Here is a 56,765-nt window from a genome sequence, read left to right as displayed (position 1 = left end):
TCGTCACCGCGGCCGTCGACGTGCTGGACGCGGAAGGCCTCGACGCCCTGACCATGCGCCGTGTGGGCGCCCAGCTCGGCGTCGCCGCGATGTCGCTGTACCGGCACGTCCCGAACCGCGACGCCCTCCTGGCGGCGGTCGTCGACCACCTGTTCGCCGAGGCCGTCGCCGAACCCCTACGGGAGGACGGCTGGGCCGACGCGCTGATCCGCTTCGCCGCCGCCTACCGCGGCACGCTGCTCGCCCACCCGCACGCCGTGCCGCTGCTCGCCACCCACCCCGTGGACGTCGAGACCGGCACCGCCCTGCTGGCCGGCCTACTCGAACGGTTCGCCGCCTCCGGCATCGAGCCGCAGGACGCGCTGCTGGCCGTCCAGTCGGTCGGCGTCTACGTCCTCGGCCACGCGCTCGCCCAGGTCGGCACGCCACCCGGCACGGACGAGCCGCCCCCGCCCGCCGACACCGACACCGACACCGACACCGGCGACGCTGCCGCCGCCTTCTACGACCACTGGTTCGACACGGGCCTGCGCGCCATGGTCACCGGCTTCGAGCATCGACTCACCGGCATCTCCCAGGGCGCTTCCCGGCCGACGCCGACAACCCGCACCGCCCGCGACGCTTCCTGATCGACGCCGACAACCCGCACCAGCAGCGACACCCCCGACCGGCCCCTACAACCTGAGCCCCCGGCGGCGCCTCCCGATCAACGCTTGCGGCCTGGGCCGGCAGGGCTTCACCAGGGCGACGACCCGCACCGTCGGCCGCGCTTCCGGTCGAGACCGGCGGCGACAGCCACTGGACGCGGCGGCGACCGCTGTTCCGTCGAGGCCGACCACGGGTCGATGAAGCAGGTCGCGGCACCGCGCGGGGCTGCTGTGCCCGTCATCGGTTCGGTGTTGCCGCCGGCGGACGCGGCCAGGCCGCAGGAGTGCGGGCGGGTCACCGGCGAGATCGTACTGACGGTGCCGACCCAGGCCACAATTCCCAGAATGTTACCCTAAGTGATACATTGGCGACGATGCGCTACAGGGGGTGGCGATGAAGATCTCCTGCGTCGGCGGCGGGCCCGCCGGCCTCTACTTCTCGATCCTCATGAAACGGATGGACCCATCCCACGAGGTCACCGTGTACGAGCGGCGCCCCGCGGGCTCCACGTACGGCTGGGGCGTGACCTACTCGAACGTCCTGCTCGGGAACCTCCACAGCGCCGACCCCGAGTCGGCGCTCGCCATCCAGGGCAGTTCGGTCCGGTGGCGGCGCTGGGTACACGTACGCGACCACGACGCCATGACCGCCGAGTACGGCGACGAGGGGTTCGGGATCGAACGGCGCGCGCTCCTCCGCATCCTGGCCGACCAGGCGGTGGAGCTCGGCGTGCGTGTCCGGTACGAGCAGGAGATCGACGACGAGGGCCGGCTGGCGGGCGCCGACCTCGTCGTCGCGGGCGACGGCGTCAACAGCACCCTGCGCAGCCGCCACCCCGACCACTTCGGCACCGAGATCACGACCGGCCGGAACCTCTACCTGTGGCTCGGCACCACCAAGGTGCTCGACGCCTTCACGTTCGTCTTCAAGGAGACCCCGCACGGCTGGATCTGGTGCTACGGCTACCCGTACAGCACCGAGCGCAGCACCTGCGTGGTCGAATGCGCGCCGGACACCTGGAGGGGCCTCGGGCTCGACCGCGCGAGCGAGTCCGGCAGCCTGGCGGCCCTGGAGAGGATCTTCGCCGAGCTGCTGGACGGCCACCCGCTGATCGGGCGGGAGCGGTCAGGGAGCACCGCGCACTGGCTGAACTTCCGCACGGTGGCGAACCGCAGGTGGTGCCGCGGCAACCTCGTCCTGGTGGGGGACGCCGCGCACACGACGCACTACTCGGTCGGCTCCGGCACCAGCCTCGCCCTGGAGGACGCCGCCATCCTCGCCCACGCGCTGCGCGTGAGCCCGCGGATCGAGACGGCCCTCGCCCGCTACGAGCGGCGGGCCAGGGGGAGGATGCGGGCCGCGCAGCGCGCCGCCCGCCGCAGCGCCCAGTGGTACGAGGACTTCCCGCGCTACGCGGGTCTGCCCATGCCGCACCTGGTCAGGCTGCTCAGCATGCGGCACTCGCGGCTGCTCCCGCACGTACCGCCTGAGCTTTACTACCGCTTGGACGAGGCGGCGGACCGGACGGTGGGCCGGATCGTCCGGTCGGTGAGCAGGGCGGTGTCCAGGAACGCGCCCGCCGGCCACCAGGAGCGGACGCCCGCCCGCTGATCCACCCCGCCGCGCGGCCGACGACGCAGGCCCGCGGATACCCTAGGGGTATGTTCTACAAGAAGTCGGTCGAGGAGCGCATCGCCGACCGCGTGGCCAAGCGCAAGCCGCTCGAGGAGGGCAAGACCTTCGAGCACGGTCCGGCCAAGTTCGTGTTCGTCTCCCTGCTCGTCGCAGTAGTGATCATGCATGTCGTGGGCGTGGCGATCGTCATGGCCTACACCTGACGGCGGCGGGTCGGCGTGGGGTCGAGGAAGACCTGGACGACTCCGGGGAAGCGTTCGCGCAGCCGCCGGTCGACCTCGTCGCAGGCGAGTTCCACGCCCGCGGCGGTGGCCTCGTCCCTGAAATCGATCTTGGCGGCGACGAGGATGTCTCCCGGGCCGATCATCATGGTGAGCAGCTCGACCACGTCCTCCACCTCGGGCTGGGCCAGGAGCACCGCCCTGATGCCGGTCTCCACCTGCCGCGGGGCGGCCTGGCCGATGAGCAGCGACAGGTTCGACTGGATGAGTGTCAGGGCGACCACCAGCAGGAGCAGCCCGATGCCGACGGACGCGGCGCCGTCCCAGACGGGCGATCCGGTCACCTGCCAGCCGAGCAGTCCGGCCGCGGCGATGATCAGCCCCGCGAGCGCCGCCGCGTCCTCGAACAGCACCGCCTTCAGCGCCGTGTCGGACGTGACCCGCAGCAGCCGCACCGGCGACACGTCGTACGCCCCCGCCTCCTTCCGCAGCTGCGTCAGCGCCCGCGTCAGCGAGACGGCCTCCAGCGCGAACGACACGGCCAGCACGATGTACGAGGGCGTGAGGTTCCCGAGTCTCTCGCCCGCGCTGATCTCGTGCACGCCGTGCGTGATGGAGAACCCGGCCCCGCCGACCAGGGTGGCGATCGCGGCCATCATGGCCCAGAAGAAGCCCGCCTTGCCGTACCCGAAGGGGTGGCGTTCGTCCGGTGGTTTGCCCGCGCGGCGTACCGACACGAGGAGCAGCAGCTCGGTGACGGTGTCGGCGGCCGAGTGGGCCGCCTCCGACAGCATCGCCGCCGAGCCGCCGATCAGGCCGGCCACGAGCTTGGCCAGCGCGATGGCGAGGTTCGCGGCGCCGGCCACGAGGACCGTGGCCAGGCTCTCCCCCGACTTGTCCGCCATACCGATCACTGTACGTGCGCTAGATTGGAGATCATGAGCGCGCCTCGCTGGCTCTCGCCCGCCGAACAGCGGGCCTGGCGTACCCACCTCGCGGTGCACAAGCTGCTCATGCACCGCCTCGACCGCGAGTTGCAGGAGCACGCGCTCTCGCTCAACGACTACGAGATCCTCGTCAACCTGTCCGAGAGCCCCGGCCGCAGGATGCGCATGAGCGACCTGGCCGACGCCACCATCCAGTCGCGCAGCCGGCTGTCGCACCAGATCTCCCGCATGGAGGCCAAGGGCCTCGTCACCAGGGAGGACTGCCGCGACGACCGGCGCGGGACGTTCGCGGTGCTCACCGACGAGGGCTGGGACACGATCCAGCGGGTGGCGCCGTTCCACGTGGCGGGCGTGCGGGAGCACTTCGTCGACCGCCTGACCGACGACCAGCTCGACGCGCTCACGGCGGCGTACGAGCCGATCGTCGAGCAGCTGAAGAAGCTGCGCTGAGCTCCAGCCACCGGAGATCCGGCCGATAGACATCCAACCGATACCGGTGGTCGCGCGCGGTCGTCGCGGCCGCTCGCTACGATCCGCTCATGCTCCGAAAGCTGCTCGTCGTCGCCCTGCTCGCGCTGGCGCCGGTCCTGTCGGCCTGCTCGTCGGGCGGCGCCGACGCCCTGCCCGCGGGGCCCGACCTCATGAAGAAGGCCGCGGAGGCCATGAAGGCGGTCAAGTCGGCCGCCTTCTCCATCTCCACCGAGGGCAAGCCCAACGTGCCGCTCAAGAAGGCCGACGGCAGGCTCACGGCGGCGGGCGACGCCGACGGCACCCTCACGCTCGACGTGCTGGGCACCCTCCAGGAGGTCAGCTTCGCCCTGGTGGGCGACACGGTGCACTTCAAGGGCCCGACGGGCGGCTACCAGAAGATGACCCGGCAGCAGCTCGCGCAGTTCTACGACCCGTCCGTGATCCTGGAGCCGACGAAGGGCGTCGCGGGGCTGCTCACCGCGGCCGCCGACCCCAGGGTCGAGGGCGAGGAGGGCGGCGCGTACAAGGTGGCCACGAGCTTCCCCGGGCAGGTGGTCGGGCAGATCGTCCCGGGCGTCACGCAGGGGGTGAACGGCACCGTCTGGATCGACAGGTCCACCTCCCGCCTCACCAAGGCCAGCCTGCCGCTGCAGGGGGGCACGGTGACGGTGGAGTTCAGCGACTACGACGCCGCCGTCACGATCACGCCGCCCGCCGGATGAGCACCGCACCCCGCGATCAGCTCGCCGGGCGCGCGAGCGACCCGCGTCAGGGGCGGGCCCGCCGGGTGATCCTCGGCGCGGGCGGCGCGGTGGTGCTGCTCGCCGCGCTCGACGCGTACGTCGTGGTGACGGTCCTGATCGACATCGCCGCCGACGTGGGCATCCCGCTCAACCATCTCGAACGCGCCACCCCCGTCGTCACCGGCTTCCTGCTGGGGTACGTCGCGGCGATGCCGCTGCTCGGGCAGCTCTCCGACCGTTACGGCAGGCGTCCGCTCATCCACCTGTGCCTGGCGGCGTTCGCGGCCGGCTCGGTGCTGACGGCGCTCGCCGCCGGGGAGGCCGCCGTGGTGGCGGGGCGTACGGTGCAGGGGGTGGCGGGCGGCGCGCTGCTGCCCATCACGATGGCGCTGATCGGCGACCTGTGGGACGAGCGTGAGCGGCCGGTGGCGCTGGGCGCGGTGGGCGCGGCGCAGGAGCTCGGCAGCGCGCTCGGCCCGCTCTACGGGGGGCTGCTGGCGCTGGCCCCCGGGTTCGGCGTGCTGGGGGTGGAGCTGGGCGGCTGGCACGCGATCTTCTGGGTCAACGTGCCGCTGGCGGCCCTGGCCGCCTTCGCCGTCCACCGCGCCGTCCCGGCGGGCCCGCCCGGCACCGACGCCCGCTCCCCCGCCCTGTCGCGAACGGACATGGTGGAGGAGGCGCCCGGCCGCGGGCAGGCTGAGTCGCGGGTGGACGCGGCGGGAGAGGCGCCCGGCCGCGGGCAGGGGCGGTCGCGGGTGGACGTGGTGGGTGGGGCGTTGCTGGCGCTGGCGCTCGGGGCGCTGGTCGCCGGGCTTTACAACCCCGATCCCGCCCGGGCCGTGCTGCCGCCCTGGGGGCTGCCGCTGCTCGCGGCGGGGCTGGTGGCCGGAGCCGTCTTCGTGTGGTGGGAGATCCGTTCGCCGGTGCGCCTGCTCGACCTGTCGGGCACCCGCAAGGGGCCGCTGCTCGCCACCCTGGCGGTGAGCTTCCTGACCGGTGCGGCGCTGCTGGTGACCATGGTGTTCGTGCAGTTCACGGCGCAGACGCTGCTCGGCGCCGACGCACTGGGGGCGTCCCTGATGCTGGCCAGGTTCCTGCTCGCGCTGCCGGTGGGGGCGCTGGCGGGCGGCCTGCTGGCCCGCCGGTCCGGGCGCGGGGCCGGTGAGCGGGCGGTGGTCGTCTGCGGGATGCTGGTGGCGGCGGCCGGGTACGTGCTGATGAGCCGGTGGCCGCGCGACCTGGCCGGCGCGGGCCTGGCCGTCGACGCCGCCCTGGTGATCGCCGGGCTGGGACTCGGCCTGGTCATCGCGCCGGTCTCGGCGGCGGCGCTGAGGGTGACCCCGTCCGCGCAGCACGGCGTGGCGGCGGCCGCGGTGGTCGTGGCCAGGATGATGGGCATGCTGATCGGGCTCGCCGCCGTGTCGGCCTGGGGTTTCCACCGCTTCCAGTCGCTCACGGCGCACCTGGACACGCCGCTGCCGTTCGGCGTCGACCCCGGCGTCTACCAGCGCAGGCTGGCCGACTACACCGAGGCCGTGCAGTCGGCCCTCCATGTGGAGTACACCGAGATGTTCCTCGTGACGGCCGTCATCTGCCTGCTCGGGGCGGCCGTCGCGACGTTCACGCCGCGGACGTACGCGCCGGTCCGGACCCCCGGTGGCTCCGACGACCGCTCCTCCGGCCTCCACGCCTGAGCTGTTCTCCGGCTACGGGCCTGGCCCGGCGACAGGGGGCCAGGCGAGGCGGCCCCCACCGGTGGCCGGGCGCCCCGCGCCCCGCTCATGCCGCTCGCCTTCAGGCAGGCCGCACCGGTCAGGCGTCGAAGCGGCGGCGGGAGTCCTCGATGTCTCCGAGGTAGCGGTGGGTCCAGTCGCACATGGCGTCAACCGTCGCCCGCAGGCCCCGGCCCGGCTCGGTGAGGGTGTACTCGACCCGCGGCGGCACGGTGGGGTGCACGGTCCGCTCGACCAGGCCGTTGCGTTCCAGCATGCGCAGGTTCTGGGTGAGCATCTTGTGGCTGATGCCCTCGATCTCGCCCCGCAGCTCGCTGAAGCGCAGGGTGCCGTCCCCCAGGGCCTCGATGATCAGGAGGGCCCACTTGTTGGCGACGTCCGAGAAGATCTCGCGGGCGAGCGAGTCGGCGCGGGTCAGGTCGGCGTCCTGGGGCGAGCCCGTGAACTGTTTGGTCACCATGAGGTTCCTCGGTCACTGAAAAGTGCGTTCTTCCATGTCATCGCACACTCTCCTACAGTTTCCAAGTAACCACAAGAGAGCAAACAGCCCTCATGGACAAGGAGATATGCGCATGGCCATCACGCTGGTGAACCCCCCTGGATTGCCGCAGATCGACGCCTACCGGCAGGTGTCGATCGCGACCGGGTCGAAGCTCGTCTTCATCGCGGGGCAGGTCGCCTGGGACGCCGACGGGGTCACGGTCGGCGTCGGCGACCTCGCGGCCCAGGTCGAGCAGTGCTACCTCAACGTCGGCACCGCCCTGGCCGGGGTCGGGGCGTCCTTCGACGACGTGGCGAAACTGACCATCCACGTCGTCGGCTGGACTCCCGACAAGATGCCCCAGCTCATGGAGGGCATCTCGCGGGCGGCCGCGAAGCTGGGCGTCACGCCGGTGCCGCCGGGCACGCTGCTGGGCGTCGCGGCGCTGGACGTTCCCGAGCACCTGGTCGAGGTCGAGGCCACGGCGATCATCGACTGAACGCGCGCGCTCCGCGTTGGCCGGCGCATCGCTGCCCGACCCTGGCGCGGCCGGGGTCAGGCGCCGGCCCCCGGGGGCAGAGCTGTTCGAGCCGGCGCCGGAGTACCCGAAGAAGGATTCGCCGAGATCCGGCAGCGCGGCGCCGGGGCCGAGGCGCGCCGAGAGGGCGGCCGGGAGGTTCGATCGGGCGATACAGGCGGGTCCAGGTGGCGCACCCTCCATCTCCCGCGGCTTGTTGGGCCGGCACCGGCGGGGCGGCGAGGTGCGCGGCCTGCCTCGGCGGCGCCTTCCGGGGGTTCGCCGATGCCGTCGAGCGCGAGCTGGAGGTGGCGCCGCCGGTCCGCGGCGCCGACGGCTTGAAGGACATGGTGGAGATGATGCCGCCGGCCACCGTGGTGAACTCGGCGACGGTGAGGCCGGCGCGCACCCGGCCGGCCTCGACGGCGGGGGTGGATGATCCCCCTGAAGGGCGCGACAGCACGGCCCACGATCCGCATGACCGCCGCGACAGCACGGTCCATGATGCGCCCGAAGGCCGGGACGGCGCCGTCCATGATGCGCCTGAAGGCCGGGACGGCGCGGTCCATGATGCGAGACGCCCGCGACGGCGCCGTCCGCGATGCCCATGGGGGTCGCCACGGCGTGGTCGATGATGCCGGTGCGGGCCTCGGCGAACTGGGCGTTCTGCTGCTGGATGTGCTCCCGTTCCAGGTCGTCCGGTCTCGGTCGTCGCTCCCAGGCCTTCAGCGCCGCTTGACAACCGGAATCTTAGTTCCGTAACGTGCGCGAGGCCAACAGGAATTGGAGTTCCGGTTCCGGAAATGAGGTCTTGTGATCGTCATCACCACTCCCACCGGCCAGATCGGCAGCCAGGTCCTCGCGAACGTCCTCACCTCAGGGGAACCGATCCGGGTGATAGCGCGGGAGCCGTCGCGCCTTCCCCCTCAGGTACGCGAGCGCGTCGAGATCGTACGGGGATCGACCGACGACGTCGGCGTCGTCAACGACGCCCTGACCGGCGCTGACACCGTGTTCTGGCTCGTGCCTCCGAACCCGCGCGCCCGCAGCATCCCGGGCCACACCCTGGACTTCGTCCGCCCGCTGTGCGAGGCGATCACCAGCCAGGGCGTCAAGCGCGTGATCGGTGTCTCCAGCCTGGGGCGCGGGACGGCCAGGAACGCCGGGCAGATCTCCGCGATCTTCGCCATGGACGATCTGGTCGAGAGCACCGGTGTGAGCTACCGCTCGCTGTGCCCGCCGGGGTTCATGGAGAACCTGCTCCAGCAGGTCGAGCCGATCAGGAGCCAGGGCGTCTTCTTCTCGCCGGTGTCCGGGGATCACAAGGTCCCCGTCTGCTCCACGCGTGACATCGCCGCGATCGCGGCCGAGCTGCTGCTCGACGACTCCTGGAGCGGACAGGACAGCGTGCCGATCCACGGCCCCGAGGACCTGTCCCACCACGACATGGCCGAGATCATGTCGCAGGTGCTGGGGCGACCCGTCCGCTTCCAGCAGGTTCCCGGCGATGCCTACGTGGCCACCCTGACGCGGCACGGCATGACCGAGGCCTGGGCGCGGGGAATCGTGGACATGGCGGCCGCGGTCGAACGGGGCGCCTACGACGCCGAGCCGCGCAGCCCGCGGTCCACCACGCCCACCGGCTTCCGGCAGTGGTGCGAGGAGGTGCTCAAACCCGCTGTCCTCGCCTGAGCGCCACCGCGTCGTCCCAGGCGGACCCGCGAAGGACCCGCGGAGAACCCGCGAAGGACCCGCGAAGGACCCGCGAAGGACCCGCGAAGGACCCGCGGGGGACGCACGCGCGAGGGACGCCGCCCCCGCGCGTGCGCCCGGAGGTCAGGGTGAGAGGCGGTGCAGGTCCCTCGGGAACGCCGTCGTCTGGCGGATGTTGGCGGCCCCGGTGAGGCGGGCCGTCCAGCGTTCCAGGCCGAGCGCGAACCCGCCGTGCGGCGGCATCCCGTAGCGGAACGCCTGCAGGTAGCCCTCGTACGGCTCCAGCGACTCCCCGCGCTCGGCGAGGGCCCGCACGTAGTCGTCGTACCGGTGGAGCCGCTGCCCGCCCGTCACCAGTTCGAGGCCGCGGAACAGCAGGTCGAAACCGTTGGTGTAGCCGGGCCTGTCGGGGTCGGGGTGGGTGTAGAAGGGCCGTTTGGCCATCGGGTAGCCGGTGACGAACAGGAACTCGGAGCCGTGTTCGCGCAGCGCCCACTCCGACAGCCACCGTTCCTGGGCGGGCGAGAGGTCGGGCTCCGACTCACCGGTCAGCCGCTGCGCCTCGCTGAAGTGCACGGCCGGGATCTCGGCGGGCACCTCGGGCAGGGCTGCGCCGAGCAGTTCCACGGCGTGGGAGGCGCGGGCGCGTACCGACTCCAGCATGCCGGCGACGGCCTCGCGCAGCACCGCCATGACGTCGCGGTGGTCGCGGACGAAGCCGAGTTCGGCGTCGAGGCTGGTGTACTGGGCGAGGTGGCGGACGGTGTCGTGGGGTTCGGCCCGGAAGACCGGCCCCACCTCGTACACCCGCTCGAACACGCCGACCATCGCCTGCTTGTAGAACTGGGGCGACTGGGCGAGGTAGGCGGGCCGGCCGAAGTAGTCGATGCCGAACACGTTCGCGCCGGACTCGGTGGCCGAGGCGACGATCTTCGGCGTGTGGATCTCGGTGAAGCCGAGCCGGTCGAGCGCCTGGCGGAACCCGGCGACGCTCGCCGCGGAGATCTCCAGCGGCGCCCGCAGGCGCGGATGGCGCAGTGTCACCGGCGCGTGGTCGAGCACGGTCGGGAGCGACGCGGTGACCACGGGACGGTACAGGTCGAACGGGGGCGCCTCGGCGGGCGCGGACACGACCTCGATCTCGGGCCGGACCAGCTCGACGCCGCCGGGGGCGCGCGAGTTGACCTCGACGGTGCCGGTGACCTCGACGACGCTCTCCTCGGTGGGCAGGTCGGGCAGGTCGGTGACGGCCTGGGCCAGCCCGGAGCGGTCGCGGACGACGAGGAAGGAGACGGACTTCAGGTGTCGCCGGCGGTGCACCCAGCCGGCGATCGTCACTCGTTGGCCGGCGTGCTGCGCGAGCTCCGCCGACAGGACACGAGAGATCATTACAGCTCCTCAAGGAAGTGCATGACCCCTTGGGAGTGCGGGGGAGAAGGGAGCTCCCGGTGCCACCGCACTTTCACCGCCCGCGAGGGGCGGCCTCGATGACCCGATGACGGGGGTCGGACCGGCGGGGCATTTCCTCCCCGCACTCGGGAGTGTCTTCACCAGCGGGACACGGGGCCGCCTTCGCAGCTTCCGGCGGCTCTCTGGGCCCGTGCGGCCCGCTGGCTACTCGTCTCCGTCAACGTTTGCGTCAGATCCTAACTCCTGACGCGGGTCACTTGTCCTTCTTGGGGCGCTTCTCGCGGATCTTCATGGTGACCTCGATCGGGGACCCGGCGAAGCCGAACTCCTCGCGGATGCGCCGTTCGATGAAGCGCCGGTACGTCTCCTCCAGCCACCCGGACGTGAACAGCACGAACTTGGGCGGCTCGACGGACGCCTGCGTGGCGAACAGGATCTTCGGCTGCTTGCCGCCGCGGACGGGAGGCGGCGTCTGCTGGACGAGCTCGGTCAGGAACGCGTTGAGCCTGGCCGTGGGCACCCGCGTGGACCACGAGTCGAGCGCCTTCTCCAGCGCCGGGACGAGCCGGTCGACGTGCCGCCCGGTCATGGCGGAGATGTTGACCCGCAGCGCCCACGGGGTGCGGACGAGCTGCCGGTCGATCTCCTTCTCCAGGTAGTAGCGGCGGTCCTCGTCGACGAGGTCCCACTTGTTGAAGGCCACCACCATCGCCCGCCCGGACTCGATGACCAGGCCGATGATGCGGAGGTCCTGCTCGGTGAGCGGCTCGCTGGCGTCGATGAGGACGATCGCCACCTCGCACCGTTCGAGCGCGGCCCTGGTGCGCATGGCGGCGTAGAAGTCGGCGCCCTGCAGCTCGCGGTCGCGCCGCCGGATGCCGGCGGTGTCGACGAAGCGCCAGGTGCGCCCGCCCAGCTCGATCAGCTCGTCGACGGGGTCGCGGGTGGTGCCGGCCATGGGGTCGACGAGCACCCGCTCCTCCCCCGCGAGCTTGTTGAGCAGGGAGGACTTGCCGACGTTCGGCTTGCCGAGCAGCGCGACCCTGGCGGGCCCGCGCACGGTGCCGAACGTCTGGGCGGGCGTCTCGGGCAGCGCGTCGAGGACGACGTCGAGCAGGTCGCCGCTGGCGCGGCCGTGCAGGGCGGAGACGGGGTACGGCTCGCCGAGGCCGAGCGACCACAGCGCCGCGGCCTCCAGTTCGAGCTGCTGGTTGTCGACCTTGTTGGCGGCCAGGATGACGGGCTTGCCGGACTGGCGCAGCACGGAGCCGACGATCTCGTCGGCGTCGGTGGCGCCCACGGTGGCGTCGACGACGAACACGATGACGTCGGCCAGCTCGACGGCGACCTGCGCCTGCTCGGCGATGCGCAGGCCCATGCCGGTGGCGTCGGGGTCCCAGCCGCCGGTGTCGACGACGGTGAAGCGCCGCCCGCGCCAGTTGCCGTCGTACGTCACGCGGTCGCGGGTGACGCCGGGCACGTCTTCGACGACCGCCTCGCGGCGGCCGATGATGCGGTTGACCAGGGTGGACTTGCCGACGTTCGGGCGGCCCACGATGGCCACGACGGGCAGCGGGGTGCTGTCGTCGTGTTCGGTGATCTCAAGGTCGTCGAGCTCGGCCTCGACCCAATCCCCCGTTGACACGATATTTCGTCCTTAATGAGTACCGCACCGGTCAGGTGCGCTCCTTGACCAGTCTCAGCACCTCGGCGATGACCTCGTCGAGGGTCAGCTCCGTGGTGTCGAGCTCGACGGCGCCAGCCGCCATCGAGAGTGGATCGGTCGTGCGTGTTGAGTCCAGGGTGTCACGCCTGGCCATGTCGGCCTGCTGCGCCTCCACCGTGGAGCCCGTGACCTCGGCGCTGCGCCGCCTGGCGCGCGCCTCGGCGCTCGCCGTCAGGTAGACCTTGACGCCGGCGTCGGGGCAGACGACCGTGCCGATGTCACGGCCCTCGACCACGATGTCGCCGTCGCCGACGATCTCCCGCTGGAGCGCGACGAGCCGCCGCCGCACCTCGGGCACGGCGGCGACCGCGGAGACGGCGCCGGTGACGTCGGCCTGCCTGATGGGCCCCGCGACGTCGACGCCGTCGACGTGGATGGCGGGGGCATCGGGGTCGGTGCCGGACACGAGGGCCGGCTCGCCGCAGCGGGCCGCGACGGCGGCGGCGTCGGCGACGTCGACCCCCTGCCGCAGCATCCACCAGGTCATCGCGCGGTACATGGCCCCGGTGTCGAGGTAACGCAGGCCCAGCGCGCGGGCGACCCCGCGCGAGACGCTCGACTTGCCCGACCCCGAAGGGCCGTCCATGGCGACGACCAGACCGGCCACGGCCTCTCCCTCTTCACGTTGACGTCCAACCTGAAGAGGCTACCGCGTCGGGAGCATTCGTTCAGTCGGCGATCCAGCTCCCGTGGAAGCCGAGCGGCACCCTGGCCGGCAGGTGCACGACGGCCACGGGGTCGCCGGTGAAGTCCTGCGCCGACAGGATCACCAGGTCGGCCGCGCCCCTGTCGGGGTTGTTGACGAAGGACATCACGTACCCGTCGTCCTCGGCCTCGCCCGCGTCCACGAACACCGGCTCACCGACGTACGCGCCCCGGCCGAACACCCGCGCCTCGCCCGTGCCGCGCTCCAGGTCGTGCTTGATGAGCGTGTTGTCGAAGGCGTCGTCCGGCAGCGCCTCCATCTCCTGCTCCTCGGGGAAGACGTCCTTGAGGTCGGTCGTGGTGACGGTGTAGCCGTAGCGGTACGGGCGGCCGGTGAGCCGCTCGTCCATGCGCGGGAACTCCTGCGGCCGGTCGTCCAGCCGCGTCTCGGTGACGGTGCCGGCGCGCGGGTCGATCCGCCAGCGGTCGAGCGTGGGCGAGCCGCCCAGGTCGAGCCGGGCGTCCACGAACCGCCTCGGGTAGCGGACCACGTCCACCACCACCTGGTCGCCGTCGTCGTAGGCGTTGAGGGTGTGGAAGACCCAGCACTGCGGGACCTCCACCCACCGCACGTCGCCCGTCTCGCGCGAGAGCAGCCCGACGCGCGCGCCGTGGTCCTCGTTCCACGCGTACGGCAGCTTCACGCCCCGCTCGGCGTGGGCCATGCTGAACGTCACCGGCAGGTCGTAGATCACGACGTACCGTTCGGTGAGCGCGAAGTCGTGCAGCATGGGCGCGTCGGCGACGGGGATGTTCCTGACCTGCGTCACCGTGCCCTTCCGGTCGAGCACGAGGTGCTGGTGGTGGTCCCAGCCGAAGAAGTAGGCCAGGGCGTGCAGTTCGCCGGTGCCCGGGTCGAGGTGGGTGTGCGCGGCGAACCCGCCCGGCAGGCCGCCGCCGAAGTCGCTGGGGCCGATCGTGTCGAGCTCGTAGCTCAGCTCGTACGGCAGCGCCCCCGCCTCCACGCAGGCGAACGTGCGGCCGGCCAGGCCGATGACGTGGGTGTTGGCGGCGAAGTCCATGCCGGCGTGCACGGGCCCCGGCCTCGGCTCCTCCCCGAGCCGCCGCGCGACCTCGGCGCTGCGCACCCACCGGTTGCGGTACCACTCGGCGCGGCCGTCGCGCAGGCGCACGCCGTGCACCATGCCCTCGCCGATGAACAGGTGGGAGGCGCTGGGGTCGTCGAGGCTGAGCGGGTTGGGGCCGTTGCGCAGGTAGCGGCCGTTCAGCTCGGCGGGGATGCGGCCGGTCACCTCCAGGTCGAAGGCGGTCACCTCCTCGGTCACCGGGGCGAACCCGCCCTTGAAGGGCGTGCGGGCGGAGGGCTGGGTGGTCATGGCGTGATCCTCTCGTCGGAGGCCAGGAAGGGGGTGAGCACCGAGGTGTGCAGCAGGCGGAACCTCCGTGCCGCCCCGGCGTCGTCGAAGAAGCCCGAGAGCTCCAGGCTGACCGCGCCGTGCATGGCCATCCACAGCACGTCGGCGATCTCGGCGGCGGTGCCGCCCCGCAGCACGCCCGCCTCCAGGCAGGCCTCCACGCCGCGGACCAGCATCTCGAAGGTCCTCTTGGCCGTGGTCGCGGCGGCGGCGCTTGGGCGGTACCCGGGGATGGCGCGCTGGAACATGAGCCGGTAGTAGTCGGGCTCGGCCAGCGCGTACGCGCGGTAGGCCTCGGCTCCGGCCTGGAGCCGGGCGAGCGGGTCGTCGGAGCCGCCGTCGCCGGCGTCGCCCAGCCAGCGCTCGAACCTGGCGAACCCCTCGGTCCACAGCGCGTCGAGGAGGCCGTCCTTGCCGCCGAAGAGGGTGTAGATGACCTTCGTCGAGCAGCCGACCTCGGCGGCGATGCGCCGCACCGTCAGCGCCACCGGGCCTTCCGAGACGAGCAGCCGCTTGGCGGCGTCGAGCACGGCCGTCCTGACAGCGTCCTGCCCCTCCCGCTGGGCCTGGAGGTACGCGGAGAGTTCCATCGTTCGGGTAACACCGTTTCTTGGCGGTAACACTGTTACCGCCTTTGTACGCCTCGCCGTACATCGCGTCAAGCCTGCACATACGGGTAGAGGGCGGACGTGGTGGAACGCGTGACGGTGGTCGTGGCCACCAGGAACCGGCTGCGGGCGCTGGCGAGGTCGCTGCCCCTGCACCCGCGCCCGGTGATCCTCGTGGACAACGGCTCCACCGACGGCACCCCGGGCTTCGTCCGTCGCCACTTCCCCGACGTGCACCTCGTCGAGGCGGGCGCCAACCTCGGCGCACCCGCCCGCAACCTCGGCGCGCGCCTGGCCAGGACGCCGTACGTCGCCTTCGCCGACGACGACTCCTGGTGGGCGCCCGGCGCGCTCGACCTGGCCGCCGACGTGTTCGACGCCCACCCGCGGCTGGCCCTGCTGGGCGCCCGCGTCCTCGTCGGCCCCGAGGAACGGCTCGACCCGGTCTCGCAGGAGATGGCCCGCTCGCCGCTCGGCGTCGAGGACGACCTGCCCGGCCCCGGCGTCCTCGGCTTCCTCGCCTGCGGCGCGGTCGTGCGCAGGGACGCCTTCCTGCGGGCGGGCGGCTTCGACGACGTGCTGTTCTTCTTCGGCGAGGAGGAACGCCTCGCCCTCGACCTGGCCGCGGCCGGCTGGGGGCTGTCCTACGTGGACGGCGTCGTGGCGCACCACCACCCGTCGCCGTCGTCACGCGACCCGGAGGCCAGACGGGCGCTGGCCGTCCGCAACGCGCTGCTGACGGCCGTGCTGCGGCGTCCGTGGAGCGTGGTGGCCAGGCGGGCGGTGGCGGCCCTCGGCGGCGGGCGGGCGGGCCTGCGCGGGCTGCGCGACGCCGCGCCCAGGCTGCGTCCGGCGCTGGCCGCGCGCCGCCCGCTGCCGCCCGCCGTGGAGCGGGCCAGGGACCTGCTGGACCGGCCCGCCCGTTACCCCGCCGGCCCCCGGGTACCAGGCGTCCTATGAGCAACGCACCGAACCCGATCCAGCTGCAGAAACACCTGTCCGGCGTCGACTACCCGGCCGGCAAGGACGACCTCGTCAGAGCCGCCCGCGAGCACGGCGCGGGCGACGACATCGTCAAGGCCCTGGAAGCCATGCCCGACCGCCAGTACGACGGCCCGAACGCCGTCAGCGAGGCGGTCACCGAACGCTGAACACCGACGCGCGGCGCGCCGACGCCCAGGACGGCCGCGCCGCGCCCCCACCGCCCGCGCACCGCCGCCAGCGCTTCCATAAGTAGATGATCGATATATATTGATCACATGAGACAGATGCAGGAGCCGACCTTCCTGATCCTGACCGCGCTGGCTGCCGGTCCACAGCACGGATACGGCGTCATCACCGACGTCGAGCGCATCTCGGACGGACAGGTCCGCCTGCGCGCCGGCACCTTGTACGCCGCTTTCGACCGGCTCCAGGGAGAGGGCCTGATCGCCGAGGACCGGGAGGAGATCGTCGACGGCCGGGTGCGCCGCTACTACCGGCTGACCGGCGACGGCGCTGCGAGACTGGCGGCGGAGGCCGAGCGGATGCGCAGGCACGCCAAGGCGGCCACCGCACGCCTGCGCGTGATCGGCTCCGGAGGAACGGCGTGAGCCCGCTCGAAGACCGCTACCGGCGGCTCCTGGCCTGCTATCCCCGCGACCACCGGGCGCGGCACGAGGCGGAGATGATGGGAGTGCTGCAGGCGGGAGCACGGCCAGGACAGACCCGCCCGGACCTGGCCGACGTGGCCGACCTGCTGTGGGGTGCGGCGCGGGTGCACGCCCGGCGGGCCTTCGGCGCGGTCTCCGCGGGCGCCTGGCGCGACGGGCTGGCCGTCGCCGTGGCGCTGTGGCCGTTCCTGATGCTGGTCTCCGAGGTGGCGACCGTGCCGCTGCGGGTCGCCGAATCCCTGCGCTGGGGCACGGCCTTCCTGGAGCGACCGCACTCGATCCGCCTTCTGACCGAGCCGGCCCTTGTCGCGGCCCTGCCCGCACTGGCCGTGCTGTTCGGCCGCCGGTGGATCGCCGTGCTCGCCGTGGTCGCGTTCGCGTTGCACAAGATCGAGCGCCCGGGCCCTGTACTGGATCTGGACAGCCTGTTCTCTCCGAACTACGGAGCCCTCCTGCTGGCCGAGGTGATGGCGCTGGTCATCGCCTTCATGCCGGTGGCCTGCCGCGTGGTCAGGCTGATCCCCCGGGGCGCCTTCCTGCTGTGGGGGCCGCTCGCCCTGGCGGGGCTCGTCGCCAGCAAGGCCATCGTGCGCGCGCGCTGGGTGGACGCGATCGCCGACCACGTCCTCACGAGCTGGAAGCCGGTGCCGTGGCTGATCGTGGTCGCGCTGGCGGCCGGGTACGCGTGCCGCTCCGCAGTGGGCCGGCGGGCGGCGCTGCTGCTGTTCCTGCCCGCGGCGGCCCTGGGCGACCTGGGGGACCTGCCGTCGGTGCCCACCTCCACGGCCCTCGCCCAGTGCGGGTGCGCGGCCCTGGCCTTCACCGCCGCGGCCGTCTTGACCCTGCGGCGGAGCGGTCAGAGCCGAGCCCCGGCTTCTTGAGAGACGAGCACCCCGCCGCGGGCGCCGCGCTCTCCTGGCGGGAAACGCGGCCGAGGGACGTCAGGGCACCTTCCAGCCGCGTTCGAGCAGGGCCTGGGTGAGGGGGGCCGCGGCGTCGGGCTGCACCGACAGCTCGGCGACGCCCAGCGGCAGCCCGGGGGCGTGCTCCAGCCGGACGTCCTCGACGTTGACGCCGACCTCGTCGCACACCTGGAACAGGCGGGCGAGCTGGCCGGGACGGTCGCCGATGACGACCTGCACCACGACGTACGCGGGAGCGGGGCCGCCGTGCTTGCCCGGGATGCGGCCGTGCCCGGCCACGCCCCGCTTGAGCAGCTGGGTCAGGTCCTCGGCGGCGGTGCCGTCGCCGACCGCGAGGGCGCGCAGCGCCGACGCGGCCTCGGCGAGGTCACGGGCCACCGCCTCCAGCACCTCGGCCACGGGGGCGGCGTTGCCCGACAGGATGCCCAGCCACAGGCCCGGGTCGCCGCCCGCGATCCTGGTGACGTCGCGCACGCCCTGCCCGGCCAGGCCGAGCGCGACGTCCGTGGCGTCGGCCAGGCGCGCGGCCACCGCCGACGCGGTGACGTGCGGCGCGTGCGAGACGACGGCCACGGCGCGGTCGTGCTCGTCGGCGCCCACCTCCACCGGGTTGGCGCCGCACAGCTCGACCAGCCGCAGCACGGCCGCCTTCGCCTCGGGGGCCGACTCGGGGGTGGGGCACAGCGCCCACGGGCGGCCGAGGAACAGGTCGCCCCTGGCCGCGCCGGGCCCCGACTTCTCCCGCCCGGCGAGCGGGTGCGAGGCCACGTACGCGGCCATGTCGCAGCCCGTCGCGGCGGCCCGCTCGATCGGCTCGGCCTTGACGCTGGCCACGTCGGTGTAGAACGCCGCCGCGCCGAGCGCCTGCAGCCGCCGCAGCTCGTCCGCCACGTACGCGGGCGGCACCGCGATGACGGCCAGGTCGGCCCGCTCGCGCTCCGGCTCCCACTCCGTGCCCGCGCCCAGCTCCCTGGCCAGGCGGACCGCCGCCGGGTCGCGGTCGGCGAGCAGCACGCGCACGCCGCGCTGGCTCAGCGCCAGCGCCACGGAGGTGCCGATGAGACCGGTGCCGACGACCAGCACGGTGCGGAGTTCGGAGGCCATCTCGTTGTCCTGAAATATCCGGCTGTTATGGGTGTGTGGCGGTGCTCGTGGTGCTGGTTTCTCTGGTGGCGGTGCTCACTGAGCGATGTCCTGCCGCAGCGCCACCGCGCCGCGCAGGTACACGTGCTGGATCTCCGACCGGGGACGGTCGGTCTCGACGTGGGCCATGAGGCGTACCACGCGGGGCAGCGCGCCCGGCACGTCGATCTCGGTGCAGCAGATCAGCGGCACCTCGTGGAACCCCAGCTTACGCGCCGCGAGGGCGGGGAACTCGGCCGTCAGGTCGGGCGTGGCGGTGAACAGCACGCTGATCACGTCGTCGGTGGTCAGCTGGTTGCGCTCCATGATGGCGGTGACCAGCTCGGTCGTCCCCTCGATGATCGCGCCGCGGCTGTCGGCGTCCACCTGGATCGCCCCACGGATCGCCCGCACCATGTGGTTCGTCCCCTCCTGTAAGCGGGAGAGCCCGTGCGGGTTGCGCACGGGCTCCTGCGTTCCGGACAGATTACAGCTTTACCGCCGCATACAGGTCACCGACCTCTTTCAGGGTCAGCGCCCGGACGGTGCCCGGCTTCGTACGGCCCAGCTTGACCGGACCGAACTCGATCCTGGCCAGGTCGATCACGCGGTGCCCGGCCTCCTCCAGCATGCGCCTGACGACGTGCTTGCGGCCCTCGTGCAGGACGACCTCGACCAGCGCCTGCTGGGCGTGCTCCTGCACGATGGCGAAGCTGTCGGCCCTGGCGATGCCGTCCTCCAGCTCGATGCCCTGCTTGAGCCTGCGGCCCAGGTCGCGCGGGATCGGCCCCGGCACCTTCGCCCAGTACTTCTTCTGCACGCCGTAGCTCGGGTGGGTCAGCCGGTTGGCCAGCTCGCCGTCGTTGGTGAGCAGCAGCAGGCCCTCGGTCTCGGTGTCGAGCCTGCCCACGTGGAACAGCCGCGGCGCGAGCTCCTGCACGTAGTCGGCCAGGCACGGGCGGCCCTGCGGGTCGTCCATGGTGGAGACGACGCCGATGGGCTTGTTCAGCGCGTAGTACACCAGGTCGGGCGCGGTGGGGATGCGCTTGCCATCGACGTGGATGATCTGCGTGGCCGGGTCGACCTTCGCGCCGAAGCGCCGCACGACCTGGCCGTTCACGGTGACGCGGCCGTCGCCGATCATCTCCTCGCAGGCGCGGCGGCTGGCCACGCCCGCCTGGGCGAGCACCTTCTGCAGGCGCACGCCGCCCGGCACCTCAGTGGTGTCACGCTCGTCGGTGTAGCCCTCGGGGTAGAAGTCGCGGTCGCGGACCGGCTGGCGCGCCGTCTTGAACCGGTTGGCCGGCTGCCGCTCGGCGGGGCGGCGCGCGGAGTCGCCGATCGTCTGGAACCCGTCACGCCTCGGGGCGCCGTCCCTCCTGGAGGCGCGCGGTCCGCGGGCGTCGTCGTCGCCGCGTCCGTACCTGCTGCGGGAGGACGCGGCCGTCGGGGCGGCCTGGCCGCGCCCGCCCTGCTCGGGACGCCCGCCGCGGCCGGCGCGCAGGGCGCCGCGCTCCTGCCCCCCGCCCTCGCGGGACGGCCGCTCGAAACGCCCGGACCGATCGTCGCGGCCGGGACGCTCGGAACGGTCGTCGCGGTTGAAACGCTCGGAACGGTCGTCGCGGCCGGAACGGTCGTCCCTGCGGAACCGGTCGGAGCGGTCGTCCCTGCCGCGGCGGTCGTCCCTGCCCGGGCGGTCGAAGCGCCCGGGGCGGTCGTAGCCGCCGTCGCCGCTGGGAGAGCGCTCGGGACGGTAGCCGTCGCCCCTGCCGCCACCTGCGCGGTCGCGGTCGTAGCCGCGCTCCTGGACCCGGCCCTGGACGCGGTCCTCGCGGCCCGGAGAGCGGCCGTACCTGGCGCGGGAGCCGCTGCGGTCGGCCCGCAGCGCGTCGCGCGCGTCGTCACGGGCGGCGAACCGGGAGCCGCCCCGCTCGCCCGCGCGGGAACCGGTCCTGGAGTCGGCCCGGAACGAGTCGGAACGGAAGGAGTCGGAACGGACGTCGTCGCGGGAGCCACGGGAGTCGCGGAAGCCGCCGCGCGAGTCGCGGGAGTCGCGGGAGTCGCGGGGGCCGGAGCCCCGGAAGTCCCGCGAGTCGCGGCTGCGGGAGTCGCGGAAGCCGCCGGAGTCGCGGGAGTCGCGGGAATCGTCGCGGCGGGGGCCGCCACGGGAGTCGTCGCGGCGGGGGCCGCCGCGGGAGTCGTCACGGAAGGCGTCGCCGCGGGAACCCCCGCGCGCGTCGCCCGAGCGGAAGGCGGGACGCCCGCCGCGGCCGGAGCCGCCGGCTCGTCCACGACCGCGTCCATCACCGGACGGGGTGCTGCGCCTGTTGATCACTTTGCTGTCTCCTCGAGGTTCTCCACGTCGTCGGGGAGGAAGGGCGCGAGCTCGGGGAGCTCGCTCAGGTCCCGTAGTCCCAGACGTTCAAGGAAGTATGAGCTTGTCCGGTAGAGCACCGCTTGGCTCTCCGGGTCGGTGCCGGCCTCTTCGACCAGGCCCCTGGCGACGAGCGTCCGCATGACGCCGTCGCTGTTGACGCCGCGGATCGCGGCGACGCGGGCGCGGCTCACCGGTTGCCGGTAGGCCACGACCGCGAGTGTTTCCAGCGCGGCCTGGGTGAGCCGCGTCTGCTGGCCGTCGCGTACGAACCGCTCGACCAGCGGGGCGCAGTCGGCCCGCGTGTAGAACCGCCAGCCGCCCGCGACGTCCCGCAAGTCAAAACCCCGCCCGGAGGCCGTGTATTCCGCCGAGAGCCGCCGCAGCGCCGCCGCGACCTCCTGGGTGGGGCGTTCCAGCACCTGGGCCAGGGTGATCTCGGCGACGGGCTCGTCGACGACCAGCAGGATCGCCTCCAGCGCGGCCTCCAGCGAGGGCCCCCGCCCGGCGGTCTCCTCCTCCACCGTGTCCCCGGCCTCCTCCCGCGCAGGGGGAAGGGAGGTCACAGCCTCGCGCTCCTCCCGCGCAGGGGGCCGTGCGGGGGGCACGGCGGCCGCGGGCTCCTCGCGGACGGAGGCCGCGGAAGCGTCCGCCTCGGGCCCCTCCCGCACCGGAGCCACGGGAGCCCCGGCGTCGGGCTCCTCCCGCACCGGAGCCACAGGAGCCCCGGCGTCGGGCTCCTCCTGCGCCGACGCCACGGGGGCCGGGGGCTCGGGCTCCTCCTGCGCCGACGCCTCGGACTGCTCGGGCCGCTCCCCCGCCGGGGTCCCCGGGCCGGCGAGCGACCCCGGCAGGGTCATCCACGCGGGCAGCGGCGGCGTACGGGAGGTGGGGTCATGCGTCATCGGTAGGTCTCTCCGCGGATTCCTCGTAGTCGTCGCCCACGGCGACGTCGCCGTCGTCGGAGCCCGTCCAGGTCACGTGCAGGTCGCCGAGCGGTTCGACCTGCTCGAACGTCACCGCCGACTCCCTGAACAGCTCCAGCACCGCCAGGAAGCGCGCGATCACCTCGAACGTGCCCTGGCAGTCGGCCACCAGCGTGCGGAACGTGGCCTTGCGCAGCCGCCGCAGGTGCCGGACGAGGATCGCGGCCTGCTCCCTGACGCTGGCCAGCGGCTGGTAGACGTGGCCGAGGCTGACGGTGGGCGGGGCCTTCGGGGTGAACGCCCTGGCTGCGATCTTGGCGAGCTGCTCGGGCCCGATGCCGAGGATCAGCTCGGGCAGCAGGTTCGCGAACTGCGGCTCCATCGGCACCGTACGGGGGAAGCGCAGCGCCTCCTCGGCCATGCGGCCCGCGAAGACCTTGGCCACCTCCTTGTACGCCTTGTACTGCAGCAGCCGGGCGAACAGCAGGTCTCGGGCCTCCAGGAGGGCGAGGTCCTCCTCGTCCTCCACCTCGCCCGAGGGCAGCAGCCTGGCCGCCTTCAGGTCGAGCAGGGTGGCCGCGACCAGCAGGAAGTGGCTGGTCTGGTCGAGGTCCCACTCGGGGCCGCGCGAGCGGATGTAGGCGATGAACTCGTCGGTGACCTTGGAGAGCGAGACCTCGGTGATGTCGAGCTTGTGCTTGGCGATGAGGCCGAGGAGCAGGTCGAAGGGGCCTTCGAAGACGTCCAGGTGGACCTGGAATCCCCCTTGCCCGGTCTGCTCTGCGGTCACCTGGCCATTGTGGCAGGCGCGGGCCAGCGCGAGAGCACTTCTCTGGCCAGCTCGCGGTAGGCGTTGGCGCCGAGCGACGACGGGTCGAAGGTGGTGATCGGCTCTCCGGCGACGGTGGCGTCGGGGAAGCGGACCGTCCTGTTGATCACCGTGTGGAAGACCTTGTCGCCGAACGCCTCGACGACGCGGGCCAGCACCTCGCGGCCGTGCAGGGTGCGCGCGTCGTACATGGTGGCGAGCAGGCCCTCGATCTCGAGCTCGTCGTTGAGCCGCTCCTGGACCTTGGAGATGGTGTCCATGAGCAGCGCGACTCCGCGCAGGGCGAAGAACTCGCACTCCAGCGGCACCATGACGCCGTGGGCGCAGGTGAGGGCGTTGATGGTGAGCAGGCCGAGCGACGGCTGGCAGTCGATGAGGCAGACGTCGTAGTGCGGCAGCAGCGGCTTGATGACGCGGCCCAGCACCTGCTCGCGAGCGACCTCGGTGACGAGCTGCACCTCGGCGGCCGACAGGTCGATGTTGCTCGGCAGCAGGTCGAGCCCTTCGACGCCGGTCTCCAGCAGGACGTCCTCGGCGGTGACGCCGCGGTCCATCAGCAGGTTGTAGACGGTCAGGTCGAGCTGGAGCGGGTTGATGCCCAGGCCGACGGAGAGCGCGCCCTGCGGGTCGAAGTCGACGAGCAGCACCTTCAGGCCGCACTCGACGAGCGCCGCGCCCAGGTTGATGGTGGTGGTGGTCTTGCCGACCCCGCCCTTCTGGTTGACCATCGCGACGACCCGGGCGGGCCCGTGCACGGCGGGCGGCACCGGGTCGGGGAAGACCGGTCTGGGGCGCTGCGTCGGGCCCAGGTTGACGCCGTTGGAAGGCGCGTTGGTCTTCGTGTCACCCCAAGGGTTGTCGGGGGAACCGTTGGTCGTCACAGTCACCAGCTCGAACCTCCCTGACGATCCCGAACCGGACCGTCCGGACGGACACTATGGCGTCACTACTTAACGCGGCAAGGCGGCACGCCGGGATGCGGCACACCGCAAAAGACTATAGATCACTGCCGGGCACGCGGATGCGCCGCCGCGTACACCTCGCGGAGCTTGTCGACGGTCACCAGCGTGTAGACCTGGGTGGTCGTCACCGAGGCGTGGCCGAGGAGTTCCTGCACGACCCTGACGTCGGCTCCGCCGTCGATGAGGTGGGTCGCGAAGGAGTGCCGGAGGACGTGCGGGGATATCCCGGCGAGCCCGGCGCGTTCGGCGGCGGCCTGGAGCACCTCCCACGCCCCCTGCCTGGTCAGGCGGCCGCCGCGCGCGTTGAGGAACAGCGCGGGCGTGCCCCGGCCGTGGGCGAGCAGCCCCGGCCTGGCCCTGACCAGGTACGCGTCGAGCGCGGAGCGGGCGTACCTGCCGAGCGGCACCACCCGGGAGCGCCCGCCCTTGCCGCGCAGCAGCACCTGGTCGTCCTCCAGGTCGTCCACGGCCAGGCCGACGGCCTCGGAGATGCGGGCGCCGGTGCCGTACAGGAGCTCCAGGAGGGCGCGGTTGCGGAGGGTGAGCGGCGCGCCGTCGGGGCCGGAGGCGGCGATGAGCCGCTCGACCTCGTCGACGGCGATGGCCTTGGGCAGCCTGCGGCGCTGGCGGGGCGGCCGCACCTCGTGGGCGGGGTCGTGCGCGGTGACGCCCTCGCGCAGCGCGAAGCGGTGCAGCCCGCGCACGGCGGAGACGGCGCGGGCCGCGGAGCTGGCCACGAGGGCGGGGTGCTCGCCGTCGCCCTCGCGCAGCGCGGCGAGGAAGGCCTGGACGTCGGCCTCCCCCACCTCGCCGAGCTCGGACCTGCCGCGGGCGCGCAGATGGTCGACGTACCGGCGCAGGTCGCGCCGGTAGGACGCGAGCGTGTTGGCGGCCAGGCCCCGCTCCACCGCCAGATGGGCGAGGTAGCTGGAGAGGACTGCCTCCACGAACGGTCCTTCCGTCACTCCTCGGGGGCGTCGGCGGGGCGCAGGCGCGCGAACCGCTCAGCCGAAGCCGCGTACGCCGCGAGGATACCGGCCACGGCCGGGGAATTGTGGATCATTCCGGAGAGCGCCTTGTCCACGGCCTCGGCCAGCGGCACCCATTCCACCGGCATGTCGATCTCCTCGTGCCGGTGGACGAAGCCGTTCTCCTCCTCGGGGATGGGCGTCACGTCGCGGGCGAGGAACACTCTGATCCGCTCGTTCGACATGCCGGGCGAGGTGGCGAGGTCGACCAGCGTGTGCCAGGTGGCGGCGCGGTAGCCGGCCTCCTCGGCCAGCTCGCGCGCCGCGCCGGCGACGAGCGACTCGCCCTCCACGTCGCGCAGCCCCGCGGGCAGCTCCCACAGCAGGCGGCGCATCGGGTGGCGGTACTGGCGGATGAGCAGGACGCGGTCCTGCTCGTCCAGCGCCACCACGGCGACCGAGCCGGGGTGGACGACGTAGTCGCGGTCGGCGACCTCGTCGCGCGGCATCCTGACGGTGTCGGTGACCACCTTGATGACGCGTCCGGAGAAGTGCTCGGCGGACGCGACGACGTCCCACGCCTCGGGCGTGTCCTCGATCCTCACTTGGCCACCTTGGCGGACACCCGGCTGTCGGCGTACGCCAGGGAGGCGGAGATGAGGCCCTTGAACATCGGGTTGGCCCTGGTCGGGCGGGAGCGGAACTCGGGGTGCGCCTGCGTGCCGATGAAGAACGGGTGGACGTCCACGGGCAGCTCGGTGTACTCGACGAGGCGGCCGTCGGGCGACAGGCCGGAGAAGACCAGGCCGACCTGCTCCAGCTGCTCGCGGTAGGCGTTGTTGACCTCGTAGCGGTGGCGGTGCCGCTCGTCGGCCTTGGCCTTGCCGTACAGCTGCCTGGCCAGCGTGCCCTCGCCCAGCTTGGCGGTGTAGCTGCCGAGCCGCATGGTGCCGCCCATGTCGCGCTCGCCGGCGACGACGTCCTCCTGGTCGGCCATGGTGGAGATGACCGCGTGCTTGGTGTCGGGGTCGAACTCGGCGGAGTTGGCGTCGGTGATGCCGGCCATGTTCCTGGCGGCCTCGATGACCATGCCCTGCATGCCGAGGCAGATGCCGAGCAGCGGGATCTTGTTCTCGCGGGCGTGCCGGATCGCGCCGATCTTGCCCTCGATGCCGCGCACGCCGAACCCGCCGGGGATCAGCACGCCGTCGACGCCGTCGAGCTCGCGCTCGGCCCCCTCGGGGGTCTCGCAGTCGTCGCTCTTGACCCAGCGGATGTTGACGCGCGCGTCGTTGGCGAACCCGCCCGCGCGCAGCGCCTCGGTGACCGACAGGTACGCGTCGGGCAGGTCGATGTACTTGCCGACCAGCGCGATGGTGACCTCCTTGGCGGGGCGGTGCACCCGGCGCAGGAGCTGCTCCCACTCCTTCCAGTCGACGTCCCTGAACGGCAGGCCGAGCCTGCGCACCACGTACGCGTCGAGGCCCTCGGAGTGGAGCACCTTCGGGATGTCGTAGATGGAGGCGGCGTCGACGGCGGAGACGACGGCGTCCTCGTCCACGTCGCACATGAGGCTGATCTTGCGCTTGATCGCCGTCTGGACGGCCCGGTCGGAGCGCAGGACGATCGCGTCGGGCTGGATGCCGATGCTGCGCAGCGCGGCGACGCTGTGCTGCGTGGGCTTGGTCTTCAGCTCGCCGGACGGCCCGATGTAGGGCAGCAGCGAGACGTGCAGGAAGAAGACGTTGTCGCGGCCCACCTCGTGCCTGATCTGGCGGACGGCCTCCAGGAACGGCAGGGACTCGATGTCGCCGACGGTGCCGCCCACCTCGGTGATGACGACGTCCACCTCGGGACCGGCCATGCCCCTGATGCGGTCCTTGATCTCGTTGGTGATGTGCGGGATGACCTGGACGGTGTCGCCGAGGTACTCGCCGCGCCGCTCCTTGGCGATGACGTTGGAGTAGATCTGCCCGGTGGTGACGTTGGCCGAGCCGTGCAGGTCGGTGTCGAGGAACCGCTCGTAGTGGCCGACGTCGAGGTCGGTCTCAGCGCCGTCGTCGGTGACGAACACCTCGCCGTGCTGGAACGGGTTCATGGTGCCGGGGTCGACGTTGAGGTACGGGTCGAGCTTCTGCATGGTGACCCGGAGACCGCGTGCCTTGAGCAGGCGACCGAGGCTGGAGGCCGTGAGCCCCTTGCCGAGACTGGAGGCGACACCGCCGGTGACGAACAGATGCTTGGTTTGCGATGCGCTGCGCAAAGGGGCTCCCGTGGCTCGAGGTGTGGCCGAAGTGTCCACGGGCTCTCAGGATATCAAACAACGCCCCCGACATGCCCGAACAGCATGACCTAGCGGTAACTTTGGTCCTTATGGCACTTGTACGGCGGGCTTTGGGCACGCTGGTCCACCGGGCGTACGCGGCGATACGCCAGGCGGGCGCGATCTCCCCGGCCAGCCCCGCGGGCTACCGCTTCGGCCGGATCGGCGACGGCGTCAACATCGCCTTCCCGCCGGGAGCGATCTTCGGCGAGCGGTGGATCGAGATCGGCGACCACACGCTGGTCGGCGAGCGCGTGTCGCTCTCCTGCGGCATGGGGCCCGGCGTGGACCTCGGCCCCGGCTCGATCCTGCGCATCGGGTCGAGCTGCTCGATCGGCAGGGGCACGCACGTCGTCGCCCACCAGTCGATCGACATCGGCGACCACGTCTTCACCGGCCCGTACGTCTACATCACCGACCAGAACCACGTCTACGACGACCCCGAGACCCCGATCGGCAGGCAGTGGCCGCGCAACAGCCCGGTGTCGATCGGCTCGGGCTCGTGGCTGGGCACCGGCGCGATCATCCTGCCTGGCACGTCCCTGGGCCGGCAGTGCGTGGTGGCGGGCGGCGCGGTGGTGCGCGGCTCGTTCCCCGACCACAGCGTGGTCGCGGGCGTCCCTGCCCGGCTGGTGCGGCGCTACACGCCGGAGCACGGCTGGCACGCCCCCGGCGTCGCCGCCCTCGCGGCCGAGCACCAGGCCGCCGCCGAGTACCAGAAGCCCGAGTACCAGAAGCCCGACCATCAAAAGCCCGGGTACCAGCAGCCCGAGCGCCAGAAGACGGCCTGACCGGGGCCCGCCGTGACGGATCACCACGCGCGCATGGTCGGGACACCCGAACTGGAACGAGGCACCGGGGTCCCCGCGCACGTGCAGATCGAGCAGTGGCTGCTCGCGGCGATCGCCGGAGGCGAGATGGCGCCGGGCGACCGGCTGCCGGGCGAACGCGAGCTGGCCGGGCGGCTCGGCGTGAGCAGGATGACCCTCAGGCAGGCCCTCGCCACGCTCGAAGCCGAAGGCGTGCTGGTCAGGGTGCCCGGCAGGTCCGGCGGCGCGTTCGTGGCCGAGCCGCGCGTCGAGTGCGACCTGACCGGGCTCGCCGGGTTCACCGAGCAGATGCGCCGGGCCCACCTGCGGGCCGAGGCCCGCGTCCTCACCGCCCGCACGGTGGCCGCGCCCGCGTCCGTCGCCGCCGCGCTGGAACTCGACGCGGGAGCGCGCGTGCACGAGGTGGCCAGGGTGCGCTCGGCCGGGCGGTCACCCGTGGCGCTCGAACGCTCCTACTTCCCCGCCCTGCCCGGCTTCCTCGACCACGACCTCACCGGCTCCCTGTACGCCCTCCTCGCCTCCGGGTACGGCCTGGAGCCGCGCACCGCCGTCGAGCACCTCGACCCGGTGATCGCCCGGCCCGGCGAGGCCGCCGAGCTGGGCATCGAGCCGGGCGCGCCGCTGATGCTCATCGAGCGCACCGCGTACGCCGCCGACGGCACCCCGGTCGAGCACGCCCGCGACCTGTTCAGGCCCGACCGGGTGCGGATCTCGGTGCGCAGCGGCGTCGGCCCCGGCGTCAGCGCACCCGCGCGCCCCGCGGGTCGTAGAGCGGGTCGCTGACCACGACGCCCGCCACCCAGACGCCCTCGACCTCGATCTCCACCTTCGTCCCCGGCCCGACCGGCAGGTAGGCGTACGCGATCGACGAGCGCACCGTGTAGCCGTACCCGCCGGAGGTGACGCGGGCGACGACCTCGCCGTCCACCCGCACGGGCTCGTTGCCGAGGGCGACGGCGCGCGGGTCGGCCAGCGTGACGCAGCGCAGCCGGCGCGCCGGCTCGGGGTCGAGCGCGTCCCTGCCCAGGAAGTCCTTGCCGGTCCTGACGCAGAACCCGAGCCCGGCCTCGTACGGGGTGGTCTCCGGGCCGATGTCGGCGCCCCACACCCGGTAGCCCTTCTCCAGCCTGAGGCTGTCGATGGCCCGGTAGCCGCCCGCCAGCATGCCGTGCGGCGCCCCCGCCTCCCACAGGGTGCGCCACAGCGCGGCGCCGTACTCGCTGGAGCAGTACAGCTCCCAGCCGAGCTCGCCGACGAACGTCACCCGCAGCGCCAGCACGGGGACGTCCCCGACGGTGATCTCCCTGGCGGTCATGAAGGGGAAGGCGAGCGGGTCGGGGGTGAGCGGCGCGAGGACGTCGCGGGCGCGCGGGCCCCACAGGGCGAAGCAGGCGTACTGGCCGGTGACGTCGGCGATCCTGGCGCTCGACCCGGTGGCGGCGGCCTGCTTGCGCAGCCAGCCCAGGTCGTGCGAGCCGAAGGCGGTGCCGGTGACGACGAGGAACTCCTCCTCGCCGCGGCGGGTGACGGTGAAGTCGCACTCGATGCCGCCGCGCCGGTTGAGCGCCTGCGTGTAGGTGACGGCGCCGACCTGCCTGGCCACCTGGTTGTCGCACACCCACTCCAGCAGCGAGGCGGCGTCGGGGCCGGTCACCTCGATCTTGGCGAACGAGCTCTCGTCGAACAGCCCGGCCCGCTCCCGCACCGCGCGGTGCTCCGCGCCGACCGCGGGCGACCACAGCCGTCCCGCCCAGCCCCTCGGGCGCTCGTCCTCGCCGGCCGCGCCCTCGGCGCCCGCGTTCGGCTCGTAGTGGTTGACGCGTTCCCACCCGGCCTTCTCCCCGAAGGCGGCGCCGTGCGCGGCGTGCCAGCCGTAGGCGGGCGAGACGCGCAGCGGCCGCCCGGCCGACCGCTCGTGGCCGGGGTAGCGGATGTCGTAGTACGTCTCGTAGTTCTCGACGGCCCGCTTGAGCGTGTACGACGGCGAGCGGTACTGGCGGCCGAACCTGCGGACGTCCATGTGCCACAGGTCCATGCCGGGCTCGCCCTCGACGATCCACTCGGCCATGACCTTGCCGATGCCGCCGGCCCCCGCGATGCCGTGCGCGCAGAACCCGGCCGCCACGAAGAACCCGCCGACCTCCGTCTCGCCGAGGCAGAACTCGTTGTCCGGGGTGAACGCCTCCGGGCCGTTGATGAGCTTGCGCACGCCGACGTCCGCCATCGCGGGCACCCTGACACGCGAGTTGCCGAAGATCTCCTCGAGGCGCGGCCAGTCCTCGGCCAGCAGCCTGCCGTTGAAGTCGGCCGGCACGGCGTCGTAGGCGTTCGCGGTGGCCGTCCAGGGGGCGCAGGTGCGCTCGTACCCGCCCATGACCAGGCCCTGCACCTCCTGCCGGTAGTAGACGAGCAGGTCGGGGTCGCGCAGCGTGGGCAGCCCCGACAGGTCGTGGAAGGCGTCGGTGACGACGTACTGGTGCGACATGGGCACGATCGGGACGCGGACGCCCGCCATGCGGCCGATCTCGGCGGCGAACATGCCGCCGCAGTTCACCACGATCTCGCAGTCGATGTCGCCCCTGTCGGTGCGGACGCGGCTGATCCGTCCGCCCCGCACGTCGATGCCGAGCACCCGGGTGCGGGTGCGGACCGCCGCGCCGCCCTCCCTGGCACGGGCGGCCAGCGCGTAGCACAGCTGGGACGGGTCGATCTGCCCGTCGGTCGGCAGGTACGCGGCCCCGACGACGCCCTCGGGGTCCATGAGCGGGAACAGCTCCACGGCCTCGGCCACGGAGATCTCCTCCAGCGGCAGGCCGAAGGTGCGCGCCCAGCCGATCTGGCGGCGGATCTCCTCCATCCGCTCCGGCGTCGAGGCGAGCTTGATGCCGCCGCACTCGGTCCATCCGGCGTCGAGGGTGCGGTAGAGCTCCACGGAGTACTGGTTCATCCGGGTCAGGGTCGGGTCGGCGCGCAGCTGGCCGACGAGCCCAGCGGAGTGGAAGGTGGAGCCGCTGGTCAGCTCGTCCCGCTCCAGGAGGACGACGTCACGTTCGCCGAGTTGGGTGAGGTGGTAGGCGACGGACGCGCCGCCCACCCCGCCGCCGATGATCACGATGCGGGCCGAGTCGCTCATGCCCGGAGGCTAGCTCTCGTACCGGTAAAAGGTCTAGACCGTTTAGGCGGGCGGGGCCTAGCATCGAGCATGGCCGTGCCCGAGGTCCTCGACCGCATCCCGCTGCTGTCCGGCATGCCGCGCTCCGTGGAGGAGCTGCCCGGAGGGCTGACCAACCACAACTACAAGGTGACCGTTCCCGGCGGCGTGTACGTGGTGCGCGTGTCGGCGAGCGACGGGTCGCTGCTCGCCATCGACAGGGACGCCGAGCACGCCAACTCGGTCGCGGCGGCGCGGGCGGGGGTCGGAGCGCCCGTGCACGACTACCTGCCGGACGAGGGCGTGCTGGTCGTGGGGTTCCTGCCGGGGCGCACGTTCACGGAGGCCGACCTGCGGAACGAGGCGAACCTGCCGCGCGTGGCCGAGGCGTGCAGGCGGCTGCACGCGGGGCCGCGGTTCGTCGGCGACTTCGACATGTTCGAGGTGCAGCGGAGGTACCTGCGGATCGTGCGGGAGCGGGGCTTCCGCCTTCCGGCGGGATATCTGGACTTCATGCCGATGGTTGACACAATCCGGAAATGTCTGGCAGTGCGGGACGAGGGCACCGTCCCGTGCAACAACGACCTGCTCCCCGGCAACATCCTCGACGCCGGCGACCGGCTCTTCCTCATCGACTACGAGTACGCGGGCAACAACGACCCCTGCTTCGAACTGGGCAACATCTGGAGCGAGTCCGACCTGCCGCCGGAGCACCTGGAGGCGCTGGTCACCGCCTACCACGGGCGGGCGCTCCGGCACAAGATCGCGCGGGCCCGCCTGCTCGGCCTCATGTCCAAGTACGGCTGGACCCTCTGGGCCTCCATCCAGGACGGCGCCAACGACGCCATCGACTTCGACTTCTGGTCCTGGGGAATGGAGAAGTACGAGCGCGCCGTCGCCGAGTTCACCGGGTCCGATCTTCCACGCCTCATGGAGGAGGCCGTGCGGGCAGACTAGGGGGCATGCTCGCTGCGCTGACCGGGCTGGGGCTCTCCACCGCCGCCGGCCTCAACGCCTACATCCCGCTGCTGGTCGTCGGGGTGCTGGCGAACCTCACCGACGCCGTGAAGCTGCCCGACGGCTACGCGTGGCTGTCGAACTGGGGCGTGCTGGCCGTCGTCGCCGTGCTGCTCGTGGCCGAGTTCGTCCTCGACAAGGTGCCGGCCGTCGACACCGTGAACGACGCCATCCAGACCGTGGTGCGTCCCGCGTCCGGCGGCGTCGTCTTCTCCGCCACCAGCGCCGCCGCCGAGCTCGACCACTCCACCTGGATGGCCGAGCACCCGTGGGCGGGCTGGCTCGCCGGCATCGTGGCCGCCCTCGCCGTCCACGCCGTCAAGGCCACGGCCCGTCCCGTCATCAACGCCGGCACCGGCGGCTTCGGCGCGCCCGTCGTGAGCACCGTGGAGGACGCCGGCTCGCTCGGCATGAGCCTCGTCGCGCTGTTCCTGCCGCTGCTCGTGCTCGTGGCGCTCGCCGTGTTCGCGGTGCTGTCATGGTGGCTGATCAGAAAAGCCCGCCGCGTACGGGCCCGCAGAAGAACAAGAAGGACAGGCCGGCCCAGCGGCTGATCACACGAACAGGACGCCGACTCGGCGCCAACGACTGATGGGGCTGACAGCAAGGGGGATCAACCCAGCGGCCGATGGAACCAGACAGCAGGCGCGGTCAGGCCAGCGGCCGATGAGGCCAAACGGCAAGCGTGGTCGAGCCAGCGGCCGATAGGGCCAAACGGCAAGCGGTCAGGCCAGCGACCGATGGAGCGGGACGGCAAGCGGAGTCAGCCCAGCGCGTGATGGGGCGGGGAGTGCGAGAAAGTCACCCCAGGGGCTGATTCGTCATCCGCCTGGAGGCTGATTCGCCGCGCCGCTCCCCCGCCCTACAGTGAGGCCGCGACGGGATGACATCCCGCTTCAAGGCGTGTGAGCGCCAAGTGGCCCCCGCCCCCTGGCTCGCTCACACCACCGAGGGCCCGGCAGCAGCGTCCGCGCTGCCGGGCCTTCACACGTCCGGCACACCGGCCGGCCGCCTAGCCCAAGCGCCGCCGGAACGGACCGCCTTCCAGGGGAGGGCGGTGAGGCAGGGTCACCTGACAGCGGACCCAGGCCGGGCGCGCCAGGCGCCGAACGGCAGCTCATGGCCGCCACGCCACCCACGACAAGCTCCGGAAACCGCAACCCCCGCCCTCGCCGGCCCAGGAACCGCACCCCCACCCCTCCCTGATCCAGGACCGCAACCCCCGCCCCCCTAATCCAGGACCGCAACCCCCTCCCTAATTCAGGAACCGCAGCCCCCGGCCCTCCCTAATCCAGGACCGCAGCCCCCGGCCCTCCCTGATCCGGGACCGCGAGCCCCGGCCCTCCCTGATCCGGGACCGCAGCCCCCGGCCCTGGCTGATTCGGGACGGCAACCCCCCGGCCCTCGCCCCCTCACTAATCCGGGAACCGCAAGCCCTCGCCCCTTCGTTGGGCGGACAGACGTTCGCGGGCCGGAGCAGGCACGCGGGCTCTCACGCGCGCGGAGACGTGACCGTGCCCGCGGGCGAGGAACGGCGCTCGCGATCGGAGGCGTGCCTGCGGGGCGAGGAACGGCGCTCGCGGGGGCGGAAGCGGCTCGCAGGCGGGAAGGCCGCTCACGGGCAGCCCCGGATCGCGGGCGGGAGATGTGCTCGCCGGTGGGGAAGGGCTCGCGGGCGGGGAGGCGACGGGTGGCGCCGACTATTGTGGGAGTGTCGGCCCAACGGGAGGTGGCGGAGATCGGCGAGTTCCTTGTCATCGTGCTGGTGGTCCTGGCGTTCCTCCTGCTGCTCGGAGGCGTCGGCATCTACCTGCTGGTCAAGCTGGGCAAGAAGGCCGCGGGCAAGGCCAAGGAGGCCACCGCCCGGCTGGCCACCCACGTCAACGCCATGGGCCCCGGCGACGCCGCCGAGGTCGAACGTCTCAGGCTCGACCTGCGCCGCGAGGTCTCCCTCACCCGCCAGGCCGTCGAGCACGCGCAGCGCCAGGGCTGGGGTCTCGGCGACCTGCCCCGGCTGCTCGCCGACCTGACCGCACAGGCCGACGTCCACGACGGGCAGCTCGGCATGTACGCCCAGCAGCGCCGCGTGTCGCCGTACGTCGACCACGCCACCCTCGACCGGCTCCGGGGGCACCAGGCCAAGCTCACGGCGATGTGCGCCCGCATCCGCGCTGACCTGCTCGGCGACCAGCTCCAGCACTCCGCGCACGGCATCGACGAGCTGCACGCCCGCACCGACCTGGAGATCGAGGCCCGCCGCCGCGCCCCCGACCCGCTGGACGAGATCGACGACCTCTACCGCCGCTCGATGGAGAACCGCAAAGACCACCTGTGACGGCGGCTCCCGGTGCCATCATGACGCCGTGGTGGCACCGATCGCGGAGACGTCCGGGTGACCGCGCGGCGTCCCGGCCGGCTCCGTCCGGAGCCTCCGGGCGGCTGGACCGCCGGCATGCTCGATCACCTGCCCGCTGACGCGCCCCGGCACGTCGAGCTGATCGACGGTTCCCTCGTCGTGAGGCCGCCACAGGACGGCTTCCACATGCTCGCCCTGCGGCTGCTCGAGCGTGGGCTCCATCCTCCGCAGCACCTCATGGTGGTCCGCGAGATGACCGTGACCCTCGGCCTGCGCCAGCGGCCCGAGCCGGACGTGCTCGTGGTCGACCGGTCGGCGTTCACGCCCAGGACCACCTCGTTCCAGCCGGAGAGCGTCCATCTCGTGATCGAGGTCGTCTCGGACGAGTCGCGGGACCGGGACCGGACCACCAAGCCCATCAAGTACTCCGACGCCGGCATCAGGCACTTCTGGCGGGTGGAGCAGGAGGACGGCGCGCCCGTGGTGTACACCTTCGAGCTCGAACCGGCGGTCAAGGCGTACGTGCCCACCGGCGTCCACCGGAAGCGGCTGAGCGTCGACGTCGGCTTCCCGGTGGAGCTGGATCTCGACCTCGGGCTCGCCGGCGGTTGATCAGCCGCTGCCCCACTCGCGGTGGATGAAGGCGGCCACTTCCTCCTCGCCTGCGCCCTTCTGGACGAGCGCCTTCGTGGCCTGCGCCTGCGCGTTCGTGGGCAGCCGGCCCTCCAGCAGGAGGGGAAGGGACAGACGGCGCATCAGCACCTCGGACGCGGACACCCCGTCGGGGCGGCGCACCACGGCGACGTTCACCCGCAGGGCGTGCTCGTTGCCCGGTGGGACGCCCGGACGGTCCACCTCGATCGCCGAATAGCGGAAGCCGTTCGCGAAGCCGCAGGCCGAGCAGGACGCGGGCCCTCGGCTCAGCCTGCCGCCGCACTCGGCGCAGGTCAGCCGGTCGTAGGCGGCGTCGACGACCCGCCAGGGGTGCCGGTTGGGCTCGTCCACGACCATCTCGGCGACCAGCCGCACGTCGGACGGCTCCTGCGCCGCGCCGAACTCCGCTCGCAGGAACTCCCGCCAGCCGGCCTCGACGATCTCGTCCACCAGCCCGGCGCACCGGCCGCAGCCGGGGGCTCCGGCCGGCTCGAAAGACCCGCACTCCCCACACCGCCGCATGCCCGCACGCTACTACCGCCCCCGCAGCCCCCGCACACCGTTTTCCGCCCCCGACGGCACCCCGCGCGGTGCCGGCGGTGCGCTGCGGGGCCCACTTGGTTTTCCCGGTGCCGACGGTGCACTGCGGCGCCGGCTGTGCGGCGCGGGGCCCACGTGGTTCGCGGTGCCGGCGGTGCACTGCGGCGCCGGCGGTCCGGTGCGGGGCCTGCGTGATAGGCGGTGCCTGTGGTGCAATGCGGGGCCGGCGTGGTCGTGGAGGCGGCGGGGCGGGGCCACGCGGGGTAGGCGGGGTCGGCGGGGCCCTTGGGGTTCGCGGGGTCGGCGGGGTGCGCGGGGCCTGCGGGGTAGGCGGGGTGCGGGGCGCACGTCCCGCGCTTGAGAGCCACCCGGGTCCAGCCCCAGCCCGCGCGACGCCCCTTCTCAGCCGCAACCCGGGCTGCGGCTCACAGCCGTGGGCGCCCTCGGGCTCTCGTAGACGCTCCCCTTCGCGCCGGGAGGACCGACGTGGACCGGTGGCGCGTCGGTTCCTGCCGTTCCGAGCCCTCTCGCAGGGGCGCACCAGCGAAGGCCTGCCGCCGGACGGGGGGCAAGGCACGGGGGGGCAAGGCACGGGGAGCGCCCGGCGCGTGGAGAGCGCACGCCCGGTGAGGCCGGCGGGCCTGGTGGGGCCGCCGGGCCCGATGCGGCCGCCGGGCCCGATGCGGCAGGCGGGCCCCGGTGCGGCAGGCGGGCCGGGTGCGGCCGCCGGGTCGGGGAGACCTGCCGACACCCGGCCACGCATGCCGTTGCTGCTCGCCCAGCCCTTTCCAGGCCGTCGCCGGAGACGTGGTCGGCGGCGGGCCCTCCCCGAGGTGACCGCCCCGCGGGAGGGGCCGGGGGACGGCGTGTCAGTGGACGCCGGCTTCGCGCATGTCGCGGAGTTCGCGCTTGAGTTCCTTGATCTCGTCGCGGAGGCGGGCCGCCACCTCGAACTGGAGGTCGGCCGCCGCCTGGTGCATCTGCTCGGTCAGCGACTCGATGAGCGACTCCATCTGGGCCCGCGGCATCTCGCCCGCGATCGCCTTGGCGTGCTGCCCCGCGGCCTGCTTGGGGGCGAAGCCGGGCACGGGCGCCTTGCCGCGCGACTGCTGCCGCCCGCCGCCCATGAGCTGCTGGGTGTCGGCGTCCTCGCGCTGCAGGGAGTCGAGGATGTCGGCGATCTTCTTGCGCAGGGGCTGCGGGTCGATGCCGTTGGCCTCGTTGTACGCGACCTGCTTGGCGCGGCGCCGGTTGGTCTCGTCGATCGCCCGCTCCATCGAGGGGGTGATCTTGTCGGCGTACATGTGGACCTGGCCGGAGACGTTGCGGGCGGCGCGGCCGATCGTCTGGATGAGGGACGTCTCGGAGCGCAGGAAGCCCTCCTTGTCGGCGTCGAGGATGGCGACGAGCGACACCTCGGGCAGGTCGAGGCCCTCGCGGAGCAGGTTGATGCCGACGAGCACGTCGAACTCGCCGGTGCGCAGCTCGCGCAGCAGCTCGATGCGGCGCAGCGTGTCGACCTCGCTGTGCAGGTAGCGCACCCGGATGCCGAGTTCGAGAAGGTAGTCGGTGAGGTCTTCGGCCATCTTCTTGGTCAGCGTGGTGACGAGGGCGCGCTCGTCGCGCTCGGCGCGGGTGCGGATCTCGTGCACCAGGTCGTCGATCTGGCCCTTGGTGGGCTTGACGACGATCTCGGGGTCGACCAGGCCGGTGGGCCGGATGACCTGCTCGACGACCTCGCCCTTGACCCGGCCCAGCTCGTACGGCCCGGGGGTGGCGGACAGGTAGACGGTCTGGCCGATGCGGTCGAGGAACTCCTCCCACTTCAGCGGCCGGTTGTCGAGCGCCGACGGCAGCCGGAAGCCGTGCTCGACCAGGGTGCGCTTGCGGGAGGCGTCGCCTTCGTACATGGCGCCGATCTGGGGCACGGTCTGGTGCGACTCGTCGAGCACCAGCAGGAAGTCCTCGGGGAAGTAGTCGAGCAGGGTGTTGGGCGCGCTGCCGGGCTCGCGGCCGTCCATGTGGCGCGAGTAGTTCTCGATGCCGGAGCAGGTGCCGATCTGGCGCATCATCTCGATGTCGTACGTGGTGCGCATGCGCAGCCGCTGCGCCTCCAGCAGCTTGCCCTGGCGCTCCAGCTCGGACAGCCGTTCGGCCAGCTCGGCCTCGATGCCCCGGACGGCGGAGGACATGCGCTCCTCGCCCGCGACGTAGTGGGAGGCGGGGAAGATGTAGAGCTCTTCGTCCTCGGTGATGACCTCGCCGGTGAGCGGGTGCATCGTGGCGAGCTTCTCGATCTCGTCGCCGAACATCTCGATGCGGACGGCCAGCTCCTCGTACTTCGGGATGATCTCGATCGTGTCGCCGCGCACGCGGAACGTGCCCCGGGTGAAGGCGAGGTCGTTGCGGGTGTACTGCATGTCGACGAGGCGGCGCAGGAGCTGGTCGCGGTCGATGTCCATGCCGACGCGCAGCCTGGTCATGCGGTCGACGTACTCCTGCGGCGTGCCCAGGCCGTAGATGCAGGAGACGGAGGCGACGACGATGGTGTCGCGGCGGGTGAGCAGCGAGTTGGTGGCCGAGTGGCGCAGCCGCTCGACCTCGTCGTTGATCGAGGAGTCCTTCTCGATGTAGGTGTCGCTCTGCGGGACGTACGCCTCGGGCTGGTAGTAGTCGTAGTACGAGACGAAGTACTCGACCGCGTTGCCGGGCAGCATCTCCCGCAGCTCGTTGGCGAACTGCGCGGCGAGCGTCTTGTTGGGCTGCATGACCAGGGTGGGCCGCTGGAGCCGCTCGATCAGCCAGGCGATCGTGGCGGTCTTGCCGGTGCCGGTGGCGCCCAGCAGGACGCTGTCCTTCTCGCCGGCCCTGACGCGGCGCTCCAGCTCGGCGATGGCCGTCGGCTGGTCGCCGGAAGGAGTCATCTCGGTGACGACCTTGAAGGGCGCCACCTTCCGCTGCAAATCTGTGACCGGACGCATGCTGCCACTGTAGGCCGACCCACCGACATAATCGCCACCCGCCGGCCGGCGCCCCCCTCCCCCGGGAAAGCGCAGGTCACGGCCCTTCCTCCGGTCGTCACGGTGCTGCCCGGAGGTCACGCCGCCGCTGCGCCTCCTTTGCAAGCGAACAGTAAGCGTTGCCCGATACGGTCGGATTCGCCCCCGTAGCGGAGAAGGAAGGTTCGATGTCACGACCCAGAGAGGCCCTGATCCACGCCGGCCAGGGGATGATCCAGGCGGTCGCGCAGGGAGGTGATCTCCGTCAGGCGATGGGTCAGGCCGTGGGCCAGGTCGTGGGCCAGACCGGCGAGCCCGGCGGGCAGGCCCCCGGATTCGCGCTCAACCCCCACGACTTCGCCGCCGCGCGCGACGGGGGCGCCTCGGTCGGCACGCTCATCGAGGCGAGGACGGCCTCGCTGAACGAGGCGGGCGAGATCATCAACCGCAGCTTCGCCGAGAACGGCATGCACGTCATCTCTCCGGTGGTGATCCCCAAGGGGAGCACGGCGAAGGTGGTCGTGCCGCTCGGCGTCCTGGTGGTGCTCGGCCTGATCGGGGCCCTGGGCAACGTCATCCCCAGGACGGAGCTGATCTTCGGGCCGCACTACTGGCTGGTGCTCGTGCTGGCGGCCGCGTTCCTGTGGTGGCGGCGCAGCGTGGTGATGGTGCCCGAGGGCTGCAAGGCGCTCATCACCAAGTTCGGCAAGCTCGTGCACATCGCGGAGCCGGGCCGGGTGACGCTGTTCAACCCGTGGAAGCGGGTCAGCTACATCGTCAACACCACCCGCGAGTACCCGTTCAACGCGCCGATCCGCGAGGCGCCGACGCAGCAGGGCGTCAAGGCCAGCGTCGATCTGTTCCTGCAGTTCAGGATCGAGAACCCGGCGGAGTTCATCTTCGTGCTCGGCTCGGTCAGCGGCTTCCAGTCGAAGCTGCAGAACGCCATCAGCGAGGTCACGCGCTCCCTCATCTACGCCCAGCGCGCCGAGGACATCTACGACCTGGTCGGCGAGAGCACCGTGGGCATGCTGGAGAGCCTGAACCAGCAGTTCCTGCCCGCCGTGCGGCTCACCGACGTCAACATCACCCACGCAGAGCCGTCGAGCCAGGAGTACCGCATGGACCTCGCGGCCCCCGAGATGGTACGGGTGGCCAAGGAGGCGTACACGTACGAGTACGAGCTCCAGCTCCGCAAGGAGCAGAACGAGGGCGACCTGGTGAAGGAGCTGGCCGGGCTGCAGGAGACGCTGAGCGCGATCCAGGCCGAGATCGCCGGCTACCAGGCCCGCATGGACACCGCGCTGGAGCGCGCGAGCCACCAGGCCACGGCGCAGGCCAGGCAGCGCCTGGTCGAGGCGGAGTCCACGGCGAAGGCCAACTCGGCGCTGCTGGAGGCGCAGGCCCTCGACATCAGGGCGCTGAGCGCGGCGGAGGCGCCGGAGATCCTCGACTACCGCTTCCAACAGGACCTGCTCGACAAGCTGGAGTCGGTCGCGACCCGGCTGCCGCAGGTCGTGCAGGTGGGCGAGCAGACCGACATCGACTTCCTGGCCCTCGCGCAGCAGCTCGTCGGCGCCAGGGACGCCGGGCTGTTCTCCGCCGAGGACATGGCGGCCATCCGCGCCCGCCTGGACGCCATCGCGCTGCGCGTGCGCGGCCGCGAGTCCGAGATCGCCGCGCTGCTCGGCGGCACCGCGGCGGACGGGCAGGAGCCCGGGCCCGTCCCCGGCTCCTTCGACGTGACGAGTGAGGGTGAGGTCCGATGAGCAGGGAGTTCTCGAAGATCAAGGAGTCGCTGGCCTCCTGGTCCGAGATCCGCCAGCTGCTGCGCGGCGGCGAGCAGGGGCAGCTCGTGCCCGTCGTCATCCCGAAGGACCGGCGCGGCTTCTCATGGATGGCGCTGGTCTTCCTGGCGGTCTACTTCGCCGGCATGGCGGTCGCCACCGACCTCACGGTCGTGGCGGCGCTGGCCGCGCTGTTCTTCCTGGCCCTCGCGGCGATCCTGATGTGGCGCAAGGCGATCATCGAGATCGAGGAGGGCACGACGGGGGTCCGCAGCCGGTGGGGCGCGATCACCGGGACGCTGCCGCCCGGCCGCCACTACCTGTGGCTGCCCTGGGACCGGGTGGACGCCGTGGTGGACACCTCGACGGAGATCCCGTACTCGGCGCCGATCGTGGCCTGCCCGACGGCCGAGAACGTGCCGCTGAAGTCCATCGAGTTCTTCCTGAAGTTCCGCATCGTCGACCCGGTGGCGTTCGTCCGCACGATCGGCGCGGGCAACTTCGACCTGGTGCTGGCCAGCGCCGTGCAGGACGCGATCAGGCAGCGCAGCCGCAGGGTCAACACCGAGCGCGCCTACGACCTGCGCGGCTCCGACGTCGGCGACATGCAGGACGCGCTCAACCGCCAGCTCGGCAGGTACGGCGTGCGCGTCACCGGCGCCAACATCCCGGACGTGCAGCTCCCCGACCAGTACCAGCAGCACCTGGCCACCCGCGAGAAGGTCGCCAAGGAGCTGTCGGCGTACGAGCGCGAGTGGGAGCTGACCCGCAAGCGCCGCATCGACACGCTGCTCATGGAGATCGAGCGCTCGAAGAAGACCCGCGACGCGCGCGTGGTCGAGGTCAAGGCGGCCTACAACAAGGCGCGCAAGGACGTCGCGCGCATGCTGGAGGAGCAGGAGACCGAGGCGCAGCGGGTGCGCTGGGAGATCGAGGCACGCGGCCGGGCCGAGCTGACGGCCGCGGAGAACGAGGCCAAGGCGCTGCGCAGGCTGGCGGAGTCGTACCGGGACAACCGGGCGGTGCTGCGGTACGAGCTGGCCCGCAGGCGGCTCGACGTGGGCGCCAGGCTGGCCGAGCAGGCGCCGCAGCCGCTGGTGGTGCGCACCAGGGAGGGCGGCGACTCGGCGCTGTCCACGCTACTGCTGGCCCAGCTCCTCCCCCGTCTGTCCGGCGCCGTCCCCGCGAGCGCCCCCACCAACGCCGTCAACGGTCAGTCCCAACCGCACAGCTAGGAGAAGAACCCCATGGTGTTTCGCAAGCTGATGGCCGCGTTCGGCGCGGGCGTCGAGGTCGACACGGTCCTCGCCAACACGGGCGTGCGCCCCGGCGAACCGCTGCGCGGGACCGTCCACTTCCGCGGCGGCTCCTCCGACTACAAGGTCGAGGGCATCTTCGTCGATCTGACCGCCGTGGTCGAGGTGGAGAGCGGCGACAACGAGTACAAGACGACGTACAGCTTCCTGCGCCAGCAGGTGGCGGGCACGTTCCAGCTCGCGGCGGGCGCGCAGCACAGCCAGCCGTTCGAGATCCCCGTGCCGTGGGAGACGCCGATCAGCGCGATCGGCGGTCACCCGCTGCACGGCATGAAGCTGGGGGTCCAGACGGAGCTGGCGCTGGCGGGCGCGCTCGACAAGGGCGACCTCGACCCGCTGTTCGTCAGCCCGCTGCCGGCGCAGGAGCACGTCATCGCCGCGCTCGACCGCATGGGCTTCCACTTCAAGAAGGCCGACCTGGAGCGCGGGACGCTGCACGGCTCGACGATGCCGTTCTTCCAGGAGATCGAGTACTTCGCGGGCGGCCCGTGGCGGCGGCACTTCAACGAGCTGGAGCTGACGTTCATCGCGGGCCCGCGGCAGATGGACGTCATCCTGGAGGCCGACAAGCGCGGCGGCTTCCTGACCTCCAGCCACGACACCTACAACCGCTTCACGGTGCGCTACGACGACCACCCGGGGTCGGCCGACCAGGCTCTGGAGCGGGGCCTGGAGCAGATGGCCAGGCGCCGGGGCTGGTTCTGACGGCAGGGGCGGGGCCGGGCGGCCAGGCGGGCCGTCCGGCGATCCGGTACATCCGCTCGGTCCAGGCCTGGTAGCGCCAGCCGCGCGCGGCCCGGTAGTCGTGCGCCCGGTACACCCCGAAGACGCGGCGTTTGAGCTCGCGCGCCCGCGCGTCCACGTTGGGCGCCCACCACGTCATCGGGTAGCCGCGGTACGACACGACCCGCAGGGCGAGTCCGCCGGCCGCGGCCAGCGCGAAGCGGGCGGAGGCGACGTGGTCCGGGTGGTCGCAGTGGCGGCCCGCGGCGGGCGGGTCGGGGTCGAGGGTGCGCAGCACGGTCGGACGGAACCTGGCGTACAGGGCGCGCAGCAGGCGCAGCACGTTCCCCCGGCGCAGGCAGGGACGTTCGAAGGCGGCGGCGAAGCGGCGGACGCACGAGCGGCCCTCCCACAGCCGGGTCAGGGCGTCGCCGCCGCCGTCGGCGCGCGGGTCTCCGCCGTCGGGCAGCCGGGCGAACACCAGCCGCACCCGCGGCCGGTCGGCGAGCACCGCGGTGCGCAGCTCCAGGCCGTCCGCGCGCAGCGTCCCCTCGTGCCACACGTCGCGCACCCCCGCCAGGTAGGCGTACGCGGCGCGCAGCCCCTCCTCGCGGGCCCGCGCGTACGCGGACGGGTCGCGGCCGTCGTCGACGCCGGCCATGCCCTCGCCCGCGGTGAGGTACACGGTGACGGTCGGCAGGCCGCGCAGCACCGACCCGTACAGGTCGGGGCTCATGAACAGCAGGTCGTCGTCGGGATGCGCGACGACCTGCAGGAACCGCTCCCCGGGCGCCGGCTGGTCGGCCGCGGCGAGCGCGGCGGACGGCGGCACCGGGCACGCCGTGACGGCGACGAGCGCGAGCGCGGTCACGACCGCGGCCAGGCTCCTGCCCGCCGTCCGAGAGGACGCGCGTAACCCCTTCACTTCCCACCCCCGTGTAGCTCCAGCGTAGAGCGGCAAGATCGCCACGCCTTATGACTCAGGGGGATTTATCCAGTCATCCTCAGGTAGGAGATCGCTCCTCTCCGTTCCCTGGTCGCCGCATGGCGCGGTCGTTACCATGACCTCGGGGACTGACTGATCGTCGGATGACGGGGCGAAGCGATGGCACGGTTCTGGGCGGCGCTGAAGCGGATCGCACCGTGGGCGGCGCAGAACGCCGACGGGGCCATCGCGCTCCTGCTGGCCATCGTGATCGGCGTCCTCGGCATCATGCCGAACGAGGTCGTGCCCACCGACGTGCAGACCCAGCTCGTCAACGCCGCCACGCTCGTGATCATGGCGCTGGTGGCCACCGCGCTGCTGCGCGACCGGGCCAGGCAGGCGCCCGTCGAGGAGACCATCACCTCCGGGGCGCTGGCCCAGCTGCCCGTGCGGCTGGCCCGGCTGGAGGAGATCGAGACGCTGGTCACCGGCACCCGCAAGGCGCTCGACGCGCTGCAGCTCGTCAGGGTGCTCGGCAGCAGGCAGGAGATCGCGCAGGCCCACGCCGAGGCGCGCAAGGACACCACCAGGTGGAGCTTCAAGGGCGGCACCGGCACGTACCTGCGGGCCGTCACCCTGCCCGCCTGCGTGGCGGCGGCCAGGCGCGACAAGCGCCACCTCACCGTCAGGGTCGAGATCATCGACCCGGCCGACACCGAGGTGTGCGAGACCTACGCCCACTACCGCCGCTCGCTGTCCGACGCGCCCGACGCCACCGGCGAGACCTGGACGACCGACAGGGTCAGGAAGGAGTCGTACGCGACGATCCTGGCCGCCTTCTGGTACCGCCAGCGCTACGGGCTGCTCGACATCGCGGTGGGCCTGTCGTCCACGATGACGACGTTCCGCTGGGACCTGTCGGACACCCGCCTGATCATGACGGTCGAGGACCCGAACCGGGCCATGACCGCGCTCGCCGGCACCTTCTACTACGAGAACTGCGACACCGAGCTGCGGCTCAGCTTCGAGCAGGCCCGCCGGGTGCCGCTGGAGGCGTACAAGAAGGCGCCGCTGAGCGACGAGCCGACCATCGAGGAGGTGCAGGAGCTGTTCGAACGCATCGGGGTGCCCCTGCCGAGGTCCTACAACGGCAGGGACGTCGTCGACATCGCGCGCAAGGCGCTGCGGGCCGTGAACCCGTACGGGTCATGAGCTACGGGGCCGTCCACCGGCGGGTCCTCGCCGGCGAGGCGAGGGCGTGGGCGCTGGAGGCGCTCGCGGCCGTCGATGCCGTCGCGCGCCCGGCCCGCGTCGCGGCGGTGCGCCACCCGCTGGGATTCGTCTGCCTGCCGCTCGAACGCGACGGCGGCGACGGGGTATGCCTCCATCTGTGGTCCACGTCGCTCGCGCCCGCCGAGAGCACGACGTCCCAGATCCACTGCCACAGCTGGGACCTCGTCAGCCACGTCCTGTACGGCCAGGTGCGCAACGTCCACGCGGTGGTCTCCGACGCCGGGCCCGACGCGACGCACCGGGTGTTCGAGGTGGTGAGCGGCGCCGACGGCGACCGCATCTCGCCCACGCCGCGCACGGTCAGGCACGCCACGGGGCTGGTGGAGGTGTTCGGCCCCGGCGAGACGTACACGCTGCCCGCCGACCGCTTCCACAGCAGCGTGGTGCCGGAGGGCGGCGAGGCCGCCACGATCGCGCTCGGCCGGGGCCGCCCGGGGAGCCGCGACCTGTCGCTCGGCCCGCTGGGCGTGGGCACCCACCACGTCGCCAGACAGCCCCTCGACCCGGAGGAGACGGCGCTCGCCGTCCGACTGATCGCCGCCCACCTGACCTGAGGGGGTCCCATGGACCTTGATCACGCGCGTGCGGTCGCCGTGGAGGCCGCGGAGGCCGCGGGAGCGCTGCTGCGGGCCGGGGCGCCCGGCTCGCTCGGCGTGCGGGCCAAGGGCGGCTCCGGCGACGTGGTGACCGACCTCGACCTGGCCTCGGAGAAGCTGCTGCTGGAGCGGATCCTGACGGCGTACCCGTCGCACCGGGTGATCGCCGAGGAGTCGGGGCTGGCCGGGGCCGCCGAGAGCGAGTGGACCTGGCTGGTCGACCCGCTCGACGGCACCAACAACCTGGCCATCGGCCTGCCCGCCTACGTCGTCGGCCTCGCGCTGTGCCGGGCCGGGCTGCCCGTGGTGGGGGTCGTGCACGACCCGGTCACCTGCCGCACCTGGTCGGCGATCCGCGACCGCGGCGCCGTCGCCTCGCCGGGCACCCGGCTGGCCGCCGCCTACAGCGCGAGCCCGCACGGGCCGCTGCTCGCCTGGACCCAGGGGTACGCCGTCACCAGGGACGACGCGCGGGTCCGCGCGCTGAAGTCGGCGCTCGACCTCAACGCCAGGCGGGTGCTGCAGCTGTGGGCGCCGCTGCTGGCCTGGGCGATGCTGGCGCGCGGCGACATCGACGGCATCGTCGGCTACCGGGCCGAGGCGGTCGACCTCCCCGCGGGCGCGCTGCTCGCCAGGGAGGCCGGGATCGAGATCAGGTCGCTCGACGGCGGCCCGTTCGAGGAGGCCATCGACGGCACGGAGGACGACCGCAGCTTCGTGGCCGCCCATCCGCGCGCGCTGCCGGCCCTGCTGTCGCTGCTGCGCCGGGGGCCCGGCGTCAGCCGGTGACGCTGGGGCGGCCGTTCTCGACGTGGCCCATCAGCCGGCGGTTGAAGGCCGGGTCCTCGTCGCAGGTGACGCGCAGGTCGTACCACCCGTGGGAGTCCTCCAGCGGCCAGACGACCTGCCGGTACTGGCCGGGCCGCAGCGGCACGGTCTGCTCCTTGTCGCCGTACGCGAGGGCCCGTACGCGCAGCACCACCCGCTGGTCGCCGTTGTTGGCGATCTCGACGCGCAGCCTGCGCGGGTCGATGTCGATCACGCTGGACACCTGGACGCGCGCCGCGGCCCCGGTCCTGGCGCCGCCGAACTCGCGCCGGAACCCGTTCGGGCCGACCAGCAGCAGGTCGTACGCGTCACCGGGGAGCGCCACCTGCTCCGTGACGCTGCCCTGCACGTCGAACTGCCGGGGCAGGCCGAACTCGCCCGCGTACGGGTAGAGCGCGAGGTGCGCGCTCGCCGCGCCGCTGTTGGCGAGCGTCAGCTCCAGCGTGTCGCCGAGCAGCCGCGCCCACGCGTTCGGCTGGTACGGCAGCGGCCGGGCCGGCTTGACGCCCTCCTCCTGCACGGGCATGGCCTGCTGGGCGGGCGGCGCGGGACGCCAGCGCCCGGTGAACGCGGGCACGGCGGCGGGCCTGGCGGGGGCGGGCGGCCGCGAGCTGCCGGAGAAGTCGAACGCCGAGGTCAGGTCGCCGGAGACGGCGCGCCGCCACGGCGTGATGTCGGGGAAGCGCACCCCCAGCCAGGTCTCCAGGAAGCGGACGGTGGCGGTGTGGTCGAAGACCTGGGAGCAGACGTGCCCGCCCGCGCTCCACGGCGACACCACCGTCATCGGCACCCGGATGCCGAGGCCGATCGGGTTGCCGTCGTAGTAGTCGGACGTCTGGTCGGCGGGCGGCAGCGGCGGCGGGACGTGGTCGAAGAAGCCGTCGTTCTCGTCGTAGGTGATGAACAGGACGGTGGACTGCCAGGTCTCGGGGTGCGAGGCGATGGCGTCGAGGATGTCGTAGGTGATCCTGGCGCTCTGGATCGGCGAGGACGCGCTCGGGTGCTCCGAGTCGGCGGCGGAGGGGACGATGTAGCTGACCTGCGGCAGCGTCCCGGCCTCGACGTCGGCGCGGAACGAGGCGGCGAGCTGCCCCGCGGGCACGCGGCGCAGGCAGCGCTCGAACAGCTCGCGCTCCTCGGCCGTCAGCTTGGCCACGCCCTCGTCGAGGCGGGCGAGCAGCTGCTGCCTCCTGGACTCCGAGGCTCCGCGCAGGGCGCCGTAGAAGGAGTCCATGCTGCGGTAGTCGCCCTGCAGCGCCTTGCGGGCGATCTGCCGGAAGCGGGCGTAGAACTCCAGGTTGTTGTCCTCGTAGTTGTCCCACTCGTGGTAGACCTTCCACGAGTGTCCGGCGGCCTGCAGGATCTCGCCGGCGTTCGTCCAGGTGTAGCCGGCGTGGGTGTCCTCGGCGTACGCGGCGTTGTCGATGGCGCGCTTGGTGGTGCCGGGCTCGTAGCCGGTGTGGCCGGAGACGTGGTAGTTCCTGTTCGGGCTGGTCGAGGAGAGCACCGAGCAGTGGTAGGCGTCGCAGATGGTGAAGGTGTCGGCCAGCTCGTACTGCAGCGGCAGGTCCTCGCGCCGGTAGTACGTCATCGTGGCCGGGCTCTTGGCCGGGATCCAGCCGTCGTGCCAGCCCTTGGCGGCGGCCTTCTGGCCGTCGCTCCAGCCGTGGGCGAGGGCGCTGATCCACTGCAGGTCCTTGCCGACCAGGTCGGCGGCCTCGCGCACGGGGAACGGCAGCACGCTCGCGGCGCCGTTCGGCTGCTCGAAGACGCTCTTGCCGTTCCGCAGCCTGATCGCGTTGCGGTCGCCGAAGCCGCGCACGCCGCGCATGGTGCCGAAGTAGTGGTCGAACGAGCGGTTCTCCTGCATGAGGAAGACCACGTGCTTGACGGCGGACAGGCCGCCCTCGGGCATCGGCATGGCCAGGGCGCGGTGCACGGACGGTGGCAGGAGCGAGCCGGCCGCGACGCCTGCGCCCAGGGCGAGGAAGGTACGGCGGGACGGTCCACGGGACATGGGTGACCTCACGATCTTCAGGGTTGAGCGCGGCCAGCGTGGCAAAGGCAAAGATCCAGACCATTGACGCGGGGTGGCGCCCGGGTGAACGGGCGACGTCAGCCCACGTGGACGAGCGCCCAGACGGTCGCGAGGGTGCCGATCACGGCGAGGCCGGCGCCGGTGGCGAGGAAGCGGCGCATCGGCACCTGCACGCCGTGCCTGCGGCACGACTCGAACCACAGCAGCGTGGCGAGCGACGCCCACGGCGTGACGACGGGGCCGACGTTGGTGCCCACGAGCAGGGCGAGCAGCAGGTCGCGGTCGCCGGCCGGGATGACGGCGGCCACGGCCTGGAAGGCGGGCAGGTTGTTGATGGCGTTGGACAGCCCGGCGCCGACGGCCGCCGCGCGGTAGGGGTCGCCCTCCGCGCCGATCATCCAGGTCATCAGCCCGGCCAGGCCGTGCCTGCTCAGCGTGGGCACCACCAGGAACAGCCCGGTCACGAAGACGACGAGCTGCCAGGGCACCAGCGCCCAGGACAGGCGGGAGCGGTCGCGGAGGAGGAAGGCGGCGAGGACGACGGCCGCCGCCGCCACCGCCGCCACCGCGACGTGCGCCTTGAACAGCAGCAGGGCGATGAAGACCAGGCAGGCGGCCGAGGCGGCGCCGAACAGCACGGGGTCGCCGACCGGCTCCACGGCCGGCGGGGTGTAGCGCAGGTCGCCGCGCCGGCCCCGGCGCCAGTAGAACGCCCACAGGAAGGCCATGGTGACGGCGATGGCGGCGACCTGCGGCGCCCACATGCGGGCGGCGAACGCCTGGGCGTCCATGCCGATCTTCTGCATGCCCAGGAGGTTCGTCAGGTTGGAGACGGGCAGCAGCAGGCTCGCGGTGTTGGCCAGCCAGATGGTGGTCATGGCCAGGGGCAGGGCGGCGATGCGGGCCCTGGGCGCGAGGGCGAGCATGACGGGGGTGAGGAGCACGGCCGTCGTGTCAAGATTCAGAAATATCGTGACAAATGACGCGAAGGCCGTACAAAGAAAGAAGAGCGCCGCGTAGTTGCCGCGCCCGAGCATCGCCATCCTCGCCGCGATGACGTCGAAGACCCTGGCCTCCTTGGTCAGCTCCGCCAGGACGATGACGCCGACCAGGAAGATCAGCAACGGCCAGATCTCGTCGAAGCTCTCCCTGGCCTCACTCAGCGGGAGCAGGCCGGTGGCCACGAAGACCAGCCCGAGCGCGAGCAGGCCGATCCTGATCCAGTCGAGCACACCGAGACGCCGCCACACTCGACGATGATCGCACACCGGCTGCGGAACGCGGGTCCCGCGAGCGATACTGGGCAGATGGCGCGCGACGGCAGGCCGACCGACATCTTCGTCAGCTACTCCCCCGCCGACACCGCCTGGGCGACCTGGATCGCCTGGGAGCTGGAGGCCGCGGGCTACCGCACCATGATCCAGGCGTGGGACTTCGTGCCCGGCACGAACTTCATCGACTTCATGGACCGCGGGGTCAGCGAGGCGCACCTCGTCGTGGCCGTGCTCTCGCGTCACTACCTCACCTCCCGCTACGGCCGCATGGAGTGGCAGGCCGCGCTGCGCGCCGACCCCGACAACCCGTCCAACAAGCTCGTGACGATCCGGCTGGAGGACGTCCAGCTCGAAGGGCTGCTGTCCACCATCACCTGGGTCGACCTCCTCGGCGTCGCCGACGAGGGCCACGCCAGGGCGCTGCTCCTGGGCCGGGTCGGCGAGGCCATGGCCGGGCGCGCCAAGCCCGACGCCGCGCCCGCCTTCCCCACCGGCGCCGCCGCGCCGCCGCCCCCGCCCACGCTGCCCCCGCCCGCCGAGCGGGCCAGGGCCAGGCGCGCCCCGGTCACCGCGCCGAAGTTCCCGCCCGCCTCCGGCGCCCCGCGCGGACGCGAGTCGGTCAGCGTGCTGCACATCGGCGGCCCCCGGTTCGGCAGGGCCCTGCCCGACCCCGGCGACCCGTTCACGCCCGAGGACATGCAGGCCCGCATCTGGGCCGACCTCACCGCCATGTACGACCGCGGCATGCCGCGCCCCGACCTCATGGTGGTGAGCGGCGACCTGACCGAGTCGGGCAGCCTGGGGCAGTTCGGGCAGGCCACCCGTTTCCTCACCGACCTTCGGCTGCTCATCGGCCTCGAACCGCACCGGCTGCTGATCGTGCCCGGCCCGCGCGACGTGACCAAGGCCGCCGCCAGCGCGTACTTCCTGACCTGCGAGGCCGACGACGTCAGCCCGCAGCCGCCGTACTGGCCCAAGTGGCGGCACTTCGCCGGGCTGTTCGCCGAGGTGTTCCAGGGGCTCGACGACCGTGTCTTCGACGGCGGGCAGCCCTGGACCCTCTTCGAGGTGCCCGACCTGAAGGTGGCCGTGGCCGGGCTGAACTCCACCATGGCCATGAGCCACCTGGAGCGCGACGCGTACGCGCTGCTGGGCGAGGCGCAGGCGGCCTGGTTCGCCGAGCGGCTGCGCCCGTACGAGGAGAGCGGCTGGCTGCGGCTCGGCCTGATGGGCCACCCTCCTGCTGGGCTGCGCGACGCCACGACCTTCGACCGGCTGCTCGCGCACCGGCTCAACCTGCTCCTGCACGGCTCCGGCGAGGCCGCCCGCGACGGGGCGGCCCCGTACGTGGCGGCCCCGCGGTCAGGTCGCCACCACGTCGTCGAGATCACCCCCGAGGGCACGCGCCTGTGGCTGCCCGACGCCGGCGAGCCCCAGCGGGCCGCCCGCGCCTGGCGGGCCGCGCACGCCACGTTCACCGGCGAGACCCCCGGCGCGCCCGCGCCGGCCCCCAAGCCGGACGAGCGCGAGCCGAGCCCGGTCGAGCTGCTGCTCGACCGCATCACCGAGGTCTGCGAGGCCAGGCACGAGCGCGCCAGGATCCGCAGGTTCCCCGACCACCTCGTCGTCACCCACCCCGACGACGGCTTCGTCAGGCAGACCATGATCGGCGCGCACGCGGGCGAGCTGACCGAGGAGGCCGCCACCGGCTTCGCCCGCCGCGCCCACGCCGCCGGCCTGACCGCCGAACTGGTCCACCAGGGCCCGCCCGCGCCGCGCGCCCTGCGCGACGACCTCATGCGCAGGGGCGTGCGGCTGCGCAGCTTCACCGAGTTCCAGGGCCTGCTCGACCTGTCGGGGTACGTCGCGGAGCAGACCGCCCGAGTCACCGGCGACCGCCGCTACCCGCCCGGCCTGTACGTCCCGCAGCGCTACCGCGAGCTCGACCGCCCCGGCACCCAGGTCAAGGAGGGCCTGACCGACGAGCTGATGCGGTTGCTGGCCTCCGACCACGGCCGGTTCCTGCTGCTGCTCGGCGACTTCGGCCACGGCAAGACGTTCGCGCTGCGCGAGCTGGCCAGGCGCATCCCCGAGGAGCTGCCCCACCTCACCCCGATCCTCATCGAGCTGCGCGCCCTCGACAAGGCGCACTCCGTCGACGCGCTCGTGGCCGCCCACCTGGCCGGGCACGGCGAGGAGTTCATCGACCTCAAGGCGTTCCGCTACCTGCTCAGGCAGGGCAGGATCGTGCTGTTGTTCGACGGCTTCGACGAGCTCGTCACCCGCCTCACCTACGACCGCGCCGCCGACCACCTGGCCACCCTGCTCACCGCGGCCGAGGACAAGGCGAAGATCGTCGTCGCCAGCCGCACCCAGCACTTCAAGTCGCACAGCCAGGTGCTGACCTCGCTCGGCGAGATGGTCGGCGTGCTGCCGCAGCGGCGGGTCCTCGGCGTCGAGGACTTCAGCCGCGAGCAGATCCGCTCCTACCTGTCCAACAGGTTCGACGACCACGGCGAGGCGTCGGCCCGCATGCGGCTCATGGAAGGCGTCGAGGACCTCCTCGCGCTCGCCCAGAACCCGCGCATGCTGAGCTTCATCGCCGACCTCGACGCCGACCGGCTGCGCACCGTCGCCGCCGCCCGCCACACGCTCAGCCCCGCCCTGCTGTACGAGGAGATCCTCACCTCCTGGCTGGCCTTCGAGGAGCGGCGGGCCCGCGTCCCCGGCTCGCCCGTCTCCCTCACCGTGGACGAGCTGTGGCACGCCGTGACGGCGCTCGCGCTGCGGCTGTGGGACTCCGGCGAGGCGCTGCTCGGCGTGGACGAGCTGACCGAGGTCGCCGAGACGCTGACCGACCTCGCGGGCGGCCAGCTCTCCCCCGCCCACACCGCGTACGCGATGGGTTCGGGCAGCCTGCTCGTCCGTACCGAGGAGGGGATGTTCGGGTTCATCCACATCTCGGTCATGGAGTGGCTGATCGCCCGGCACATCGCCGCGACGCTCGACGACCCGGTGGCGCTGTCGCGGCGGCCGCTGTCGGCGCTCACCGTCGAGTTCCTCTGCGACCTGGCCGACGTGCGCGCGCTGCGCGCCTGGGTGGCCGACCCGCCGCCCGGCGACGTCGCCAGGGCGAACGCCGTCAAGATCGCGGCGAGGCTGCGCACCCCCGCGAAGGCCGACCTGCGCGGCGCGAACCTCAAGGGCGAGGACCTGTCGGCCCGCGACCTGCAGGAGGTCGACCTCACCGGGGCCGACCTGTCCGAGGCCACCCTGGTCGGCACGAACCTGTCCCGCGCGGTCCTGCGCGACGCCAGGCTGACCGGCGCCAGGCTCGACGGCGCCAAGCTCGCGGGGGCCGACCTGCGCGGCGCCGACCTGTCAGGGGCCCGGCTGGCCCGCACCGACCTCAGCGACGCCCTGCTGGAGGGCTCCCGCTGGCACCGCGCCGCCCTCATCGAGGTCAGCGGCACGCTGCCGCACCTGCCCGGGGCCGCCGTGGTGCCCGGCCAGCCCGTGGAGGTGGAGTTCGCCCCCGCCGCCCTCGGCGTGCCGTACGGCTACCACTTCCAGACCAGCCGGCTGCCCGAGCCGATCGCCTACAGCCCCGGCGGGTCCACCATCGCCATCGGCAGCGAGGACGGCGGCGTGCTGCTGTGCGTCGGCGGCTCGCCGGTGCGCACCCTGCAGGGGCACCGCGGCCGCGTGTACGCCGTCCACTTCGCCGGGCACCTGCTGGCCACCGGCGCCGGCGACGGCGAGGTGCGGCTGTGGGACTCCCTGACCGGCGCCCTCCTCCGCACGCTCACCGGCCACCCCGACGGCGTCTGGCCCGTACGCCTCAGCCACGACGGAGAACTGGTCGCCGCGGGCGGCGGCGACGGCGTCGTCCGCGTCTGGGAGACCGCCACCGGACGCCTCGTCCACGAACTGGCCGGGCACCAGGCGCCCGTCTACACCGCCTCGTTCGGCCGCTCCGTGCTCGTCACCGGCGACGCCGGCGGCACCGTCCGCGTCTGGGACCTGCGCACCGGCGCCACCGCCCGCACCCTCGACGGGCACCGTGGCAGCGTCTACCGCGCCCTGCACAGCCCCGACGGCACCCTGCTCGTCACCGGCGACGAGGCCGGCACCGTCCGGCTGTGGGACACCGGCACCTGGACCCCGCTGCACACCCTCAGCGGTCACGCCGGCAGCGTCTACTGCGTGGCCTTCTCCCCCGACGGCACGCTGCTCGCCAGCGGCGACACCGCGGGCGCCGTCCGCCTCTGGGACGTCTCCGGCGAGCCGCTCGGCGTCCACACCACCCACGCCGCCGCCGTCTACCAGGTCGCCTTCAGCCCCGACGGCCGCACCCTGGCGAGCGGCGACTCCAGCGGCGTCGTCCGGCTGCTCGGCGTCGGCGGCGGTCAGCGGGTCGAGCTGACCGGGCACCGCAGCTCCGTGTGGCCGTTCGCGTTCCGCCCCGACGGCGAGCAGCTCGCCACCAGCAGCAACGACGGCACCGTACGCCTGTGGGACCCCGCCACCGGCAAGTGCCAGCGGGTGCTGCGCGGCCACGGCAGGCGCATCTCCTCCGTACGGTTCAGCGCCGACGGCACCATGCTGGCCACCAGCGGCAACGACGGCGTCGTCCGCGTCTGGGAGCCGCGCACCGGGCGGCGGCTGCGCGAGTTCACAGGCAGCGCCGACCGGCTCATCTCCGCCCTGTTCTCGCCCGCGAAGCCGGTGCTCGCCACGTCCAGCAACGACGGCGGCGTCCACTTCTGGAACGCCGTCACCGGCGAGTACGAGCGCGAACTCAACGCCGAGACCGACCACGTCTGGGCCGAGGCGTTCAGCCCCGACGGCGACATGCTCGCCACCGCCAACGACGACGACAGCGTACGGATCTGGTACCGGCCCACCGGGCGGCTGGCCGTCAACCTGGTCGACCACCGCGGCCGGGTCCGCTCCATCGCCTTCAGCCCCGACGGCCGCTACGTCGCCACCGGCTGCGACGACCGGCTCGTCCGGCTCTGGCACGTCGCCTCCGGCGGCCGCGTCGCCACCCTGGAAGGGCACACCGACCGGGTGTACTCCGTCGCCTTCTCCCCGTCGGGACGCCACCTCGCCAGCGCCGGCAACGACGGCAAGGCCATGATGTGGGAGCTGATGGAGGGGCAGCCCTGGCAGCCGCGGCTCGTCCACACCTTCGACGGGCACGAGGGACGCCTCTGGAGCGTCGCCTTCGACGCCTCAGGCGCACGGCTCGCCACCGGCGGCGACGACCTCACCGTACGCGTCTGGGACACCGCCGGCGGGGGGCTGCTGCACACGCTCAGGGGCCACGCCAGGCGGGTGTGGTCCGTCGCCTTCAGCCCCGCCTCCGACCTGCTGGCCAGCGCGGGCGACGACGGCGTCGTCATCCTGTGGGAGGGCGGCGAGCGGCGCGCGACCCTGCTCGGCCTGCCCGAGGGGTGGGCGGCGCTCGCGCCCGACGGCCGCTACAAGGTGCAGGGCGACCCGGGCGGCCAGTTCTGGCACGTCATCGGCATGACCCGGTTCGAGCTGGGCGAGCTGGACGCGTACCTGCCGGGGGTGCGGCAACTCCCCCTTGACGCCCCCATCTGACCCGGGCGCATTCCAGGGGGCGTCAGCCGCGGGCGGCGCGGCGCAGCAGGAGCTCCCACACCTCGGCCACGCGGGCCTCCAGGTCGTCGAGCGAGCCGTCGTTGACGATGACGACGTCGGCGGCGGCCAGCCGCTCCTCCCGGGTCGCCTGGGCGGCGATGCGGGCCTTCGCGTCGCCCTCCGCCATGCCCCGGTGCTCCGCCAGCCGCCGCAGCCGCACCTCGTCGGGCGCGTCGACGACGATGACGACGTCGTACATGGGGGCCAGCTTGTTCTCCACCAGCAGCGGCACGTCGTAGACGAGGACCGCGTCGTCGGGGGCCTCGCTCTGCAGCTGCGCCACCCGCTCCCCCACCAACGGGTGGACGATCGCGTTCAACGCCGCGAGCCGCTCCGGGTCGTTGAAGACGATGCCGCCGAGCTTCTCCCTGTCGAGCGACCCGTCAGGACGCAGCACGCCCGCGCCGAACGTGGCCACCACGCGCGCCAGCCCCGGTGTCCCCGGCTCGACCACCTCACGGGCGATCTTGTCGGCGTCGACCACGACGGCGCCCCTGGCCGACAGCCGCCTGGACACCTCGCTCTTGCCCGAACCGATGCCGCCGGTCAGCCCAATCTTCAGCACGCGGAAAGCCTATCCACCCGCGCGCAGGACGGCAGCCCTCAGCCCTGCGGGGCGGGCCGCGTCCTGCGCAGGTGGACCAGGGTCAGATGGTCGTCCATGCGTTCCCTGCGCGTCTCCCGGTAGCCGAGACGGTGGTACAGGCGCAGGTTCCCCTCCGACAGGTGGCCGGTGAACAGGTCGAACGCCTCCGCCTGCGGCAGCCGCTCGTGCAGGGCGGTCAGCAGCGCCGTGCCGACGCCCCTGCCCTGCAGGTCGGGGACGACGACGAGGCGCCCCACCCGGCAGGTGGAGCCCGACAGCCGCCCGCGCACCGCGCCCACCAGCCGGGAGTCCTCGACCGCCTTGAGCGCCACGCCCGTCTCGACCGCCTTGCGCACCTGCGCCAGCGACTCGACCAGCGGCGGGATGAAGGGGTCTCCGTAGAGCTGCGCCTCGGCGACGTAGGCCGCGCGCTGCACGGTGAGGATCTCCCCGGCGTCGCCGGGCACCGCCTGCACGATCTTCACGGGCAGCACCCTACTTCACCCGTCGAGGACGCCGCCGAGCTCTCCCCCGCAGGTGGTGCCGGGCCGCGGCAGCCGCCCGTTGACCAGGTAGTCGTGCACGTGACTGCGCAGGCAGGAGGCGCGCAGCTTGCGCACCCCCTGCTCCAGGTACGCGCCGTGCCCGTCGCCGTGCCGCAGCAGCACCGCGCCGGGGAACGCGGCGGCGACCCGCGCGGCACCGGAGGCAGGCGTCACCGCGTCCGACCTCCCGGCCCCCACCAGCACCCGCCCAGCACGCCGAGCGACAGCGTCCACCCGAGCCACCGAGCCGCCCCCCTCAGCCGCCAGGAACCGGCCGGTCACCGCCGGCGCCGACCGTCCAGCGGCCGGCGACCCCAGCGGCGCCGACCGTCCCGCGGCCGACGACTCCAGCGGCCCCGACCGTCCCGCGGCCGACGACTCCAGCGGCCCCAGCCGTGCGGCAGCCGACGGCTCCAGCGGCTCCAGCCGTGCGGCGGCCGGCGGCGACTGCGCCTCCTGCCGCCGCTGCGGCTGGTGCGGGGGCCAGCTCGGGCCCGGGGCGATGCCCAGGCAGCGGGCGATCTCGCGCCTCCCGCTCAGCCACCCCACCCGGGGCGCCGCCGCCCGCAGCCGGGCCTCGATCTGCCGGTACTCCCGGTATGCCGTCACCCCCGTCGGAAA

50 protein-coding genes (2 of these 50 running past the window's edge) are annotated in these 56,765 nt (G+C 72.8%); 25 read left to right on the top strand and 25 right to left on the bottom strand.

Features of this window, described 5'->3' with window-relative positions; all coding sequences use genetic code 11:
• The 3 genes from BMX74_RS11295 to BMX74_RS43980 form a co-directional block, all read left to right on the top strand.
• Nucleotides 1-629: the 3' portion of a TetR/AcrR family transcriptional regulator gene (locus tag BMX74_RS11295; protein ID WP_091100036.1), read on the top strand. The gene continues 76 nt to the left of window position 1, outside the view; the window shows 629 of its 705 coding nt (coding positions 77-705); its start codon lies off the left edge, out of view; its stop codon occupies nt 627-629.
• 412 nt (nt 630-1,041) lie between these two features.
• Entirely contained in the window at nt 1,042-2,259 is a 1,218-nt protein-coding gene (locus tag BMX74_RS11290; RefSeq protein ID WP_091100035.1) for an FAD-dependent monooxygenase, read from the top strand.
• Between the two features lie 50 nt (nt 2,260-2,309).
• The gene (locus BMX74_RS43980; protein ID WP_176573333.1) at nt 2,310-2,486 is read left to right on the top strand and encodes a hypothetical protein; all 177 of its coding nucleotides are present in this window, start codon (nt 2,310-2,312) and stop codon (nt 2,484-2,486) included.
• Here BMX74_RS43980 and BMX74_RS11285 read toward each other — a convergent pair.
• Nucleotides 2,477-3,409, bottom strand: a complete 933-nt coding sequence (locus BMX74_RS11285) for a cation diffusion facilitator family transporter (RefSeq protein ID WP_055502969.1) — start codon at nt 3,407-3,409, stop codon at nt 2,477-2,479. The genes BMX74_RS43980 and BMX74_RS11285 overlap by 10 nt on opposite strands.
• A gap of 33 nt (nt 3,410-3,442) precedes the next feature.
• Between BMX74_RS11285 and BMX74_RS11280 the strand changes: the two genes are divergently transcribed.
• The 3 genes from BMX74_RS11280 to BMX74_RS11270 all read left to right on the top strand — a co-directional run bounded on the left by BMX74_RS11280 (nt 3,443) and on the right by BMX74_RS11270 (nt 6,359).
• The gene (locus BMX74_RS11280) at nt 3,443-3,901 is read left to right on the top strand and encodes a MarR family winged helix-turn-helix transcriptional regulator (RefSeq protein ID WP_176573334.1); all 459 of its coding nucleotides are present in this window, start codon (nt 3,443-3,445) and stop codon (nt 3,899-3,901) included.
• Between the two features lie 89 nt (nt 3,902-3,990).
• Nucleotides 3,991-4,644: an LppX_LprAFG lipoprotein gene (locus BMX74_RS11275; RefSeq protein WP_055502971.1), complete on the top strand. Its 654-nt coding sequence runs from the start codon at nt 3,991-3,993 to the stop codon at nt 4,642-4,644.
• The gene (locus BMX74_RS11270; RefSeq protein WP_091100032.1) at nt 4,641-6,359 is read left to right on the top strand and encodes an MFS transporter; all 1,719 of its coding nucleotides are present in this window, start codon (nt 4,641-4,643) and stop codon (nt 6,357-6,359) included. The genes BMX74_RS11275 and BMX74_RS11270 overlap by 4 nt, the downstream gene beginning before the upstream one ends.
• A 118-nt stretch (nt 6,360-6,477) precedes the next feature.
• On the opposite strand, the gene BMX74_RS11265 is transcribed toward BMX74_RS11270, so the two are convergent.
• Nucleotides 6,478-6,858: a winged helix-turn-helix transcriptional regulator gene (locus tag BMX74_RS11265; protein ID WP_055502973.1), complete on the bottom strand. Its 381-nt coding sequence runs from the start codon at nt 6,856-6,858 to the stop codon at nt 6,478-6,480.
• Nucleotides 6,859-6,970: 112 nt separating this feature from the next.
• On the opposite strand from BMX74_RS11265, the gene BMX74_RS11260 reads away from it, so the two are divergent.
• Entirely contained in the window at nt 6,971-7,378 is a 408-nt protein-coding gene (locus BMX74_RS11260) for a RidA family protein (RefSeq protein WP_091100030.1), read from the top strand.
• 831 nt (nt 7,379-8,209) lie between these two features.
• Nucleotides 8,210-9,088 carry an NmrA family NAD(P)-binding protein gene (locus tag BMX74_RS11250; RefSeq protein ID WP_091100026.1) on the top strand — a complete coding sequence of 293 codons (879 nt, stop codon included), beginning with the start codon at nt 8,210-8,212 and terminating at the stop codon, nt 9,086-9,088.
• Nucleotides 9,089-9,232: 144 nt separating this feature from the next.
• Here the strand turns inward: BMX74_RS11250 and aspS are convergent, their stop codons facing one another.
• The 5 genes from aspS to BMX74_RS11225 all read right to left on the bottom strand — a co-directional run bounded on the left by aspS (nt 9,233) and on the right by BMX74_RS11225 (nt 14,916).
• The gene (aspS, locus tag BMX74_RS11245; RefSeq protein WP_091100024.1) at nt 9,233-10,498 is read right to left on the bottom strand and encodes an aspartate--tRNA(Asn) ligase; all 1,266 of its coding nucleotides are present in this window, start codon (nt 10,496-10,498) and stop codon (nt 9,233-9,235) included.
• 274 nt (nt 10,499-10,772) lie between these two features.
• On the bottom strand, nt 10,773-12,164 hold the full coding sequence (gene der, locus BMX74_RS11240) for a ribosome biogenesis GTPase Der (protein WP_055502977.1): 1,392 nt from the start codon (nt 12,162-12,164) through the stop codon (nt 10,773-10,775).
• Between the two features lie 31 nt (nt 12,165-12,195).
• On the bottom strand, nt 12,196-12,852 hold the full coding sequence (gene cmk / locus BMX74_RS11235; protein WP_236714679.1) for a (d)CMP kinase: 657 nt from the start codon (nt 12,850-12,852) through the stop codon (nt 12,196-12,198).
• 61 nt (nt 12,853-12,913) lie between these two features.
• The gene (locus BMX74_RS11230) at nt 12,914-14,287 is read right to left on the bottom strand and encodes a carotenoid oxygenase family protein (protein WP_055502978.1); all 1,374 of its coding nucleotides are present in this window, start codon (nt 14,285-14,287) and stop codon (nt 12,914-12,916) included.
• Nucleotides 14,284-14,916 carry a TetR/AcrR family transcriptional regulator gene (locus BMX74_RS11225; RefSeq protein WP_091100021.1) on the bottom strand — a complete coding sequence of 211 codons (633 nt, stop codon included), beginning with the start codon at nt 14,914-14,916 and terminating at the stop codon, nt 14,284-14,286. The genes BMX74_RS11230 and BMX74_RS11225 overlap by 4 nt, the downstream gene beginning before the upstream one ends.
• A 102-nt stretch (nt 14,917-15,018) precedes the next feature.
• Here BMX74_RS11225 and BMX74_RS11220 point away from each other — a divergent pair, with 102 nt between their 5' ends.
• The 4 genes from BMX74_RS11220 (at nt 15,019) to BMX74_RS11205 (ending at nt 17,467) form a co-directional block, all read left to right on the top strand.
• Complete coding sequence (locus BMX74_RS11220; protein WP_091100196.1) at nt 15,019-15,894, top strand: glycosyltransferase family 2 protein; 876 nt, start codon at nt 15,019-15,021, stop codon at nt 15,892-15,894.
• Complete coding sequence (locus BMX74_RS11215) at nt 15,891-16,085, top strand: DUF2795 domain-containing protein (protein WP_091100019.1); 195 nt, start codon at nt 15,891-15,893, stop codon at nt 16,083-16,085. The genes BMX74_RS11220 and BMX74_RS11215 overlap by 4 nt, the downstream gene beginning before the upstream one ends.
• A gap of 108 nt (nt 16,086-16,193) precedes the next feature.
• Nucleotides 16,194-16,526 carry a PadR family transcriptional regulator gene (locus BMX74_RS11210; protein WP_055502980.1) on the top strand — a complete coding sequence of 111 codons (333 nt, stop codon included), beginning with the start codon at nt 16,194-16,196 and terminating at the stop codon, nt 16,524-16,526.
• Complete coding sequence (locus tag BMX74_RS11205) at nt 16,523-17,467, top strand: hypothetical protein (protein WP_091100016.1); 945 nt, start codon at nt 16,523-16,525, stop codon at nt 17,465-17,467. The genes BMX74_RS11210 and BMX74_RS11205 overlap by 4 nt, the downstream gene beginning before the upstream one ends.
• A gap of 60 nt (nt 17,468-17,527) precedes the next feature.
• On the opposite strand, the gene BMX74_RS11200 is transcribed toward BMX74_RS11205, so the two are convergent.
• The 9 genes from BMX74_RS11200 to BMX74_RS11160 form a co-directional block, all read right to left on the bottom strand.
• A complete protein-coding gene (locus BMX74_RS11200) occupies nt 17,528-18,613 on the bottom strand; it encodes a prephenate dehydrogenase (RefSeq protein ID WP_055502982.1) in 1,086 nt (361 codons plus the stop codon).
• A 75-nt stretch (nt 18,614-18,688) separates the two neighbouring features.
• Nucleotides 18,689-19,048 (bottom strand): chorismate mutase, encoded by a 360-nt coding sequence (gene aroH, locus BMX74_RS11195; RefSeq protein ID WP_055502983.1) that lies wholly within the window; start codon nt 19,046-19,048, stop codon nt 18,689-18,691.
• Between the two features lie 70 nt (nt 19,049-19,118).
• Nucleotides 19,119-20,966 (bottom strand): pseudouridine synthase, encoded by a 1,848-nt coding sequence (locus BMX74_RS11190; RefSeq protein WP_256256875.1) that lies wholly within the window; start codon nt 20,964-20,966, stop codon nt 19,119-19,121.
• Nucleotides 20,963-21,529 carry an SMC-Scp complex subunit ScpB gene (gene scpB, locus BMX74_RS11185; RefSeq protein ID WP_055504018.1) on the bottom strand — a complete coding sequence of 189 codons (567 nt, stop codon included), beginning with the start codon at nt 21,527-21,529 and terminating at the stop codon, nt 20,963-20,965. The genes BMX74_RS11190 and scpB overlap by 4 nt, the downstream gene beginning before the upstream one ends.
• Nucleotides 21,530-21,899: 370 nt before the next feature.
• Nucleotides 21,900-22,721, bottom strand: a complete 822-nt coding sequence (locus BMX74_RS11180; RefSeq protein ID WP_091100015.1) for a segregation and condensation protein A — start codon at nt 22,719-22,721, stop codon at nt 21,900-21,902.
• Nucleotides 22,718-23,647, bottom strand: a complete 930-nt coding sequence (locus BMX74_RS11175; RefSeq protein WP_082534848.1) for a ParA family protein — start codon at nt 23,645-23,647, stop codon at nt 22,718-22,720. Before BMX74_RS11175 ends, BMX74_RS11180 begins: the two co-directional genes overlap by 4 nt.
• A gap of 116 nt (nt 23,648-23,763) precedes the next feature.
• Nucleotides 23,764-24,669 (bottom strand): site-specific tyrosine recombinase XerD, encoded by a 906-nt coding sequence (locus BMX74_RS11170; protein WP_176573335.1) that lies wholly within the window; start codon nt 24,667-24,669, stop codon nt 23,764-23,766.
• 14 nt (nt 24,670-24,683) lie between these two features.
• Nucleotides 24,684-25,295, bottom strand: a complete 612-nt coding sequence (locus BMX74_RS11165; RefSeq protein WP_055502987.1) for an NUDIX domain-containing protein — start codon at nt 25,293-25,295, stop codon at nt 24,684-24,686.
• Nucleotides 25,292-26,953 carry a CTP synthase gene (locus BMX74_RS11160; protein WP_055502988.1) on the bottom strand — a complete coding sequence of 554 codons (1,662 nt, stop codon included), beginning with the start codon at nt 26,951-26,953 and terminating at the stop codon, nt 25,292-25,294. The genes BMX74_RS11165 and BMX74_RS11160 overlap by 4 nt, the downstream gene beginning before the upstream one ends.
• A gap of 110 nt (nt 26,954-27,063) precedes the next feature.
• Between BMX74_RS11160 and BMX74_RS11155 the strand changes: the two genes are divergently transcribed.
• Together BMX74_RS11155 and BMX74_RS11150 are read left to right on the top strand one after the other, a co-directional pair.
• Nucleotides 27,064-27,804: an acyltransferase gene (locus tag BMX74_RS11155; RefSeq protein WP_091100012.1), complete on the top strand. Its 741-nt coding sequence runs from the start codon at nt 27,064-27,066 to the stop codon at nt 27,802-27,804.
• Nucleotides 27,805-27,837: 33 nt separating this feature from the next.
• Nucleotides 27,838-28,626 carry a GntR family transcriptional regulator gene (locus tag BMX74_RS11150; RefSeq protein ID WP_091100010.1) on the top strand — a complete coding sequence of 263 codons (789 nt, stop codon included), beginning with the start codon at nt 27,838-27,840 and terminating at the stop codon, nt 28,624-28,626.
• On the opposite strand, the gene BMX74_RS11145 is transcribed toward BMX74_RS11150, so the two are convergent.
• Nucleotides 28,583-30,976 (bottom strand): GcvT family protein, encoded by a 2,394-nt coding sequence (locus BMX74_RS11145; protein WP_091100007.1) that lies wholly within the window; start codon nt 30,974-30,976, stop codon nt 28,583-28,585. The genes BMX74_RS11150 and BMX74_RS11145 overlap by 44 nt on opposite strands.
• A 69-nt stretch (nt 30,977-31,045) precedes the next feature.
• On the opposite strand from BMX74_RS11145, the gene BMX74_RS11140 reads away from it, so the two are divergent.
• The 4 genes from BMX74_RS11140 (at nt 31,046) to BMX74_RS11125 (ending at nt 34,979) form a co-directional block, all read left to right on the top strand.
• Nucleotides 31,046-31,951: a choline kinase family protein gene (locus BMX74_RS11140; RefSeq protein ID WP_091100005.1), complete on the top strand. Its 906-nt coding sequence runs from the start codon at nt 31,046-31,048 to the stop codon at nt 31,949-31,951.
• Between the two features lie 5 nt (nt 31,952-31,956).
• Nucleotides 31,957-32,565: a DUF4126 domain-containing protein gene (locus tag BMX74_RS11135; protein ID WP_091100003.1), complete on the top strand. Its 609-nt coding sequence runs from the start codon at nt 31,957-31,959 to the stop codon at nt 32,563-32,565.
• A gap of 1,157 nt (nt 32,566-33,722) precedes the next feature.
• Nucleotides 33,723-34,346, top strand: a complete 624-nt coding sequence (locus BMX74_RS11130) for a hypothetical protein (protein WP_256256888.1) — start codon at nt 33,723-33,725, stop codon at nt 34,344-34,346.
• Between the two features lie 117 nt (nt 34,347-34,463).
• On the top strand, nt 34,464-34,979 hold the full coding sequence (locus BMX74_RS11125) for a Uma2 family endonuclease (RefSeq protein ID WP_091100188.1): 516 nt from the start codon (nt 34,464-34,466) through the stop codon (nt 34,977-34,979).
• Here BMX74_RS11125 and BMX74_RS11120 read toward each other — a convergent pair whose 3' ends face one another.
• Both BMX74_RS11120 and uvrB read right to left on the bottom strand, forming a co-directional pair.
• Nucleotides 34,980-35,543: a hypothetical protein gene (locus BMX74_RS11120; RefSeq protein WP_256256874.1), complete on the bottom strand. Its 564-nt coding sequence runs from the start codon at nt 35,541-35,543 to the stop codon at nt 34,980-34,982. It lies immediately after the preceding gene.
• Between the two features lie 887 nt (nt 35,544-36,430).
• Nucleotides 36,431-38,542 (bottom strand): excinuclease ABC subunit UvrB, encoded by a 2,112-nt coding sequence (gene uvrB, locus BMX74_RS11115; protein WP_091100000.1) that lies wholly within the window; start codon nt 38,540-38,542, stop codon nt 36,431-36,433.
• A gap of 206 nt (nt 38,543-38,748) precedes the next feature.
• Here uvrB and BMX74_RS11110 point away from each other — a divergent pair, with 206 nt between their 5' ends.
• The 3 genes from BMX74_RS11110 to BMX74_RS11100 are packed head-to-tail and all read left to right on the top strand — an operon-like array spanning nt 38,749 to nt 42,368.
• Nucleotides 38,749-40,329, top strand: coding sequence for an SPFH domain-containing protein (locus BMX74_RS11110; protein ID WP_055502996.1), 1,581 nt, complete (start codon nt 38,749-38,751; stop codon nt 40,327-40,329).
• On the top strand, nt 40,326-41,582 hold the full coding sequence (locus BMX74_RS11105) for an SPFH domain-containing protein (protein WP_055502997.1): 1,257 nt from the start codon (nt 40,326-40,328) through the stop codon (nt 41,580-41,582). The genes BMX74_RS11110 and BMX74_RS11105 overlap by 4 nt, the downstream gene beginning before the upstream one ends.
• Nucleotides 41,583-41,594: 12 nt before the next feature.
• Entirely contained in the window at nt 41,595-42,368 is a 774-nt protein-coding gene (locus BMX74_RS11100; RefSeq protein WP_055502998.1) for a sporulation protein, read from the top strand.
• Here the strand turns inward: BMX74_RS11100 and BMX74_RS11095 are convergent.
• Nucleotides 42,277-43,257: a PIG-L family deacetylase gene (locus BMX74_RS11095; protein WP_091099997.1), complete on the bottom strand. Its 981-nt coding sequence runs from the start codon at nt 43,255-43,257 to the stop codon at nt 42,277-42,279. The genes BMX74_RS11100 and BMX74_RS11095 overlap by 92 nt on opposite strands.
• A gap of 234 nt (nt 43,258-43,491) precedes the next feature.
• Between BMX74_RS11095 and BMX74_RS11090 the strand changes: the two genes are divergently transcribed.
• Genes BMX74_RS11090 through BMX74_RS11080 form a run of 3 tightly spaced genes read left to right on the top strand, consistent with a single transcriptional unit; the run spans nt 43,492 to nt 45,989 of the window.
• Complete coding sequence (locus tag BMX74_RS11090) at nt 43,492-44,523, top strand: hypothetical protein (protein WP_256256873.1); 1,032 nt, start codon at nt 43,492-43,494, stop codon at nt 44,521-44,523.
• A complete protein-coding gene (locus BMX74_RS11085) occupies nt 44,520-45,158 on the top strand; it encodes a hypothetical protein (RefSeq protein WP_055503001.1) in 639 nt (212 codons plus the stop codon). Before BMX74_RS11090 ends, BMX74_RS11085 begins: the two co-directional genes overlap by 4 nt.
• A 9-nt stretch (nt 45,159-45,167) precedes the next feature.
• A complete protein-coding gene (locus BMX74_RS11080; protein ID WP_055503002.1) occupies nt 45,168-45,989 on the top strand; it encodes an inositol monophosphatase family protein in 822 nt (273 codons plus the stop codon).
• Here BMX74_RS11080 and BMX74_RS11075 read toward each other — a convergent pair.
• Nucleotides 45,979-48,045 (bottom strand): phosphocholine-specific phospholipase C, encoded by a 2,067-nt coding sequence (locus tag BMX74_RS11075; protein ID WP_091099995.1) that lies wholly within the window; start codon nt 48,043-48,045, stop codon nt 45,979-45,981. The two genes, BMX74_RS11080 and BMX74_RS11075, sit on opposite strands and share 11 nt — an antisense overlap.
• A 98-nt stretch (nt 48,046-48,143) precedes the next feature.
• Complete coding sequence (locus BMX74_RS11070; RefSeq protein ID WP_055503004.1) at nt 48,144-49,316, bottom strand: ArsB/NhaD family transporter; 1,173 nt, start codon at nt 49,314-49,316, stop codon at nt 48,144-48,146.
• 57 nt (nt 49,317-49,373) lie between these two features.
• Between BMX74_RS11070 and BMX74_RS11065 the strand changes: the two genes are divergently transcribed.
• A complete protein-coding gene (locus BMX74_RS11065) occupies nt 49,374-54,953 on the top strand; it encodes a WD40 domain-containing protein (RefSeq protein ID WP_055503005.1) in 5,580 nt (1,859 codons plus the stop codon).
• Between the two features lie 22 nt (nt 54,954-54,975).
• On the opposite strand, the gene coaE is transcribed toward BMX74_RS11065, so the two are convergent.
• The 3 genes in view from coaE to BMX74_RS11050 are tightly spaced (at most 38 nt apart) and all read right to left on the bottom strand, a layout consistent with a single transcriptional unit that may run on beyond the window.
• Nucleotides 54,976-55,578, bottom strand: coding sequence for a dephospho-CoA kinase (gene coaE / locus BMX74_RS11060; protein WP_055503006.1), 603 nt, complete (start codon nt 55,576-55,578; stop codon nt 54,976-54,978).
• Nucleotides 55,579-55,616: 38 nt separating this feature from the next.
• Nucleotides 55,617-56,090, bottom strand: a complete 474-nt coding sequence (locus tag BMX74_RS11055) for a GNAT family N-acetyltransferase (protein WP_176573371.1) — start codon at nt 56,088-56,090, stop codon at nt 55,617-55,619.
• Between the two features lie 9 nt (nt 56,091-56,099).
• Nucleotides 56,100-56,765 carry the 3' end of an alpha/beta fold hydrolase gene (locus BMX74_RS11050; RefSeq protein ID WP_177227306.1) on the bottom strand. 1,002 nt of this gene lie beyond the right edge of the window, so 666 of the gene's 1,668 nt are visible here — the last part of the coding sequence; its start codon lies beyond the right edge, outside the window; the stop codon is at nt 56,100-56,102.

It is taken from the genome of Nonomuraea pusilla (assembly GCF_900109355.1).
Lineage (GTDB): Bacteria > Actinomycetota > Actinomycetes > Streptosporangiales > Streptosporangiaceae > Nonomuraea > Nonomuraea pusilla.
The sequence above is the reverse complement of the archived record's forward strand: the minus strand, read 5'-3'. Positions and strand labels throughout refer to the sequence as shown.

What these genes read in the sequence shown, in the direction of transcription:
- BMX74_RS11140 (WP_091100005.1), top strand. Translation starts at nt 31,046, where the DNA reads ATGGCCGTGCCCGAGGTCCTCGACCGCATCCCGCTGCTGTCCGGCATG.
- aroH (WP_055502983.1), bottom strand. Translation starts at nt 19,048, where the DNA reads ATGGTGCGGGCGATCCGTGGGGCGATCCAGGTGGACGCCGACAGCCGC.
- BMX74_RS11110 (WP_055502996.1), top strand. Translation starts at nt 38,749, where the DNA reads ATGTCACGACCCAGAGAGGCCCTGATCCACGCCGGCCAGGGGATGATC.
- BMX74_RS11230 (WP_055502978.1), bottom strand. Translation starts at nt 14,287, where the DNA reads ATGACCACCCAGCCCTCCGCCCGCACGCCCTTCAAGGGCGGGTTCGCC.
- BMX74_RS11135 (WP_091100003.1), top strand. Translation starts at nt 31,957, where the DNA reads ATGCTCGCTGCGCTGACCGGGCTGGGGCTCTCCACCGCCGCCGGCCTC.
- BMX74_RS11100 (WP_055502998.1), top strand. Translation starts at nt 41,595, where the DNA reads ATGGTGTTTCGCAAGCTGATGGCCGCGTTCGGCGCGGGCGTCGAGGTC.
- aspS (WP_091100024.1), bottom strand. Translation starts at nt 10,498, where the DNA reads ATGATCTCTCGTGTCCTGTCGGCGGAGCTCGCGCAGCACGCCGGCCAA.
- BMX74_RS11125 (WP_091100188.1), top strand. Translation starts at nt 34,464, where the DNA reads ATGCTCGATCACCTGCCCGCTGACGCGCCCCGGCACGTCGAGCTGATC.
- BMX74_RS11285 (WP_055502969.1), bottom strand. Translation starts at nt 3,409, where the DNA reads ATGGCGGACAAGTCGGGGGAGAGCCTGGCCACGGTCCTCGTGGCCGGC.
- BMX74_RS11260 (WP_091100030.1), top strand. Translation starts at nt 6,971, where the DNA reads ATGGCCATCACGCTGGTGAACCCCCCTGGATTGCCGCAGATCGACGCC.
- BMX74_RS11280 (WP_176573334.1), top strand. Translation starts at nt 3,443, where the DNA reads ATGAGCGCGCCTCGCTGGCTCTCGCCCGCCGAACAGCGGGCCTGGCGT.
- uvrB (WP_091100000.1), bottom strand. Translation starts at nt 38,542, where the DNA reads ATGCGTCCGGTCACAGATTTGCAGCGGAAGGTGGCGCCCTTCAAGGTC.
- BMX74_RS11270 (WP_091100032.1), top strand. Translation starts at nt 4,641, where the DNA reads ATGAGCACCGCACCCCGCGATCAGCTCGCCGGGCGCGCGAGCGACCCG.
- BMX74_RS11075 (WP_091099995.1), bottom strand. Translation starts at nt 48,045, where the DNA reads ATGTCCCGTGGACCGTCCCGCCGTACCTTCCTCGCCCTGGGCGCAGGC.
- BMX74_RS11150 (WP_091100010.1), top strand. Translation starts at nt 27,838, where the DNA reads ATGGTCGGGACACCCGAACTGGAACGAGGCACCGGGGTCCCCGCGCAC.
- BMX74_RS11080 (WP_055503002.1), top strand. Translation starts at nt 45,168, where the DNA reads ATGGACCTTGATCACGCGCGTGCGGTCGCCGTGGAGGCCGCGGAGGCC.
- BMX74_RS11200 (WP_055502982.1), bottom strand. Translation starts at nt 18,613, where the DNA reads ATGGCCTCCGAACTCCGCACCGTGCTGGTCGTCGGCACCGGTCTCATC.
- BMX74_RS11155 (WP_091100012.1), top strand. Translation starts at nt 27,064, where the DNA reads ATGGCACTTGTACGGCGGGCTTTGGGCACGCTGGTCCACCGGGCGTAC.
- BMX74_RS11265 (WP_055502973.1), bottom strand. Translation starts at nt 6,858, where the DNA reads ATGGTGACCAAACAGTTCACGGGCTCGCCCCAGGACGCCGACCTGACC.
- BMX74_RS11275 (WP_055502971.1), top strand. Translation starts at nt 3,991, where the DNA reads ATGCTCCGAAAGCTGCTCGTCGTCGCCCTGCTCGCGCTGGCGCCGGTC.
- BMX74_RS43980 (WP_176573333.1), top strand. Translation starts at nt 2,310, where the DNA reads ATGTTCTACAAGAAGTCGGTCGAGGAGCGCATCGCCGACCGCGTGGCC.
- BMX74_RS11225 (WP_091100021.1), bottom strand. Translation starts at nt 14,916, where the DNA reads ATGGAACTCTCCGCGTACCTCCAGGCCCAGCGGGAGGGGCAGGACGCT.
- BMX74_RS11085 (WP_055503001.1), top strand. Translation starts at nt 44,520, where the DNA reads ATGAGCTACGGGGCCGTCCACCGGCGGGTCCTCGCCGGCGAGGCGAGG.
- BMX74_RS11145 (WP_091100007.1), bottom strand. Translation starts at nt 30,976, where the DNA reads ATGAGCGACTCGGCCCGCATCGTGATCATCGGCGGCGGGGTGGGCGGC.
- BMX74_RS11290 (WP_091100035.1), top strand. Translation starts at nt 1,042, where the DNA reads ATGAAGATCTCCTGCGTCGGCGGCGGGCCCGCCGGCCTCTACTTCTCG.
- BMX74_RS11215 (WP_091100019.1), top strand. Translation starts at nt 15,891, where the DNA reads ATGAGCAACGCACCGAACCCGATCCAGCTGCAGAAACACCTGTCCGGC.
- BMX74_RS11120 (WP_256256874.1), bottom strand. Translation starts at nt 35,543, where the DNA reads ATGCGGCGGTGTGGGGAGTGCGGGTCTTTCGAGCCGGCCGGAGCCCCC.
- BMX74_RS11090 (WP_256256873.1), top strand. Translation starts at nt 43,492, where the DNA reads ATGGCACGGTTCTGGGCGGCGCTGAAGCGGATCGCACCGTGGGCGGCG.
- BMX74_RS11210 (WP_055502980.1), top strand. Translation starts at nt 16,194, where the DNA reads ATGAGACAGATGCAGGAGCCGACCTTCCTGATCCTGACCGCGCTGGCT.
- BMX74_RS11105 (WP_055502997.1), top strand. Translation starts at nt 40,326, where the DNA reads ATGAGCAGGGAGTTCTCGAAGATCAAGGAGTCGCTGGCCTCCTGGTCC.
- BMX74_RS11065 (WP_055503005.1), top strand. Translation starts at nt 49,374, where the DNA reads ATGGCGCGCGACGGCAGGCCGACCGACATCTTCGTCAGCTACTCCCCC.